This is a genomic window from Litchfieldella rifensis (assembly GCF_042646605.1).
In the GTDB taxonomy this organism is placed as follows: Bacteria; Pseudomonadota; Gammaproteobacteria; order Pseudomonadales; family Halomonadaceae; genus Litchfieldella; species Litchfieldella rifensis.
This window is the reverse complement of the sequence record NZ_JBHRUG010000019.1, coordinates 146,679-201,277: the sequence shown is the minus strand read 5'-3', so window position 1 is coordinate 201,277 and position 54,599 is coordinate 146,679. Positions and strand designations below refer to the sequence as shown.

The window sequence follows — 54,599 nt, the reverse complement described above, 5'->3', positions numbered from 1 at the left end:
GGGAACGTGCCGGTTCGAGAAGGATCCGCTGATCAACGACGGGCCAGGACGGCGGACCGGCCCAGGCTCTCCAGTTCGAGCGACGTCACTAACAAGCTGCCGGCGACCTCGGCACGGCCGAAGATGTCGATTTCATGGCGCTAAACGACAAGTCTGGGCACGGTGTCTCGCTGACACTGGGGGCAAGTTCCCACCAGGAGATCGCACCTATGAACCCCAACGTGATTCTTACCTGCGCCGTGACCGGGGCCGGCGACACCGTCGCCAAGCACCCCGGGGTGCCCGTAACCCCGAAGCAGATCGCCGATGCCGCCCTTGAAGCAAGCCCGTGCGGGGGCCAGTGTGGCGCATATTCACGTGCGCGACCCCGAGACCGGCGGCATCAGCCATTCCACCGAGCACTTCCGCGAAGTCGTCGAGCGTATCCGCGAGGCCGACACCGATATCGTGCTCAACCTTACCGTCGGCGGCGGTGGCGACTGGACTCCCGATAGCGACGATCCCACCCGTGGCGGTCCCGGCACCGATATCCAGACGCCGGCCGAGCGCCACGCGCCGGTGGGCGAGCTACTGCCGGAACTGTGCACCCTGGACTGCAGCAGCCTCAACTTCGGCGACATGGTCTACCTCAACACCGCCGACTGGCTGCGCGCCCACGCCCGCCTGGTGCGGGCCGCCGGCGTCAAGCCGGAGCTGGAATGCTTCGACCTGGGGCATGTGTGGTTCGCTCGCCAGCTCCAGCAGGAAGGCCTGATCGACGGCGACCCGCTCTACCAGCTATGTCTGGGCATCCCCTGGGGGGCCGAAGCCGACACCGAGACCCTGCTGGCGATGCGCAACAAGCTGCCGGAAAATGCCCACTGGGCGGCCTTCGGCATCGGCCGCCAACAGATGCCGATGGAGGCCCAGGCGGTGTTGCTGGGTGGTCATGCGCGGGTCGGCCTGGAGGACAATCTCTATTTGGCGAAAGGCGTGCTGGCCAGCAACGGCCAGTTGGTGGAGAAGGCCGGCACCATCATCGAGAATCTCGGCGCCCGGGTGATGACCCCTGCCGAGACCCGCGCTCATCTGGAACTGCGTGACCCGCACGCTGATCGAGCGGCCGGGAACCAGGTCGTGGGGGGTGGCGCATGACGCAGCGTCTCGCAGTGATTGCCACCGGGGTGATCGGCAACGGCTGGATCGCCCGCGCCCTGGCGCGTGGCTGGGACGTGGTGGCCTTCGATCCGGCACTCGATGCCGAGGCCCGCACCCGCGCCGCGGTGGCCAACGCCTGGCCGGCGCTGGAGCGACTGGGGACTACCGCAGGCGCCAGCCCCGAGCGGCTGCACTTCGTCGACCGCTTGGACGCCGCGGTGGCCGGCGCCGACCTGATTCAGGAGAACGTCCCCGAGCGGCTGCCACTCAAGCGCGAGATCCTCGCCACCCTGGACGCCGTCGCCGCTCCCGAAACGCTGATCGGCTCCTCGACCTCCGGCTTCAAACCCAGCGACCTGCAGCGCGACTGCCGCCAAGCGCCGGGGCGGGTGATCGTCGCCCATCCCTTCAACCCGGTCTATCTGCTGCCACTGGTCGAACTGGTGGGAGGCGCGGCGACCACCCCGGAACAGATGGGCAGCGCCCAGTCGCTGTACCGCTCCCTGGCCATGCGTCCACTGGTGGTCAAGCGCGAGATCGAGGGCCATATCGCCGACCGCCTGATGGAAGCGCTATGGCGCGAGGCGCTGCACCTGGTCAATGACGGCGTGGCCACCACCGAGGAAGTCGATGCCGCCATGGTCTATGGCTGCGGCCTGCGCTGGTCGTTGATGGGCACCTTCCTGACCTTTCATCTGGCCGGTGGCGATGCCGGCATGCGTCATATGCTCGAGCAGTTTGGCCCGGCGCTGAAGCTGCCCTGGACCCGGCTCGAGGCCCCCGAGCTCAGCGAGGCGTTGATCGACAAGGTCGTCGAAGGCTGCGAGCACCAGGCCGCCGGGCGCCCGGTGGCCGAGTTGGAGCAGCGCCGCGACGCCTTCCTGGTTGAACTGCTGGCCCTGGTACGCCAATACTGGCCGGAAGCAGAAGGCTTGGAGGAACGTATCTGATGCAACTGCTGGAAACACGCGTGGCCCCGGAGTGGGTGGACTACAACGGCCATATGAACGACGCCGAGTACGCGCGGGTCTTCTCGCATGCCATCGAGGCGCTGATGGATCGTATCGGCCTCGACACCGAGGGCCGCGACCGCCATGCCTTCACTCTCTTTACCCTGGAAACCCATCTCTGTTACCGCCGCGAGGCCCACGAGGCGCAGACGCTAACGGTGGAGTCGACCCTGCTCGACCACGACGCCAAACGGCTGCATGTGTTTCTGGAAATGCTCGACTCGCAGGGCCAGTGCCTGGCCACCAGCGAGCAGATGCTGATGGGCATGAGCACCGACAGCGGTAGGCCCGGCGTCTTTCCCGACGTCGTGGCCGGGCGCATCGCCCGCCTGCCAGGTCCCGATGGCGACTGGCCGGCCTTGGCCGGGCGGCGGATCGGTATCCCAAGGGCCAGCCAATGATGAATATCGACACCTTCATTCAACGCTTCGGCGCCGGGCTCGCCGAACTCGACGGCATGCCACCCACGGCGGCACGCCGTCGCTACGAGACCCTGTGCAATGACTTCGCCCCTCCCGATCCCCGCGGCATGCGGGTGACCGACACCCGCCTCGGCGGTGTCGCGGTGCGACGCTTCCAGCCGCCGGCGGCGTCACCGGGACGGGCGGTGTTCGTGCATGGCGGTGGGTGGAACCTGGGCTCGGTGGTCAGCCACCACGGCATTGCGGCGAGCCTCGCCGAGCAACTCGCACGCGAGGTGGTCAGCGTCGACTATCGCCTTGCGCCGGAAGCCGACTACCGTGAGGCGCTGGCGGACTGCCAGCACGTGGTGGACGCCGTCGACCCGCTGACCCTGGTCGGCGACAGCGCCGGCGCCCGGCTGGCCATGGATGTGGCACTGTCACGGCCCTGGCAAGGCCTTCTCGGGCTGGTCTATCCGCCGGTGGGCCGGCCCAGCGCGGCGACCCTGGGGCCGGATGCTCCCTTGCTGTCGCGCGACGATGTTTTGACATCGTGGCGTCAGGTCGCCGACACGATGCCCGAGAGCGACGTCGACCTGCCGCCCGCAGCATCGATCGAGGTGTTGGCGGTGGAATACGACCCGCTCACCGCCCCATTGGAAGCCGCGGTGGCCGCCTGGCGCCAGGCTGGGGCGGATGTCGGCTACCATTGCGCCGAAGGCATGGTGCATGGCGCCCTGCACGCCCAGAGCTCCCTCGCCGCCATGGGCGAGACCTGGCGTGACTTCTGCCAGGCCCTGAATCGACGCCTGGGTGACTAGCAACGAAGAAAGCCCGGCTCGAACACCGCCCAAGGGGACATCCGAGTCGGGCCTTTGTGGAAGGCGAGCCTGGCCGCCCTCCGCGTCAGCGTCTCAGGACGGCGCTAACGCCCTAGTACTCACCGAGCCGAGATTCGAGCGTGAACATGGCAGCCGAGAGTTCACCGGAGCTCATCACCGGTGACTGCGGTGCCTCCGCCGATGGCCAAGCTTTCAAGGCCTCGTCATAGGCCGCCATCAGCGTATCGAAGGACTCGGCATCGTTGGCCTGGAAGAGTTCGGCCTGGGCCTCGAGCAGAGACTTGGCGACGAGCATGAAGCCACGACCATCCTGGTATTCAACGACATTGACGAACTGACCATCGTCGACCGCTTCGGCATACTCGTTCATGGCCTGGCGCAGCAGCGCCAACTGAACGCGGCTCTGGAAGGTCGCATCCTCGCGCAGTTCAGCGTCGACATCCTGCATGGCGGATTCGATGGCGCTGACGGCCTCCCCGTAGGCATCTTCGTGCTGGCCCCATTCGCCACCTTCACGGACCTCGTCGACCAGGGCCTGCAGGGTACCTTCGAAGTCCTCGACGCCACGCTGCTCGAAGGCGGGTTCCAGTCCTTCGTAGTGCTCGTGGATGGGGTGCCCGAAGTGCGGCTGAGATGCGGTTTGCTCACCCTCCTGGTAGAGCTCACGAGCGACTTCCAGGTGGCCTTGCATCATGGCGAGGCTGGTGTAGTAGACACCGGGATTACTGGCGTCGATATGCTGGCCGCCTTCGCCACCTTCACCGCCTTCGCCACCTTCACCGCCTTCGCCACCTTCACCGCCTTCGCCACCTTCACCGCCTTCACCGCCTTCGCCACCTTCGCCGCCGGCGGAAGCGTTCAGGTAGGCAAAGACCGCGAACGGATCGGGACCCTCGGCATGGCCGGCTTCGCCACCCTCGCCACCTTCGCCGCCTTCCTTGTGGTGGCCGGCTTCCCCGCCCTCGCCACCTTCGCCGCCTTCGCCGCCTTCCTTGTGGTGGCCGGCTTCCCCGCCCTCGCCACCTTCGCCGCCTTCACCGCCTTCCTTGTGATGGCCGGCTTCCCCGCCCTCGCCGCCTTCACCACCTTGATCGGCGTGGGCGAGCAACAGCGTATCGGGGCCTTGGGAAAACTCGGTCGGGCCCCCCGTCTCCGCCCAGCTTGCCGTGTTGGTGCCCAGCAGGACGGTCGCGCCAACGCCAACCCAGAGCTTGGTACGAGTGTTATTGGACATGCTGACTCCCTTTATTCATTGCGTTTGCCAGGGCGCTCGGCCATGTGAAGGCCGGTTGGTTACCGGTATAGAGAGTGCCGGCTGCGTAAGTTTAATGCAAACCATTCACACTTGTTTATAATTGACGATATTTTCGTCCGAGTGGAGTGCCTACCGTGATCCTATGCATCGATCAGGTCATTCCGACCGCACTGCTGCAGCGGGTGCAGACCACCCTGGCCGACACCCCCTTCCGCGACGGCCGCGAGACGGCGGGGTGGCACGCCCGCACGGTCAAGCTCAACCAGCAGGCCGATGGTCGTCAACCCGAGGTGGCCGCCCTGCGCCAGGAGATCGCCACCGAGCTGCAGCGCCATCCGCTGTTCCAGATGGCGGCCCGGCCCAAGCATATGAAGCCATTGATGTTCAGCCGCTACGAGGAAGGCATGAGCTACGGCAACCATGTCGACGATGCGGTAATGGCCACGCCCCAGGGCGCCATGCGCACGGACCTGTCCTTCACCCTCTTCCTCAACGATCCCGACAGCTACGACGGTGGGGAACTGCTCATCGACTCCACCGCCGGCGAACAGACCTACAAGTTGCCTGCCGGGGGCCTGATTCTCTATCCCTCCTCGACCCTGCACCGCGTCGAGCCGGTGACCCGTGGCGAACGGCTGGCCGCCGTGGGCTGGGCCCAGAGCCAGGTTCGTGACCCCCAGCAGCGCGAGATCCTCTTCGACCTCGATACTACCCGGCGCCAGGTGTTCGAGGAGAGCGGCAAGACCCGCACCTTCGACATGCTGTCGAAGAGCCTGGCCAACCTGCTGCGCATGTGGGCGGAGCTGTGAAGGGCGATCAGCGCCGTCGTACCTCGCGCGGCGACTGCCCGAAGTGAGCACGAAAGGCACGTGAGAAGCTCGAACTGGAGCCAAAGCCGCAGGCCAGTCCCACGGAAAGGATATCCAGGTCGGTCTCATTCTGCAGATGGTGGGCCCGGTCCAGGCAGGCGCACCTTGCCGAAGGGGCTCACCATCAACGCGAAGCACACGCCAATCAGGAACACCAGGGTAAGGATGTAATACCAACTGAAGGTGTTCTCGATCCATGACCTGGCGCCGCCGAAAACAATGCCGGCCAGGGAGGTATTGAGCGCGGAAAAGGCCACGAAGACCACGATGATCAGGGCGGAGCAGATGGTCATGCCCTTGTGCATGCCCTGGAAGAGTCCTTGTCGTTCTATCAGCGAGTCATGATCTATGTGTTGTAACCCACTGCCGGAATTATTGTTGTCGGCCATTGTGTTCACCTCCTGAGTTTTTCGCCATGGAGTTTCTGCAGCGGTATTCCGCAGCCCCACCACTCCGTTGGCGTGAAATCGTTTCTCGAGGGGAAGTCATTTGCCTCTACACAGTGGCGCAGGTCTTCGGTCAGTCATGGGCACAACGCGACAGTTAATCGACGTTTACGGACATCAATTTCAAAAACCAAGTCGTGACTGTGGCCCACATCGGAGGGCACAGAGAGTCGGGGATAATCAGGAGCTTATTCGACGGCGACAATATCTTGCTGAGGAAGGTGTAGGCCAGCGCTTGCATATAGGCCTGCTGGCGGTTGTCGGCCTCGCCGAGGCAGGTCTTGAGTTGGTTTCAGAGCTCGCTAGCTCGTCGACTTTTTCAATGATGCAAACTCTTCGGTGTCGATATCCGCCTGCTGTGCCTCACTGTAGCGCGCACCAGCCACCTGATCCGGTGTCATCATGGCGTTCAATCGAGTGACGGTTGCTGCATCCAGGCTGATGGTTTCAGCCGCCAGGTTCTCGCGCATAAGCTCGATGGGTACCTGGCGATCCAGGCGGTGAAGGTAGTACAGGTCCAGGTGGTCGGTGCGCAGGCGTTTGAGGCTCGCCTCGCACTGCCGCCGGATCGTCCCATCATAGCCATCCCGGTGGTTGGCTGGCGAGGACAAGCCCTTGATTGGGCTGGCTGATCGTCGCCACGGCTCTTGAAACGCCAGTGCAAGCAAGCTTGCGTTCCCTTTCGACTGGAGGCGAAAGGGAACACCCGCCCGGGCATCGCAAAGAACTAAATGTCACCGCCCAGGCCCAAGCGCTCCTTCACCCGACCGAAGGCCGCCAAGGCGAACTCCAGATCGTCACGTGTCAGGGCCGCCGACACTTGGGTGCGGATACGCGCCTTGCCCTTGGGAACCACGGGGTAGGAGAAGGCGATCACGTAGACGCCCTCCTCCAGCATCGCCTCGGCGAAGCGCGCGGCCAGAGCGGCATCGTGCAACATCACCGGCACGATGGGATGTTCCCCGGGGAGCAGCTCGAAACCCAGAGCCTCGAGTCCCTGGCGGAAGAAGGCAGTGTTCTCCTTGAGTCGGTCCCGCAGCTCGCTGGATTCCCCTGCCAGCTCCAGGGCCTTGAGCGCCCCGGCGACCACCGGCGGCGCCACGGTGTTGGAGAACAGGTAGGGACGCGATCGCTGGCGCAGCAGCGCGACTATTTCCCGGCGGCCACTGGTGTAGCCCCCACTGGCGCCGCCCAAGGCCTTGCCCAGCGTCCCGGTGAGGATGTCCACCCGGTCCAGGCAATTCCGGTACTCGTGGGTGCCGCGCCCGCCCTCGCCGAGGAAGCCGGTGGCATGGCAGTCGTCGACATGCACCAGGGCGTGGTAGCGCTCGGCCAGGTCACAGATCTCGTCCAGCTTGGCGATGTAGCCGTCCATGGAGAACACGCCGTCGGTGGTGATCAGCTTGAAGCGCGCGCCGGCCTTGTCGGCTGCCTGCAACTGGGCTTCCAGGTCGGTCATGTCACTATTGCGGTAGCGATAGCGTTTGGCCTTGCACAGGCGCACCCCGTCGATGATGCTGGCGTGGTTGAGCTCGTCGGAGATCACCGCATCCTCGGGGCCAAGCAGCGTCTCGAACAGGCCCCCGTTGGCATCGAAACAGGACGGGTAGAGGATGGTGTCCTCGGTGCCGAGGAACTCGCTAAGCCTCGCCTCGAGCTGCTTGTGCAGGGTCTGGGTGCCGCAGATGAAGCGCACCGAGGCCAGGCCGTAGCCCCACTCCTCCAGCCCGGCCTGGGCCGCCGCCTTGACCGCCGGGTGCTGGGCGAGCCCCAGGTAGTTGTTGGCGCAGAGGTTCAGTACCTCGCCATCCTGCGCCACGCCCACATGGGCGCCCTGGGGTGTGGCCAGCTCGCGTTCCCGCTTGAACAGGCCGGCATTCTCGATGGCCTCGAGCTCGTCACGCAGGTGTTGTTGAAAGTCGCCATACATGGTGTCGTTTCCCTCTTGCTTAATCACCCCACCGTAGGGTGGAGGATGGTCTCAGTCCCAGTTCAGGATCACCTTGCTGGCCTCCCCCGCCAACATCGCCTCGAACCCCCGCTGGAAGTCGCTGTAAGGCAGGCGATGGGTGATCACCGGCGAGATGTCCAGCCCGGATTCGACCATCACCGACATCTTGTACCAGGTCTCGTACATCTCGCGGCCATAGATGCCCTTGATGGTCAGCATGTTGAAGATCACGGTGTTCCAGTCGATGGCCAATTCCTCGGTGGGAATGCCCAGCATCGCCACCTTGCCGCCATGGCACATGTTGGCCAGCATATCCTCGAAGGCGGCGGGGCTGCCGGACATCTCCAGTCCGACGTCGAACCCCTCGGTCATGCCCAGGGATCGTTGCACCTCGGCCAGGCTCTCCTGGCCGACATTCACGGTACGTGTGGCACCCAGGGTCTCGGCCAGTGCCAGGCGCTGGGGATTGAGGTCGGTGACCACCACGTGACGCGCGCCGGCATGGCGACACACCGCGGCCGCCATGGCGCCGATGGGACCGGCACCGGTGATCAGCACGTCCTCGCCGAGCAGGTCGTACTGCAAGGCGGTGTGCACGGCGTTGCCCAGGGGGTCAAACAGTGCGGCCACGTCGAGGTCGATGCCCGGCTTGTGCTCCCACACATTGGACATGGGCAGGGAGACGTATTCGGCGAAGGCCCCGGGGCGGTTGACGCCCACGCCGCTAGTGTGGGCGCACAGGTGGCGGCGCCCCGCCAGGCAGTTGCGGCAGCGGCCGCAAACGACGTGCCCCTCCCCCGAGACGATCTGTCCGGGATGGAAGTCGTTGACGTTGGCGCCGACCTCGACGATCTCGCCGACGAACTCGTGACCCACCACCATGGGCACGGGGATGGTCTTCTGCGCCCAGCTGTCCCAGTTATAAATGTGCACGTCGGTACCGCAGATGGCCGTGCGTTTCACGCGCACCAATACATCGTTGATGCCGATCTCCGGCATGGATACCTCTTCGAGCCACAGCCCCGGTGCTGCCTCTCGCTTGACCAGTGCCTTCATCTGCGCCTCCTTGAACTTGTGATATGGCCCCTTCGCTGGTAATCCCTGCCTGGGCGTTTACCATAAAGGAAGTAATTCCAGCATAGTAGAAAATTCTCTATGCAGGAAATTTATCCACTATATTGGATTTCAACGGAGGCTCGAGTGACCCAGACACCATCGAGACAGGAGGATGGCGGCGGTCAGTTGCTCTGCGATCGCGTCATCGAGCTGCGCAAGAAACGGGGCCTGACCCTGGACCAGCTGGCGTCCGCCTGCGGAGTCAGCCGCTCGATGCTCAGCCAGATCGAACGGGGCCGTGCCAATCCCACCCTGGCAGTGACCTTGCGCATCGCCCAGGCCTTCGGGCTGAGCATCGGTGACCTGGTCGACCAGCCCTGGACCGCCTCCAGCATCGAGGTGGTACGCGGCAACGACACTACCCACCTGTTCCGCGATGATCGCGAGTGCCGCATCCGCACCCTCTCGCCGCTTCACCTCGAGAAGCATGTCGAGTTCTACGAACTGCGCATCGCCCCCCACGCCAGCCTGCGCAGTGCGCCCCATTTCGAGGGTACTCGAGAATTATTGACCATTAGCCAGGGCAGTGCCCGGATCATCGCCGGCGACAACGCATGCCACCTGGCCGCGGGGGATTCGGCGCACTATCACGCCGACCAGGAACACACCATCGAGAACGACAGCGATGACGAGCTACTGGCCTTCCTGGTGGTCACCTACGAATAGGGGGTCGCGGGAACAGTGTCTGTCTGAGGAAGGTGTAGGCCAGCGCCTGCATGTAGGCCTGCTGGCGGTTGTCGGCCGCTCCGCCATGGCCACCCTCGATGTTCTCGTAATAGAACACCTCGTGCCCCTGCTCGCTCATGCGCGCCATCATCTTGCGCGCATGGCCGGGGTGAACGCGGTCGTCGCGGGTGCTGGTCATCAGCAGCAGCGGTGGGTAGTCCGCCTCGGCGCCGAGATTGTGATAGGGCGAGTACTGGCTGAGGAATTGCCAGTCGTCGCTGTCAGGATCGCCATATTCGGCCATCCACGAGGCACCGGCCAGCAAGCGGTGGTAGCGACGCATATCGAGCAGCGGCACCTGGCAGACCACGGCGCCGAACCGTTGTGGATAAGTCACCAGCATGTTGCCCACCAGCAAACCGCCGTTGGAGCCGCCCTGGATGCCCAGATGGCTGGGCGAGGTGATGCCGCGCGCGATCAGGTCTTCGGCGACCGCGGCGAAGTCCTCGTAGGCCGTGTGGCGCTCGGCCTTGAGCGCGGCACGGTGCCAGCGCGGGCCGTATTCGCCGCCGCCACGGATATTGGCGACCACGTAGACCCCGCCCTGGCTGAGCCAGCCACGGCCGACCCCACCGCTGTAGCCGGGCGTCAGCGAGACCTCGAAGCCGCCGTAACCGTAGAGCAGGGTCGGGTTCTTGCCATCGGTTTCGAGATCCTCCCCGGCCACCATGAAGTACGGCACGCGGGTACCGTCCCGGCTGGTGGCGAAATGCTGGCTGACAGCAAGCCCCTCGGTCTCGAAGAACGCCGGCGCCGCCTTGAGCTTGTGCGGCGTCTCGCCAACCCGCCCGTAATACAGCGTGGTGGGTGTGAGATAGCCGGTGACGATCATGAAATAGTCGTCGGATTCCTCGTCGTCCACTGCACTGACGCTCACCGTACCGATCCCGGGCGCCCCGACAAGCGGCTCCTGCGCCCACTTCCCTTCTCCGGGGGTGAGCACATACAGGCGGTTCTTGACGTTATCCAGCACGTTGAGGATGAGGTGGTTCCGGGTCCAGGTGGTGGCCGCCAGCGAGGTGGTCTCGCTGGGCGCGAACAGTACCCGGAACTTCCGTTCACCGGCGATGAAGGCATCGAAGTCGGTCGCCAGCAACGCCCCGGCGGGATAGGTCTCGCCAGCGACGCTCCAGGGCTCGCGCAGTTCCAGCATCAGCCAGCGCCGATGCACCTGCTTGCGGGCCGAGTTGGGCACGTCGATCCTAAGCAGCGTGCCCTCCTCGGCACGCAGGTAGAGCTCGTTGTCGTAGAAGGCCCGCGAACGAACCACGAAGTCGCGTTCGTAGCCACGGGTATGGTCATGCACGGCACCGATGGACATGTCGTCCGGCTCGCCGCTGTAGACCGTGGCCGCCGCGCTCAGCGGCGTGCCGCGCCGCCACTCCTTGACGATGCGCGGATAGCCCGAGGCGGTCAGCGAACCCTCGCCGAAATCGGTATAGGCATAGACGGTGTTCTCGTCGATCCAGCTCAGCGCTCCCTTGGCCTCGGCGCGGAAAAAGCCATCGTCGACCCAGCGCTTGTCGACGAGATCGAACTCGCGAGTCACGTCGGCGTCGGCACCGCCCCGCGACAGCGAGATCAGGCAGTGCCGGTAGGGCTCGTCCGGGTCGCGTGGCTTGAGGCAGTGCGCGCCGTGCCAGACCCAGTTCTCCCCCTCGGTGGCATTGAGGGCATCGACATCGATCAGGGTCTCCCACTGCGGCTGTGGCTTGCGGTACTCGTCCGGCGTGGTGCGCCGCCACAGGCCACGTGGGTGATCCTTGTCCTGCCAGAAGTTGTAGTAGTGCTCGCCGCGCTTGACGACGAAGGGGATCCGGTCATCGGAATCGAGGATGGCCAGCAAGTCAGCACGCAGCGACTCGAAACCGTCGGCAGCCTCCAGTCGAGCCTGAGCCACCGCATTCTGCGCCTTGACCCATTCCAGGGCCTGCTCAGCGTCGACCTCCTCGAGCCACAGATAAGGATCGGTCGCCTCCTCTGGCGGGGTATTGTGTGACGTCTTGCCCATCTCGGCTCTCTCTTCTTCGCTACCTGATTGGATTACCTTAGACTAAGGTGCGAGGAACGAGAGACAAAACGGCAAAGGAGTGCGACGCATGGCCCCCGAAGACTTGCAGAAGCTGGTCACCCGCAAGATGCCGTTCGGCAAGTACGAAGGCCGGCTGATCGCCGACCTGCCCGGCCCCTACCTCAACTGGTTCGCCCGGGAAGGCTTCCCTCCCGGCGAGATCGGCCAGCTTCTGCAGTTGATGCACGAGATCGACCACAACGGTCTGAGCTCGCTGCTCGATCCGCTGCGCTAGGGAGGGGGATGGACAACCTTCTCGCCAGCGAGACGACACCGCGTCCCAGTCGTGGCAACAGCCTGCCAAACATCCTGGCACGCAGCCGCAGGTTTTGTCGTTCGATCGCCCGCAGGCCAGGATCTCCCGTATAGAACATGGCGCCTTCTCCCCGACTCGACGTTGTCCAGTTTGCAGTGACGGGGCGTATTCCCCTGTCCTTGCCACCTGATTATGACGATAGCCTGTTCGTTCGCGGAGATAAATTGGCAGAATTTGAAAATCGATCTTGCATAAATGCAAAGTTTGGCAGCAAGGGCTTGGGTTGAACAAAAGGCGAGCGCGTGCCATTGACGGCAGTTCACTGCCTAAAAGAAAAGCAGGCCTCTTGAGAAAGGCCTGCTTTAATTTTTGTTAATTTTGTTACTCCTGATCCGTGTCTTTATTGCCCCGAACCAGAAGACACGCACACACAGTAACTATGGCGCTTACGGCTATGACAACAGCGATAGCGGGTACCAGCATTCAAGCTCCTCCTAGCCACCGTTCCCTGTGACAATCGTCCAGTGTCGTAACATTGTGCATGTTAAATGCACCCAAAGGAAAACAAAAGAAACATTAATCTTTGTTTTATTAACAATTGGTGGTTGAGATATTAGCCAACCAGATCCTGGTCTGATTGCCGAAATACCCTCCAAAAATGAGGGTATTTCTGTCGACTCGGTGGACGGAGCCAACGAGACGCCGCCGAAGTGCCTCCCCCTCGCTCGAGGTAGCGTTTACTTATCACTGCCGTCGCCAGCGATTCTCGATGGTATCCAGTTCGGTGGGGCCATAGATTGCCTGGACGTGGCCGCCATAATGGGCCCACAACTGGTCGCCGTAATCGTAGTGCCACCACTCGCTGGGCAGGTTGGTGAAGCCTTGGGCATGCATGGCGTGATAGAGCAGGCGACGATGGTCGCGGGCGCGGCGCTGGCGTTCGTCGAGGTCATCCGACCGCTCGAGGAAATCGCTGTGCGAAGCGGGACTCGCCTCATCGAACAGCGAGCCCATCTCCAGCATCAGGCCGTCGGCGTCGCACAGCGTCACGTCCACCGCCCCGCCGGTGAGGTGCGGGCTCGGCGCCGACGGGTCGCGGCTGGGCACCGAAATGAACTCGCGGGTACGCTCGAGCAACGTTTCCTCGTCGAATTCGGGGTGGTGGGTGCGGATGGTCTCGTACAGGGTATCGAACAGGTACTGCTGCACCCGCCAGGGGCGCCAGCCATCCAGCACCACCAGGCCGGTACCCGGCGGCAGCGCGCGCGCTACCAACAGCAGGCGTCGGTAGACGCTTTCGCGCACATAGCACTCCGGCACCGCGCCGGGAATGCCGAGCCGGGCATAGGCGGGAAACACCTTGACCGGCTCGGGCGCCAGGCTCATCGGCACCAGGGGCTCGTCGCCAGGCTCGATCGGCAGGCGGCTCACGTCGTCCCAGCACGGCTCGGCGAGGTGGGGAATCGGTGTCTTGGCGGTTTCGGAAGTCTTCATGTGGGAATTCCAGATCGGGGCAAGCGTCAGGGCCTAGCCGAGCGCCGAGGGCAGCCACAGCGTCAGCCCGGGAAACAGGATCAGCAGTAGCAGCACCAGCAGTGCCATCAACACGAACGGCCAGATGGTGCGGAACAGCGCCGTGATCTCGAGCCGGCTGACGGCGGCGGCGACGAACACGCAGGCACCCATCGGCGGCGTGATCAAAGCGATGGTGATATTGAGCGTGATGATGATGCCCAGATGCACCGGGTCGATGCCTGCCATCATCGCCACCGGCGAGAAGATCGGTGTCAGCAGCATCAGCGCCGAGACCTCTTCCATGAACATCCCGGTGACGAAGGTGATGGCACTGAGCAGCAGCAGGATCATCACCGGCTGCTCGACATAGGGCGCGAGCAGCGACACGAACTGCGCCGGTACCTGGGCATAGGAGAGCAACCAGCTGATGGTCGCCGCGGCGGCCATGATCAGGAAGATCGCCGACGTCAGCCGCGTGGTAACGACGATCGCGTTCCAGAAGTCCGCCAGCCGCAATTGCCCCAGCAGCACGCCGCACAGGGCGACATAGAGCGCGGTCAGCGCCCCCGACTCGGTCGGCGTGACGAAGCCCATCACGATGCCGGCGACGATGATGAATGGCGCGATCAGCGCCGGTAGCGCCCCGATCGCCGCCATGCCCAGTTCGCCGAGTGAGGGCCACTGGCCGCGTGTCGTCATGCCCCGACGCCAGGCATACCAGGCGTTCATGGCCATGAACGCCATACCCAGGATCAGGCCCGGGATCACGCCGCCCAGGAACAGGTCGCCCACCGAGGTATTGGTCAGCGAGGCATACAGGATCATGAAGATGCTGGGCGGAATGATCGGCCCGATCAGCGAACTGCCGGCCGTCAGTCCGGCCGCGAAGGCCGTCGAATAGCCCTCCTTGCGCATCGAAGGCACCAGCAACGAGCCCAGCGCCGAGGTGTCGGCTACCGCCGAGCCATTGACCCCGGCGAAGAACACGCTCGACACCACGTTGACGTGCCCCATGCCACCGCGCAGGTGCCCCACCAACAGCCGCGCCAGTCCCATCAGCCGTTCGGTCAGGCCGCTGGCGTTCATCAGGTTGCCGGCCAGGATGAACAGCGGAATCGCCATCAGCGAGAACACGTTGATGCCGCCGAAGAACTGCTGCGGCAGCATGCGCGGCAGCATCGCCAGATCGACGAACAGGAAGCCGACCACCGCCGTGGTCAGCAAGGCCAGGAACAGCGGCAGGCCCAACAATACGTGCGCCAGGAAGACCACGAGCATGGTCAGGGTCATACGGCTTCCTCCGCCTGGGACGGGAGCGGCGCCGGTCCGTACCACAACGCCTGCCAGGCCAGCAGGCCGAAGCCGATCGGCAGCGACAGCATCGGCACGGTGCGGCTGATGCCCAGGCCCGAGGTGGTGAACATCGCCACCGACTGGGCATAGCGATAGCTGAACACGGCTCCGGCGATGACCAGGCCCAGCGTCAGCAGCCACTGGTAGAGATGGAGCAGGCGGCACAGCGGGGCGGGCAGCAAGCGCTCGATCAGGGCGACGCGCATATGGCCGCCCTCGACCCATACCGCGCCTGCCGCCAGCATCACGCTGCCGATGATCAGGAAACGCGCCAGCTCGTCCGTCCAGATCGGCGCACCGCCGGCCAGGTAGCGCATGAACACGCCATACAGGATCACGGCCAGGTTGATCAGCAGCAGCGCACTGGCGACGAACAGCGACACGGGACGGCTGACCGCCAGCACCCGCGAGCGAAGCGATGTCATATCGGCATCCCTGACTTGACGAGAAGAGCATAGCGGGAAGACCGACAGGGAGACGAGCTCCCTGCCGTTAGGCGATGGCGATCACTCGGCCAGCTGTGTCATGCCGGCATCTTCCAGCGCCATGTCGATCCAGCGCTGGTCGATGTCCTGCTCCTCGGTGAGCCACTCGAGATAGGCCGGCTGCCCGATTTCGCGGAACGCCGCCAGGTCCTCGCTGGCGGGCCGGATGACCTCCATGCCCTGCTCTGCGAGGTAGGCGATGCGCTCGTCCACTTTGGCTTCGTTGTGCTCGCGGGCCATGATAGTGGCCTCATTGACCGCCTCCAGGAACGCTTCGCGAATGTCCGCGTCCCAGCCGTCGATCATCTCGCCGTTGCCGACCAAAAACTGGTCGGAGTACTGGATGTTGGCCAGGGTCAGGTAGTCCTGCACCTCGTAGAGACTACCCAGGATGATGTACATCGGCGGGTTCATCTGGCCGTCGGCCACCCCGGTGCGCAGCGCCATGTAGACCTCGGTCCAGGGGATCGGCGTGCCCGAGGCGCCGAAGGCCTCGTAGAGCGCGACCTGGCTGGGGTCCATGGCGCGAAAGCGCAGCCCCTCGAAGTCGGCCGGCGAATGAATCGGCCTCTGGTTGTTGGTGAAGGCCAGGAAGCCGCCCTCCTCGACCACGGCCAGCAACTCGATACCGGTGCGCTCGCGCAGGGCGTTCTCGACCTCCTGCCAATACTCGCCCTCATCGAAGAAGGTGCGCGCATCCTCGAAGTCCTCGAACAGGAACGGGATGGCGCTGACGAAGATCTCCGGGACCAGCGGCGACATCCCGGCGAAGGACGCCACGTTCAGGCTGGGGGTGTTCATCGTCTGCTCCATGCGCTCCTCTTCCTCGCCCAACTGGCTGTTGGGATAGAGCTTCAGCTCGAGCTCACCATCGGTCTTCTCCTCCACCAGATCCTTGAGGTTGGTGGCGAAGACGTGCACGGCATTCTTGTCGGGGTCGGGCGCGCCGTTGTAGCTGAGGTTGACGGTAGTCGCCGCCTGGGCCGTGGCGGCCAGGGTGGCCGCACTCAGTAGGCACGCCGACACCATGGCCTTGAGCGGAGAACGAGGGATCGATGACATGGATGATTGGCTCCTTGTTGTTGATGTGCCTTTGACTCGACTCATCTACCAAAAGTAGAAGTAAACGAGCCGCTTGGCCGGGGCTTCGCACGGCACGGCTTTCAACGCCGGCAGTGGTGCCCAGGCAAGCGCCGCATGGAACGCGGTGCGGATCGGCAGCAGACAACTTGTGGCCCCCGCCGTCCTCGCCTAGGGTGAAAGTCACTCGCTTTGCACAGGGTCGCGGCGCCTCCCGCGCCTCAGCGGCGCACGACACGCCGACGACCTCGATGAGGTGCCGGTATGATGGAGTGTCCCCCTCACGAGACCGTGTCCGTCCACCTGACGCTGAACGGAGCCCCGCTCAGCATCGATGTTCCCCCCAACGCCATCCTGCTCGACGTACTGCGTGAACGGCTGCACTTGGGTGGCACCAAGAAAGGCTGCGACCACGGCCAGTGCGGCGCCTGCACCGTGCATGTCGACGGCCTGGCGATGAACGCCTGTCTGCGCCTGGCCGTGATGTGCGAAGGCCAACATGTCATCACCATCGAAGGGCTGGCCGAAGGGGGCCGCTTGCATCCGGTCCAGCAGGCCTTTCTCGACCACGACGCCTACCAGTGCGGCTACTGCACCCCGGGACAGATCATGGCCGCCGTGGCGCTGCTCGAGGATCCACGCATCGCCGACGATGATGCCGCGGTGCGCGAGGCAATGAGCGGCAACATCTGCCGCTGCGGCGCTTACAAGAACATTCTCGAGGCGATTCAGGAGGCGCGCCAACGGAAGCACGGAGAGTCGCGCGAGAAGCGACTGGGAGAGCGCCACCCATGAGGACCTTCGCCTTCACCCGCGCCAGCAGCCTCGAACAGGCGCTGACCACCCGTCGGGCCGAACCGGCCAGCGCCTTCGTGGCCGGCGGCACCACGCTGCTCGATCTGGTCAAGCTCGATGTCATGCGACCGGCTCGGGTCATCGATATCAATGCCCTGCCACTGACGTTGGTGGAACGCCTCGCCGACGATCGCCTGCGCATCGGCGCGCTGGTGACCAATACCGCGCTGGCTCACCATCCGGAAGTCACGGCGAATTACCCCCTGCTGTCACAGGCGATCCTCGCGGGTGCCTCGACCCAGGTGCGCAACATGGCCACCACCGCCGGCAATATCATGCAGCGCACGCGTTGTCCCTATTTTCGCGACGTCGCCGCGGCCTGCAACAAGCGCGAGCCGGGCAGTGGTTGCGACGCCCGGCACGGCATCAACCGCATGCATGCCGTGCTCGGCGGTAGCGACGACTGCGTGGCCGTGCACCCCTCCGACATGTGCGTGGCCCTGGCGGCCATCGGGGCCACCTTGACGCTCCACGGCCCACGCGGCGAGCGCGAAATCGATTTCGCCGACTTCCATCGGCTGCCCGGGACGTCGCCGCATCTCGAGCATGAACTCGCCGACGACGAGTTGATCGTCGCCGTGACCCTGGATCCTCCACTCGAGCCGTTGGGCGCGGCCTATATCAAGCTACGCGACCGCGCCTCCTACGAATTCGCCCTGGCCTCCGCCGGAGCCATGCTCTCGCTGGACGAGGAGATGATCGGTGAAGCGCGGCTGGCACTGGGTGGCGTCGCCACCAAGCCATGGCGCTGCCACGAAGCCGAGGCGATTCTCGAGGGCCAGCCCGCCGATAGGGCCGTGTTCGGGCAAGCGGCGGATGCCGCCCTGGCCGATGCCGAGCCGCTGTCGCACAACGCCTTCAAGATCCCGCTGGCACGCCAGGCCATCGTGCGCGCCCTGCGCGATGCCGCTCGTGCTGCCAAGGAGGGCCACCCGTGACCGATCTCACCGACCCCGCTATCGTCGGCCAGCGCACGCCGCGCGTCGACGGCGAAGACAAGCTGACCGGCCACGCCGACTATACCGGCGAGCTGCATGTCGACGGCATGCTCTACGGCTATCCGGTACCGGCGACCATCGCCCACGGTAGCCTCGAGTCGCTGGAACTGGACGCGGCACGCCACATGCCCGGTGTCGTCGATATCCTGCACCACGGCCATTTTCCTGCTCTCCACCGCTCGCCCAACAGCCTGAAGCATGGTGACCGGGTCAGCGAGGAGCGGCTACCGTTCGAGGACGAGCGCATCCATTACCATGGCCAATACGTGGCCCTGGTGGTGGCGGAAACCTTCGAGCAGGCCCGCGCCGCCGCCTACCGCGTGACCGCACGCTACCGCCACGATGACGATGCCATGCCGAGCCTGCTGCTGAGCGAGGCCGAAGGTATCCTGCTCGACGATGCCGGCTATTCCCGCGGCGATGCCGCCGCCGCATTCCAGATCGCGCCGGTGACCGTGGACGAGACCTATCGCATCGAGGCCGAGAGTCATCTACCGATGGAGATGCACGCCACGCTGGCCGAATGGCGTGACGGGGGGCAGCGCCTGGTCGTGCATGAAGCGACCCAGGGGGTGATCTATCAGCGCAATGCCTTGGCGCGGGTCTTCGCCATGCCGCAGGAGAGCATCGAGGTCATTTCCCATTACATCGGCTCGGGCTTCGGCAACAAGCTCTTCATGTGGCCGCACGCCGTCGCGACCGTGGCAGCCGCTCGCATGCTCGGCCGGCCAGTGAAAGTGGTCGTGCCGCGACAGCAGGACATGATGAATGGAGGCAACCGGCCCGCTTCGCGTCAACGCATTCGCTTGGGTGCCGAGCGCGACGGACGGCTTACCTCGATCATGCATGACAGCACGACCGAAACGGCGCGGGTCGACCGCTACGTCGATCATTGCGGCAACGCCACTCCCAGCGCCTATGCCTGCGACAACGTCACCACCACGCAACGGATTGTGGCGGTCAATCACGGCACGCCGTGCATGATGCGTGCCCCGGGCGAGACCTCCGGCCTCTATGCCCTGGAATCCGCCATCGACGAGTTGGCGATCGCACTCGCCATGGACCCGGTGGAACTGCGCTTGTTCAACTATGCCGCATCCGACCCCAAGAGCGGTCTCCCCTGGTCGAGCAAGCAACTCGACAAGTGTCTGACCCGTGCGGCCAAGCGTTTCGGCTGGAAATCGCGCGACCCGGCCATCGGCTCGATGCGCGACAACGACGAGATCATCGGCTACGGCATGGCCTCGGCGACCTGGTCGGCCGGGCGCCAACCGTGCGAGGCGCGGGTGGAACTGCGTGCCGATGGCTCGCTGTTCGTGGCCTGCGGCACCCAGGACATCGGTACCGGCACCTATACCGTGGTCGCCCAGGCGGCCGCCGAACTGAGCGGGCTGCCAGTGGAGAAGGTCGAGGTGAAACTCGGCGAAGCGAGCCTGCCCGCCGGTCCACTTTCCGGCGGCTCGATGACCACCGCGACAACGTTGCCGGCAGTGGCGGCCGCCGTGCGCGATGCCCTGCATGCCCTCAAGGAAGTCGCCACCAGGCCGGGGAGCACCTTCGATGGCGTCGCCCCGCAATCGATCCGCGTCGCAGAAGGCGCGCTGGTCACCGATGACCGACGCGCGAGCTACGCCGAAATACTCGGCCGACAACGCCTCTCCAGTGTCAACGGATCGGGGTCTGCCAAGCCCGGCAACGAAAGGAAGCAGTACGGTTTCCGCTCCTTCGGCGCGCACTTCGTCGAGGTACGCTGGGACCCGGGCATCTCCCGACTGCGCGTGGCGCGTGTGGTCAGCAGCATCGACGTGGGGCGCGCCATCAACCCCGCCACCGCCCGCAATCAGGTGGAGGGCGCCATCGTCATGGGTATCGGCATGGCACTGCTGGAACGGCTCGACTACGACCCGCGCGATGCCAGGCTGGTCAATGCCAATGTCTCCGACTATCGGGTGCCGGTGCACGCCGACATGCCCGAGATCGACGTCGAACTGCTCGACTATCCCGACTTCCGCTGCAACGAATTCGGTGCCCGTGGGATCGGCGAGATCGGCCTGACCGGCGTGGCCGCGGCGATCGCCAACGCCGTGCACCACGCCACCGGCAAGCGCATCCGCCACCTGCCGATCAACCTCGAGAAGCTGATGGATTGAAGGCCTTGCTCCGAGACGTCGACGCGCGCAACGCAAGCAATGTCAGCGAAGCCTAGCCGCCGACCATGTTCATGTAGCGCAGCGCCTGGACCTCGCCATCGGCGGTGAAAGGATGGCGTTCGGGCTTGCGGCAGGGGAAGGATCGGTCATGGCAGGACCTTGCCGTAGGCTCCTCCCGCCTGACCGGCGGCGCGCGCTGTCGATCATGTTCAGCGGGGTTTCCGTTGCGACGATCGCCGCCGCCCCGCTGGGCAGTTATTTCGGCGATATCGTCGGCTAGCGCGATGTCTTCCTGATTGGTGGATGCGGCGATGGTCGCCCTATGGGGGCTGTCATTCGGCGCCAGTGGCCTGGTGCTGCTGCTGGCAGCACTGCTGATCCTGATGGGAGTAAGGACGCGGCCGGCCGTCCCGGTCTGAGCGATACGCTGGACGGCCTCGGCTTGAATCAGCAAACACGGATTTCGAAGGCACTTTCAATTCTGAGAAAAAGGTTATAAATTACGGTAAGCGTTATTCTTTATTGGAATATAATCTTGTTCCGGAAAACCATATGAAACTCCAGTTCGAGCAGGTCACCAAGTCGTTCGGCGACCTGAACGTCATCGAAAGGTTCGACAACACCATCGTCGATGGAGAGATCGTGGCGCTCGTCGGGCCCTCCGGTTGCGGCAAGTCCACGCTGCTGCACATGGTCGCGGGCTTGCAGCACCCCACCCAGGGCACGGTCTACGCAGAGGAACAGGCGATCAGCCAGCCGGCGCCGGAGCGCACCCTGGTGTTCCAGGAACATGCGCTCTACCCCTGGATGACCCTGAAGGAAAACGTCGCCCTGGCGTTGGAATTTCAGGACCACCCGGCGGTCGAGTCGCGCCGGCAGGCCAGCCAGTGGCTGGAACGCGTCAAGCTGGGTGGCTTCGAGGATTACTACCCGCACCAGGTCTCAGGCGGCATGCGGCAGCGCTGCGCCCTCGCCCGTGCCTTCATCGCACGGCCCAAGGTGATGCTGCTCGACGAGCCGTTCGGCGCCCTGGACGCGCTGACGCGCATGACCCTGCAAAGCGTGCTCAAGGAGCTCATCGAGGCAGAGCGCCCCACCGTGGTGCTGGTCACCCATGACGTGGACGAGGCCCTTTACCTGGCCGACCGGGTGCTGGTCTTCAGCGACCGGCCGGCGCGGGTGCTGCGCGAGTTCGAACTGGGTCACATTCCCAAGACCCATGATCTGTTGGCCTTCGCCGACATCCGACGAGAAGTCTTGACCCTGCTGGGGATCGATACCGACGTCCCCGCGACCGAGCAACACCTCGCGAAAGGAGAAACCGCATGAGCCGATGGTTGATCGCCCCCCTGCTGGCCCTGGTACTGGCCAGCCCTGTCATGGCCGCCGAGAGCTTCCGTGTCGGCTATGTGCGTGTCATGGATGATGCCCAGGCCATGCTGGCCTACGAGGCGGGGCTTTACGAAAAGTATGGCCTGGAGGCAGAGCTCATCGAGTTCAGCTCGGGCACCGACCTGATCAAGGGCATCGTCGGCGGTCAGTTGGATATCGGCGTCCTGGGCTTTTCCAACGCTTTTACCTGGGCGGCACGCGGTGCCGATCTGAAGATCGTCGGTGGCGCCCAGCGCGGTTACCATTCGCTGCTGGTGCACGAGGACTCCGGCATCGAGACCGTCGCCGACCTGCGCGGCAAGAGCCTGGCCTCCCAGAAGCAGGGCAGTACCGCCGACATCGTGCTCAAGGGGGTAATGCTCGAAGACGCCGGCCTGACGTCCGATGACCTGAACATCATGGGCGTGGCACCCTCGGTGGCAGTCCAGTCACTGGTCGGAGGCCGTGTGGATGCGGCCTTCCTTTTCGAGCCCTACGATCGCCTCGCCCAACTGCAGGCACCGGTCGAGCAGATCTTCGAGATCGGCGAAGTCTGGCCCTTCCCCTGCATGGTGGTGATCACCTCGGGGGAGACGCTCGAGAACCGCAGGGAGGTGCTGTGGGCCGCCATGGACGCGCAGCGCGAGGCCATCGAGATGCTGGAGAACGAGCCCGCCAAGGCGGCTCCCTACATTACCAGCTACTTCATCAAGGGGCCGATCGTGGAGACCCGCGATCAGGGTGACATTCGCAGCGAAACCGTGATCGAGCAGGCCATCCAGACCAACGACTTCAGCGCCAAGCTGACCGAAGCGGATATCGAGCGCATGAAGGAGCTCGCGGACATCATGCAGGCCCAGGGCATTCTGCCCGGTGACGAGCCCTTCGATGTGGATGCCTTGCTGGACCTGTCCTGGCAAGAAGAGCGTAGGCTTTAAGCAATGACGAACACCCCATCAAACGGCGTTGCCAACAAACGCGCCTATGTGGTGGCCATCGCCGTTATCCTGTTCTTCTGGCAGGTGGCGGCCTGGTTCCTGCCGAGTTTCCTGATGCCGGACGTCCACGTGGCCGTGATACGCCTGTGGCAGGAACTCGGTAGCGGCGAATTCTATCAGGGCCTGGGCAACAGCATGGGACGGCTGGGGGCCGGTTACGGCGCCGCCTTGCTGGCTGGCGTCGTGCTCGGCCTGGTGGGCGGCACACTGAACGCGGTGCGCAGTCCCCTCAAGGCCGCCATCATCATCCTGCAGTCCATCCCCTCCATTGCCTGGGTGCCGCTGTTTCTGATCCTGATGGGCTTCGGCAATATGCCCATCATCGTGGTGGTCGCCGTGGGTGCCTTCTTCCCCACGGCGCTGAGCGTGATGAACGCCACCGAGAGCGTGGAAAAGGTCCACATCGCCGCGGCACGCGTGATGGGCGCCTCGCGACTGCAGATGCTCAAGCGGATCTATTTCCCCGCCGTCACACCGGAACTGATCACCGGTGCCCAGCTGGCCTTCGGGAACGCCTGGCGAGCCCTGATCTCGGCAGAGATGATCGTTGGTTTCAGTGCCGGGCTGGGCAAGTCCCTGGCCTATTCCGGCGAGATCGCCGATATGACCGGGGTGATGACCAACATCCTGGTCATCGCGGTGCTGGCGGCCATCATCGACCAGGTCATTCTGGAGCGCATCAAGTACCGGCTGCTACGTTACCAATATCTGTAAACACGGCTCGGGATGCGGCCAATGAGCGAGCACCTGGATTACCGGCTGTTCTATTCGCCGGACAGCGCCAACCTCGTGGTCCGCATGGTGCTGGAAGAGGTCGGCGCCACTTACCAGGAGGTGCGGGTCGACCGTGCCCGCGGCGGCCTCGACGATCCGGCGTTTCGGGCCCTGAATCCGCAAGGGCTGCTGCCGGTGCTGGTGGACGAGAGCCAAGGGATGACCCTGTTCGAGACGGGGGCCATCCTGCTGCATCTGAGCGAGCGGCACGACAGCCTCCGGATCAGCCATCCAGCGCCAAGAGGCGAGTTCCTCGCCTGGCTGTTCTACCTTTCCAACACCCTGCATGCCGACCTGCGGGTGCGTTTCTACACCTGGCGCTATGCCGAGGGCGAAGATATCCCGCGCCTCAGAGATAGGCTGGGTCGCCGGATTCAGCAGCATCTAGCGATGCTCGAGGGGCTTGCCGGCCACGGCCAGGGGGCCGGGTTGCTGCCGAGCGGCCCCAGCGTGCTCGATCCTTATCTGGCCTGCCTGATTCGCTGGATGCAGCTCTATCCTCTCGACAGCCCCTTGCGCGATATCCCCTGGAACGAGCTTCCCAGTCTCACACGCCTGGTGACGCATTTGGAAGGCAGAGCGGCCATCCGACGCGCCGCATCAGCCGAGGGCATCGAGGGACGCCTGTTTCTCGCTCCCGACTATCCTCACGGTGACCCGAACCAGCTCGTGGGACGCCCTCCCGGCTGAGCAACACGGCCAAGCACACCTCTAACCGCATTTCGACCAGCCGCACCCCGCATAGCAGGTCGGGCAGCCGTCCATCATGATCAGCTCGCCGCGGCATTCCGGGCAGTGCCCGACCACCACCGGGCCGGCGCTATTTTCCTGCGCCTGCCGTTCCTGGCGAGCGACCTCCTCGGGCTCGGGCGGCTGCCAGGGGTGGCCGTGGGCCATGCGATGGGCGTAGCGGTTGACCAACTCGTCGACCGGCACCTGGTTGCCGTCGATATCGACGAAGCCACGCCGATAGAGGATCTGCTGGATCGACCAGGCGATCGCCGCGACCTCGGAATCGTGGAACATCGGCTTGCCCCAGCGGTTGGTCCCGCAGCGCACCAGGCCCTTGTCCCACGTCACCTTGCGCAGGTCGGCCAGCGCCTGGGTGACGTAGCCGCCGCGCGCCGCCAGCGACAGGCTGCGCATGGTGGCGGTGATCCACTGGTGCTCGCTGGACAACTGACCGGAGGGGAAGAAGAACTCCACCGGGCGCTCGATCACCACCCGCTTGCCGTTCAGCACGCCTTCCACCGGCATGAAGGCCACCAGCACGTAAACCTTCCTGCGACCTTCGGCGCCGACGTAGGCGATCTTCTCCGAGACTGCCTCCAGGGTGCCTTCCGGGCGTGAGGGAATGCGCACCGTGAGCGGGTTCTCATCCGACAGCGGCGCCTCCTCCTGCGTCGGCTTCTTGACGCTCAGGGAGACGATCTTCGAGTTGATTTCGACGGCCATCAGCGGGCTCCTGCAGAGAGTTGGGGGTCGACACCGGGGCAGCTCGCGCGGCTCTTACCACTTGCCATAGGTGCCCTCCTTCAGGGCCTCGTAGAGGTTGGCGGCGGTATGCTCCTCGCCGTCGTAGATCACCTTCTCGTCACCCTTGAGCTCCAGGGTCTCGCCGTTCTCCAGCTCGAACACATAGGTGGTGCTCTTGAGGTCATGCTCACGCACCAGCACTCCCTGGAAGGCCTCGGGATTGAAGCGGAAGGTGGTGCAGCCCTTGAGCTTCTCGGCATAGGCCTGGAGGTAGAGATCCTTGAATTGCTCGTAGGGGAAGGCCGTCGGCACGTTGACGGTCTTGGAGATCGAGGAGTCGATCCAGGCCTGCGCCGCCGCCTGCACCGCCACGTGCTGCTCCGGGGTCACCGCGTCGGCGGTGACGAAGTAGTCCGGCAGATCGCTTTCCACCGCGTCGGCCGCCACGAAGTGGCGATAGGCCGCCAGCTCGAAGGACACCACCTCGACCTGCGCCTTGGACTTCTTGCCCGACTGGATGACGTTGCGGAAATAGCGATGCGAGAACGACGGCTCGATGCCGTTGGAGGCATTGTTGCCCAGCGACAGGCTGATGGTGCCGGTGGGGGCGATCGACGAATGGTGGGTGAAGCGCGCGCCGTGCTCGGCCAGCGCCGCAGCAAGCTCGGGCTCCGCCTCGGCGATCTTCTGCATGTAACGGCTGTAGCGGGCGTGGAGGATGCGTCCGGGCACCTTGTCGCCGGCTTCATAGCCATCATGGGCCAGCTCCGGGCGCTCGCGCAGCATCCTGGGCGTGATCTCGAAGTCCTCGGCGAGTATCGGCGCCATCCCTTTCTCGCGGGAAAGCTCCAACGCCTGACGCCAGCCCTCGATGGCCAGCACCTTGCTCACCTCGTCGGTGAAGGCCAGCGACTCCTCCGAGCCGTAGGGGATCTTGAGCATGGTCAGGGTCGAGCCCAGCCCCAGGAAACCCATGCCGTGGCGACGCTTGGCCTCGAGTTCGCGCCGCTGGCCCGGCAGCGGCAGGCCGGCGATCTCCACCACGTTGTCGAGCATGCGCGTGAAGATCGCCACCACCTTGCGATAACGCTCCCAGTCGAAGCGCGGCTTGTCGCCGAACGGCTCGATCACGAAGCGGGTCAGGTTCACCGAACCGAGCAGGCAGGCTCCTTCCGGCGGTAACGGTTGCTCCCCGCATTGCCCCGTCACCAACCCATTGAAAATGACGGTATTTTTATCGAACTGGGTAGTATCGAAGACCGGCTCGCGGCCGACATGAGTGATGGACGCCACGCGGGCTACGAAGGGTTGCGTCTTGCGCAACACCTTGTCACTCGCCCACTCCCGATACTTGTGATTCTTGTAATCGAGCAGAAAGCCAACCTCCTGCATGAACCGCTCGCGCGACTCACCATCGATGATCAGCTCGTGATCCGCCTGACAATCGTATTCGCGAGTGCCGCCCCTGCCGTCGGGCAGGGTGCGCATGCCCGCCTCGCGACGCTGGTGAATACGGCTGAACACACCGAAGTTAGACAGCAGGGCCTGCACATCCTTCAGCAGACTCTCTTGACTGGAAGCCAGGCGAATGGAACAGCTCTGGCTCTTGCCCGATACATTGACGGTGCCATCCGACTGGAAAAGGCCGCGCAGATAACCTTTGACGCAATCTTCATTGCCACGCCACACCACCTCCGGTACCGAGAGCTTGGTCTTGCGGGTAAAACCGTAATGCTCCAGCAAGCGTGCGAGGATGATCGAGCGAACAAAGACATGCCGACGCTCAGGCACCGCCACCGGCGACACTCGATATACCCGCGAGGACTTGGCTGCACTGGCAATCAGATCATTGATGTGATCAGAAACGGCCTGGGCCAACGGCCGATCCTGACCCCAAAAGTTGACGATGACCGCTTCCTGATCCTTGCCTCGGTGAGTGAAATGACCGTCACCGGCAATCAAACCCAACAGGGTTCCCAGCTTTTCATTACCTTGGTCACCGAACTGCCCCTTGCCGGACTGCACCCAGAGTCGATCGCCTACTTCGAGGTCCTTCAGGGGAATCTTGCCGCGATCAGTATAAAAATCGTGCCACGCTGTGGCTTTGATTGCGTAGCCCTCCTGCGTCACCACCCGATAGACATCCGCGTCGCCGGCGGTCATGAAGGCGGGCACGGCCGAGCGGGTTTCGACGCCCTTGTCGCCACTCTCGAGGGCCCGCTTGTCCGTCGTTACCTGAAGATCGCTGCCCAGTCGATACAACTCACCGATAGGTACCTGGCCGAACTGGGTATGCAGTCGCGTATCCGCCGTCACACACGGATTGGTCGCCCGGATCTCCTCGCAGAACCAGTTGTTGTTCAGCCGATTGACCTGGTCGATCAGGACGAAGCCCGGCTCGGCGTAGTCGTAGGTGGCGCTCATGATGGTGTCCCACAACTCGCGCGCCTTGACGGTGCGCACGATGCGGCAGGCCACGCGGCCCTGGTCGTCGACGGTGTAACCGTCCTCGATCACCGGCCAGTCGCGGTAGATGAGGTCTTCGGGCTTCACGTCATCCTTCTCGCCGGGATGCAGCGGGAAGGCCAAGTGCCAGTCGGCGTCCTGCTTCACCGCCTCCATGAACTCGTCGGCGATCAGCAGGCTGAGGTTGAACTGACGCAGGCGGCCGGGTTCGCGCTTGGCCTCGATGAACGCCTCCACGTCGGGGTGGCCGACATCGAAGGTGGCCATCTGGGCGCCGCGGCGACCGCCCGCCGAGGCCACCGTGAAGCACATCTTGTCGTAGATATCCATGAACGCCAGCGGCCCGTTGGTGCCGGCCCCGGCCCCGAATACATAGGCCCCCTTATGGCGTAGGGTGGAGAATTCGTAGCCGATCCCGGCACCGCTCTTCAGCGTCATGCCGGCGTCCACTACCGCGTCGAGGATCTCCTGCATCGAATCGCGGATGGTTCGCGACACCGTGCAGTTGATCAGGCTCACCGACGGCTTGTAGTCGTCGGCGCCAGCGTTGGAGAGGATCCGCCCGGCCGGAATGGCGCCGTTCTCCAGCGCCCAGCGAAACTTCGGCAGCCAGGCTTCGGCCTGGTCGCCCTCGACCGCGGCCAGGGCTCGGGCCACGCGTTCGAAGGTCGCCGGGATGTCCTTGTCCACCGCACGCTGATGACGGTCCTTGAGGCGATACTTGGCATCCCAGATATCGCGCGAGGGCGCCTGCAGCGGCACCTCGTTGGACGTCTTGGCGGCCTTGGTGGAAGTGCTCATGTAGGAGTCTCCGGAATCGACGATGACCAGTACCCTGAATAGCGGCTCATGCTAGGCCGGAACCGGCCCTCGGAGACATGACCCATATCAAGGAACGGGCATTTCGTATCAAACGCTCAGCTACCATATATATGGAATCATAGAACATAAAACACAACATATGCCAAAACACGGCACTGCGGCAGACGAGTCCCGCGCCTTCTGTCCGAAGGCTCTTGTCTTCGATGCCAAGGCCTTGGGGATGGTTCCTCTGGGGTGAGCGTGTTCTAAAATCGGTCCAAGGCCACCTATAGTGTCCGTCAGGACCACCCGCCAACGGTCCTCTCGACCGGGGCGGTTTCACACGGGAGGTCACGCATGACGCAGCCCAGGACGATCCAGTGCAAGCGCGCCTATGACGAGCCGGAAGACGCCGATGGATACCGCGTGCTGGTCGATGGCGTCTGGCCGCGCGGCCGGCGCAAGGAGGCGCTCAAGCTCGACGAATGGCGCAAGGAGCTCGCCCCCTCCAAGAGGCTGCGCCAGTGGTTCAAGCACGACCCCGAGCGCTGGGAGGAATTCATCGATCGCTACCACCGCGAACTCGAGAAGCAGCAGCGGGCCATCGACGAGATGCTGGCAGAATGCGACGGCCGCACCTTGACCCTGGTGTTCGGCGCCAAGGAGACGGAATACAACAATGCCATGGCGCTGAAGGAATACCTTCAGCGCCGATGACGCTCCAGTGGCTCAGACCGTACGCCCATTTCCACGGCGGAATGTCGCGAAAACATCTATGCAGGTCGTTCTATTAGCAGGCTATTTTTGGCAAGATAGGCCGCTTTTGACTCGATCAAGCGGCCAATGGTCAGAACGTATCTCAACAAGATGAAGGGAGCGCCCGCCGAGCGAACGCCACCCTGCTGGCGTGATGCCCTGTGGTCATGGATCGGTGCCTTTCTGGGCATGGCGGGGGTGGGCTGGCTAAGTGAACTCACCTTGCCATCGCATTCCCTGCTGATGATCGGTTCCTTCGGGGCGACCTCGGTGCTGTTGTACGCCGCGCCGGAGAGCCCGTTGGCCCAGCCGCGCAACGTGCTAGGCGGCAATGTGCTATCGGCACTGGTGGGCGTACTCAGTTGGCAGTGGCTGGGGGATACCTGGCTGGCGGCGGCGGTGGCCGTATCGACGGCCATCCTGGTCATGCAGCTGACCCATACCCTGCACCCCCCCGGCGGAGCGACCGCACTGATCGCCGTGATCGGCTCGAACGACTTGCATTCCCTGAGTTGGAGTTACGCCCTGATGCCGGTCGCCACCGCCTGCGTCCTGATGCTGTCGGTCGCCATACTCGTCAACAACCTGGCTCGACACCGCCGTTATCCCCAGCACTGGTGGTGACACTGCAGCGCCGCGACCTCACCACCCCGTCGCGGCCACCCAGGGACCGACCCTGAGGCCTCCTCACCGTCATCAGCGAAAGTGCGGCATGACCTCGCGAATGAACAGCTCGAGCGAACGCTTCTTGTCCTCGAAAGGCAGGGTGTTATCGGTCCAGAAGCTGTATTCGGTGATCCCCAGGGCCTCGTAGCCCTTGAGCCGCTCGACCAGCTCCGACGGCGTGCCGATCATCATGTTGCGATGCAAGCCATCGAGCGAGAACTCGGGGTTGTCGGCCACCGACGCCTGCGACACGGGCTCGAAGAAACCGTCGATCGCTTGCTGGTCATTCTTGAACCAGGCCAGGAAGTGGCGATAGAAGCGGTTGATCGCCTCGGCCCCCTTTCGCCAGCCTTGCGGATCGCTCTCTTCATGCACATAGGTATGACGCAGCAACATCAGCTCGGGGCGGGGCACCTCGGGATGCTTGGCACAGGCGGTATCGAACTTGTGCGCCAGATCGGCCACTTCCTCGTCGCCTTTCATCAACGCCGTGACCATCACGTTGCAGCCGTTCTTGACCGCGAAATCATGGGAGTTGGGATCGCGAGCGGCGATCCACATCGGCGGCAACGGCGACTGCACCGGCTTGGGCACGCTGGTGGTGGCAGGGAAGCGATAGACATCGCCGCTGTATGCATGGTCGCCCTGCCACAGCCCACGGATCGCCGGCACCATCTCGCGCAACGACTGGCCGCCATCCGCCGCCGACATGCCATCGGTGAGGCGATCGAACTCGTACTGGTAGGCGCCACGCGCGATACCGAACTCGAGGCGACCGCCACTGATCAGGTCGAGCATGGCCGCTTCGCCCGCCAGGCGGATCGGGTTCCAGAAGGGGGCAACGAAGGTACCGGCGCCCAGGCGGATGCGCTCGGTCTTGGCCGCCAGGTACGCCAGTTGCGCGATCGGGCTCGGCGACGAGGTGAATTGCATGCCGTGATGCTCGCCGATCCAGGCGGTACGGAATCCCCCGGCTTCGGCAATCCTCACCAATTCGCAGAGCTCCTCGAACAGCTGCCGATGGCTTTCTTGCTCGGAGTAGCGTTCCATGTGCAGGAATAGCGAAAACTGCATCTCTCGATTCTCCTAATGAAGGGCGTTACGACGTTTCGGCTAGCTTGGCGGCTATCGTGGCATCGCGACCTTCCTCGCTCAGTGCCTTGATCATGCAGTAGGCCATGATCAGCAGCGCCAGGGAAAAGGGTAGTGCCGCCGCGATGGCCGCCGTTTGCAGCGCTTCCAGGCCACCGGCCAACAGCAACACGGCCGAGGTGGCACCCAGGCCCAAGCCCCAGATCACCCGATAGAGCTGAGGTGGATGAGGGTTGCCCTTGGCCAGGATGGTGCAGATGACCAGGGTGCCCGAGTCGGCAGACGTCACGAACCAGGTAATGATCATCAGTGTCGCCATCGCGATCATGAACGTGGTGGCCCAGGGCACATCCAACGCGGCGATGGTCTGGAACAGCACCTTGGTCACATCGTCGTTCGCCACCGTGGCCAGATCGACGCCGCCGACCAGCTGCAGGTGCAAGGCGGTACCGCCGAAGATCACGATCCACACCATCGCACCCAGCGTCGCGGCCAGCATGCCGCCGAACAGCACTTCCCGGATGGTGCGACCGCGTGAAATGCGTGCGATGAACATCCCGACATAGGGACCCCAGGACAGCCACCAGCCCCAGTAGAAGAGGGTCCACCAGCCCTGCCACTGGCTCTCGGGATCGGGGCTGGTCCAGAAGCCCATGCCGACGAGGTGGGTCAGATAATCGCCCACGCTGGTGGTAAAGATGGTCAACAGGAAGATGGTGGGGCCGGCCAGGATGAAGAACGCGAACAGGATCATGCTGAGATAGATGTTCCATTCGCTAAGCAGCCGAATGCCCTTCTTCAGCCCGGACACCGCCGAGAGGGTCGCTACCACGGTGACACCCAGTACCAGCAGGACCTGATTGGCACTGGTGATTTCCATGCCGAACAGGCTGTTGAGGCCGGCGTTCATCTGCGACACCCCGAGCCCCAGGGTGGTGGCGGTGCCGAACAAGGTGGCGAAGATCGCCAGCAGATCGATGCCATGGCCGATCGGTCCGTGGATGCGCTCACCCAGCAGAGGGTAGAACGCCGAACGGATGGTCAGCGGCAACCCCCGGCGATAGGCGAAGTAGGCCAGGATGGTGCCGACCAGGATATAGATCGCCCAACCATGCAAGCCCCAGTGGAAGATGGTGATACGCAAGGCCGTCTGCGCCGCTTCCATGGTATGGGGTTCCACGCCGGCCATGGCGATGAAGGGATTGCCTTGCAGGTGACTCAATGGCTCGGCGATGCTCCAGAACAGCAGCCCGGTCCCCACCGCCGCGCTGAAGAGCATGGCGAACCAGGTGAAGTTGGAAAACTCGGGGCGCTCATTGTCGCGGCCCAGACGCAACTTGCCATAGGGGCTGACGATGATACCGATCACGACGATCAGCACCACGTTGACCGTGAGAATGTAATACCAGCCGAGTTCCTGTTCGATGAACTGCTTCACGCCTTGGTAAATGCTGTTGGCCAGCACCGGTTGCAGTACGGAGAAGAGGACGAAAGCGACCACCATCGCTATCGAAGCGATCGCCATGGTCCTGTCCACGCCGGCAAACAAGCCGTGCCTTGAAGTCGCCTGTCGAGAGTCTTGCATGGGGAAGCTCTCCCTGGATGTCTCTTGTCATTATCACAATGGCGCCTGGAGCGCCGCACGAATCCAAAGGTGTATCGAGCCATGGGTACCGCGCTTCCCTACCGGAGGAAGCAGTGGCTCGCCTCGCAGTTTGGTATACCATATTACGACATGCAAAGACTTTTTCTCTGCCGCCATCCAGACCGTCCTGAAGAATCTGATAAAAACTCATTTAAAACAATATGATAAAACAAGATAATGATCTTTCGCAGGCTTCAGACGAATGCCTGATGAGCGATTGTTTCTTGCCGTCCTCAATGCAGTGTATTACGGTATACCAAAACCGACGATGCCTGTGGCCGTATGTCTTCCGGCGTAGGCCGAATCAATGGAGACGATGATGAGCTTTGAAATCCGCAAGATCGCGACCTACCGCGAGACGACCTACCGCGAGGGTGGCAAGCCAGGGGAGCGCCCCGTGACCATGCTCGGCGTGGCGGCGGTGATCGCGAACCCCTGGCATGGCCGCGGCTTCGTCGAGGACCTGGCGCCGGAAATCCGCCACGGCTGCTCGGCCCTCGGCAAGCAGATCGTCGAGATGATCCTGAAGGAGATCGATGGCGATGCCATCGAGGCATATGGCAAGGCCGCGGTGGTCGGCGCCGACGGAGAGATCGAGCATGCCTCGGCGGTCATTCATACCCTGCGCTTCGGCAATCACTATCGCGATGCCGTAGGCGCCAAGAGCTACCTGAGCTTTACCAACAAGCGCGGCGGGCCGGGCACCTCGATTCAGATCCCGATGATGCACAAGCACGACGAGGGCTTTCGCTCGCACTACGTCACACTGGAGATGCGTATCGAGGATGCGCCTCGCCATGACGAGATCGTCGTGGCCTTGGGCGCCGCCGACGGTGGCCGCCTGCATCCGCGCATCGGCAACCGCTATCAGGACCTGCAGGAACTGGCCGCCGAGGCCGAACAGGCCGCTATCAACGACTAGGGCCCAGGAGGCAGCATGGAACTCACCGAAGCGCGCAAGGCCCCCGACGGGACGCGCTACTGGCGTCAAGGACAGGGCGCGCCGGTGATACTCATCCACGGCGTGGGCCTCGACGCCACCATGTGGCAACCACAAGTCGATGCCCTGGCCGAATACCATGCGGTCATCGCCTACGACATGCTGGGACATGGCGACAGCGCCCTGCCCCAAGTCAATGCCGGGCTGGATGACTATGCGGACCAGTTGGCAGCGCTGCTGGATCACCTGGGACTCGAGCGGGTGGCCGTGGTGGGTTTCTCGATGGGCGGGTTGGTGGCACGTGCCTTCGCCCTGCGCTATCCGGAACGCCTGGCGGCGATGGTGGTACTGTCCAGCGTCTTCGAACGCGATGCGAATCAGCGCGCCGGGGTGCAGCAGCGCCTGGCCCAGACTCGCGAGCAGGGACCCGCCGCCAACGTCGGCGAGGCCTTGAAGCGCTGGTTCAGCCCGGCGTTCCGCCATGCTCACCCGGGGCGGATTGCCAAGGTCCACGAAATCGTCAGCAACAATCATCCGCAAGGGTATTACCGCAGCTACGCCCTGTTCGGTACCCAGGACGACTTCGGCGCCGAGCGCCTGCAGACGATCCGTGTGCCGGTGCTGGTCGCCACCGGCGAGCTGGATCCGGGCTCCACGCCGCGCATGGCCCGAGCGCTGGCCGAGCGCCTGCCCAATGCCGAAGTGCAGATCCTGCCCGGCCAGCGGCATATGGTGCCCATGGAAGCCCATGAAACCGTCAACGCCATGCTGCTGCGTTTTCTCGCCACGGTCGTTACCCGCGACTCGTTCAAGGAGGCACTCTGATGAGCCTGGATACACTACGCATGTATATCGGTGGAGAGTGGGTTGCCGCCCGTTCTGGCGCCACCTTCGATAGCTACGATCCATCCACCGGCAAGGCCTGGTGCCGCTTGCCGGATGCCGACGCCCGGGATGTCGATGCTGCCGTGCAAGCCGCCCAGCGCGCCTTCGAAGCTCCCGCCTGGGCCGGGCTCACGGCCACCGCACGCGGCAAGCTGCTGCACCGGCTCGGCGAGCTGATCGCCGAGCACGGTGAAGAACTTGCCCAGTTGGAAAGTCGCGACAACGGCAAGTTGATTCGCGAGACGCGCGGCCAGGTCGGCTACCTTCCCGAGTTCTTCCACTACAACGCCGGGCTGGCGGACAAGGTCGTCGGTGAAACCCTGCCGCTGGACAAAGCGGACATGTTCGGCGCCACCGTGCGTGTCCCGCTCGGCGTGGTGGCCGCCATCGTTCCGTGGAACAGCCCGCTATACCTGACCGCCATCAAGCTCGCTCCCGCATTGGCCGCCGGCAACACCATGATCATCAAGCCCTCGGAGCACGCCTCCGCCAGCCTGATCATGCTGATGCGCCTGGTCGAGCAAGCCGGTTTCCCCGCGGGGGTGGTCAACCTGGTCACCGGCTTCGGCCCGACCACCGGTGCGGCACTCACCGGTCATCCGTTGGTGCGCAAGATCGCCTTCACCGGCGGTGCCGGAGCCGCTCGCCACGTGGTACGCAACAGCGCCGAGAACTTCGCCAGGCTGTCGCTGGAACTGGGTGGCAAGTCGCCCAACATCCTGTTCGAGGATGCCGACCTGGACAGCGCCATCAATGGCGTGGTGGCCGGCGTGTTCGCCGCGTCCGGGCAGAGCTGCGTCGCCGGCTCTCGCCTGCTGGTCCAGCGCGGCATCTACGACGTCGTCGTCGAGCGGCTCTGCGAGCGTGCGCGGACCATCCGCATCGGCGACCCCGCCGATGGCGAGACCGAAATGGGCCCCATGGCAACACAGGCCCAATTGGAGACCGTCGAGCGCATGGTCGCGCAGGCGCAAGCCGACGGCGCGCGGCTGTTGTATGGCGGCGAGCGGCCGGCCATCGAGCGCGGTTGGTACTACACCCCGACGATCCTGGCCTGCGACTCGCATGACATGCCGATCGTGCAGGAGGAGGTCTTCGGCCCGGTGGTGGCGGTGATTCCCTTCGACGATGAGGCCGAGGCACTGCGGCTGGCCAACGACACCGACTATGGGCTTGCCGCCGGTATCTGGACCCGGGATCTCGGGCGCGCCCATCGCCTTGGCCGCGATATTCGTGCCGGCATCCTGTGGGTCAATACCTATCGTGCGGTCTCGGCCATGGCGCCGATCGGCGGCTTCGGCGCCAGCGGCTACGGCCGCGAGGGCGGCATCGACGCGGTGCGCGACTACACCGACCTCAAGACGCTGTGGATCAACTTGTCCACGCAATCCATGCCCGACCCTTTCATCATGCGTTGAGAGGATGTTCACAAACTACTGCGCTCGGCCATGCTGTGTTGAAATCAGCCTCAAAATGCTCATTTACACACTCGTAAACTCCGCTTTTTCGGCTGATTTCGCCTTGCCTTGCCGTCGCTCGTCACTTTTGTAAACACCCTCTGAGTGCGGAGCGAGTCATGATCGATACCCAACGCTACAAGCAAGTCCTCGGGGCGTTCCCGACCGGCGTCACCGTCATCACGACCCTCGATGAGGACGACCGCCTCGTCGGTTTCACCGCCAGCGCCTTCTCGGCGGTGTCGATGGACCCGCCGCTGGTGCTGGTCTGCCCTAGCCTGCGTTCGGACTCCTATCCGGTGATCCAGCGCAGTGGCCGCTTCGCGGTGCATATCCTCGGCCACGACCAGCAGTCCATCGCCTACCGCTTCGCCGGCAAGGGGCGCGACAAGATCGAAGGGATCGCCTGGCAACGCTCCGCGCACGGCAACGCCATCCTCGAGGGCGCCACGGCCTACCTGGAGTGCCGGCTGTGGCAAGATTACCCGGGGGGCGACCACGCCATCGTGGTGGGAGAAGTGCAGGGACTGTGGGTCGGCGGTGACAAGATCGACCCCTTGCTGTATTGCCGTGGCAAGATGGACAAGCTACCCGAGGCCTTCCGTTTGACGGCGGCCACGGCCTGAACCAAGGACAGAGGACATTCCCATGTCACAAGAACGTTTCGAGCGGGGCCTGGACAAGCGTCGTCGTGTCCTCGGCGCCGAATACGTCGACCAGTCGATCCGCAATGCCGACGACTTCACGCGCCCGCTCCAGCAGTTGGTCACCGAGTACTGCTGGGGTGAGGTGTGGCAACGCGATGGGCTCAGTGATCGCGAGCGCAGCATGATAAACTTGGCCATGATCACTGCCCTGAATCGCCCTCACGAACTACGGCTACACATCCGTGGGGCGATCAACAACGGTCTCAGCGTCGAGGAGATACGTGAGATCCTGCTGCAAACGGCAGTCTATTGCGGCGTCCCGGCGGCCATCGACGCTTTCCGTAACGCCCGTGAGGTGCTGACCGAGATGGGCGAGCTATAGGCTGGGTCACGTTGCGAGACACCACCACGGACCAGGGAGATGTAACGATGCAAAGAAAGCCGCTGGACGATAGCCTCAGGGTGACCCGTAACCAGCCCACCCTGCGTGAGATGGTGCTCGACAAGCTGCGCCAGGCGATCATGAGCTTCCAGTTGCTGCCAGGCGATCGCCTGGTGGAACGCGATCTGTGCGAGCGGCTGGGCGTCAGCCGGACCTCGGTGCGTGAGGCCTTGCGTCACCTCGAAGCCGAGGGGCTGGTGGAGTCCACCAGCAGCCGAGGGCCGCGGGTCGCGGTCATTACCCTGGAAGACGCGCGTGACATCTACGAGCTGCGCTGCGTGCTGGAAAGCATGGTCGTGCAACTGTTTACCCAGAAGGCGAATCGCCGTCAGATGGCGGAACTGGACCGGGTATGGGAGATCCTCAAGGAAACCCTGCGCAGCGGCGATACCCATGAGATCGTCGAAGCGGTCAGTGACTTCTATGGCGTGCTCTACGATGGCGCCGGCAACCGCATCGCCGGACAGTTCCTCGGTCAGTTACAAGCGCGAGTCAGCTACCTGCGCGCGACCTCGGTGTCCCAGCAGGAACGTTACCTCGACAGCTTCCGTGAGATGGCACGCATCGTCGAGGCCATCAAGGCTCGGGACCCGGCCGCGGCCCATGAAGCGTGCGTAGAGCACATCCAGGCGGCCGCGAAGGTCGCCTTGGCAGCCCTGGCAGCCCAGAATGGCCAATCGCCAGAACCGATCACACCGCCACTGCGGGTCGAGACCAGCCTGTAGCGAGGCGTCCATGCACCACTACTGCTGTCGTTGCGGCCATCATCCCCTCGACCACGGCATCCCCGACGGCGATACGCATGAGCGCCAGTACTGCGGCGCCTGTGGTCATGTCTACTACGACAATCCGCGAGTGATCGCCGGCGCCATCATCGAACGCGAAGGGCGCTTGCTGTTATGTCAGCGCGGCATTCCACCGCGTGTGGGCACCTGGACCCTGCCGGCAGGCTTCATGGAGCGTGGAGAAAGCGTCGAGGAGGCCGCCCAGCGAGAAGTCCGCGAGGAGACCGGCATCCACGCCGAGATGCTCACCCCCTACTCGATTTTCAGCGTTCCACCCACCAACGAGCTCTATATCATCTATCGCGCACGGCTGCTGGAGTGGAACGACCCGCCCGGCCACGAGACACTGGCCGTAAAGTGGTTTCGCGCCGAAGACATTCCCTGGGATGCGATCTTCTACCCCGCCATTCGTCAGATCCTCGAGCGCTATATCGACGAACATGCCGGCGGCACCTACGGCATCTATACCGGCAGCATGGAATACGGCACCATACACTTCATGCGTTAGGGAAGCACTGAATAAAGGTCTGCGCAGCTCAATCACTGCGTTACGCGGTGCTCGCAAGCCTCACATATACCCCATATGCTCCGGTTGCTGCGCTCCGGGCGCCTTGTGCTTGAAACTGCTCGCCTATTTATTCAGCACTTCCCTGGGGCCGAGGGTGGGGAGACGATCTCCACTACCTCCAGCTCGAAACCCGCCAAGCCCTTGTAGTTCAAGGGTGCCCCCATGAGCCGCAGCTTGCCGACGCCAAGATCGGTGAGCATCTGCGAGCCGGTTCCGGTGTTGGTATAACGTCGCTGGGGGTTGCCGCTGGCCGGCTTGTTGAGGCGCGTAGCCCGCGACAGCAGGCTCTGGGACGACTCATGGCTTGCGAGTATCACCACCACTCCATGGTTTTCTGCCGCCACGGCCTCCAGCGACGACCATAGCGACCATGCCTTGGGGCCCTGGTACTCGGCCCCCACCAGGTCGCGCAGCGGATCCATGGCATGGACCCGTACTAGCGTCGGCCTGTCGACGTCCATTTCCCCCATGGTCAGCGCCAGGTGCGCCTCGCCGCTGATGGTGTCTTCGTAGGTATGTAGCGTGAACTCACCATGCACGGTCTGGAGTGGCTCCTGGCCCGTAGGCACCACCGTCTTCTCGGTGGCCAAACGGTACTGGATCAGGTCGGCGATGGTGCCGATACGCAGTCCATGGCGGCGAGCGAAGGCCTCCAGTTCGGGGCGACGCGCCATGCTGCCGTCGTCGTTCATGATCTCGACGATCACGGCCGCCGGCTCGAGCCCGGCCAAGCGGGCCAGATCGCACCCCGCCTCGGTGTGGCCGGCGCGGCTCAAGACCCCGCCGTCGCGTGCGCGCAACGGAAAGACATGCCCAGGCTGCACCAGGTCTCGTGGATGGGCGTCCGGTGCCACCGCCGCCTTTACCGTGGTCGCACGATCCGCCGCGGAAATGCCGGTGGTCACGCCCTCGCGCGCCTCGATGGACACCGTGAACGCTGTGGCGAAGCCGGCGCCGTTGTGCTCGACCATCGGCGCCAGACCCAACTGCTCGCAGCGCGGACCGCTCAGCGTCAAGCAGATCAGGCCACGGGCATGGGTGGCCATGAAGTTGATCGCCTCGGGCGTGACGAAATCGGCGGCCATGACGAGATCACCCTCATTCTCGCGATCCTCATCATCGAGCAGAATGACCATTCGCCCACGGCGAATATCGCCGATGATGTCTTCGATTCGATCGAATGCCATAACGCTCCCGGTCCCCTTGGTAGGTAACAGCCATAGGATGTGGCGTCATTTTGGCATACCATAATACAAACAGCCACCACCAGCCGGAGACCGCCATGCGCAAGGGCTACTGGATCGCCAATATCACCGTGACCGACCCGCACGCTTATGCCGATTATCAGGCACTGGCCCCAGAGGCATTCGCCCGCTTCGGTGCCCAATTTCTGGCCCGAGGCGGTAAGCGGATCGCTCTGGAGGGCCGTGAAACTCCCCAGCGAAGCGTCATCATAGAGTTCCCCAGCTACCAACAGGCCCTCGATTGCTACCACTCGGAGGCGTATCAGCGAGCCAAGGCGGCGCGCTGCCGTGCCGCGGAGGTGGACATTGTCGTCGTGGAAGGTTCTTGAACGCTACGCTTAAGGAAAAGGGCCCACGATTTCTCGCGGGCCCTTGATGTTTGACGCGAATTTTCCGAACTGCTTGCCGCTTCTTGCCATCAGCGCATCAGTGGCACGTTCATGGTGATGTGGCGTAGCAGCCTTTTCGAAACGCTACCTCACGGCATCCGGCGCCGCCCGGAAGTGCTCCCGGGCGTGGTGATACAGAATCCCGGCATACCCGTTGCGCTGCATGATCTTGAGGATCTTCGCGGGATCGCCATGATCAAGAGCCTTGTGCAGTTTCGCCCGCTGCTCGGCATCGAGGGCTTCGTACCAGTAGTATGGCTCGCCTTGCGCGTCGCCCTCCTCGGCCTTGCGCACCAGGTCCATTTCGATGCGCCCGCCATGTTGGTACAGGATATCGTAGCCTTCCTGCAGGTGTGCCGTCGGTACATCGCACGGCTTTTCAAGAACTTCCAGCACGTTGTAATAGTAATAGCTAAGCGGCTGCATCTTGGCTCCTCCAGCGGTATGCCGTTGTTCATCCTTCCATGCCTGTTTTCCTATTTCCATGTTGCCTGAGGCATGGCGACCAGCTCAATTGAAAATCGATCAACCATCCGAACAGCCTCGCCTACCCGTGCCGCCTGTCCACTCGGTTCCGGGCGCGCAGGAACGAACGCTGCCTCGCGACTCGATCTCGAACCGGCCCCGCACCAGCCATGCCACGGATGGCCTGCAGGTATCCACGCGACAAGCCATAGAAAAGGGCCTGCGGATAACCGCAGGCCCTTGAATTCGTTGGCGCGCCCAGCAGGATTCGAACCTGCGACCTACGCCTTCGGAGGGCGTCACTCTATCCAGCTGAGCTATGGGCGCGCATCGGCACTTGGTATGGTGCCTTGAGGCGTCACAATCCTACCCGCCAGCTCCACGCCTGTCCAGCCTCCCCGCTGGTATCCAGGCTTCTACGCCGAATGGGTGAGGGATGGCATTTTCCTGGCTATCCGGTTGCCGCTATACTGTCGCCTTTTGCGCTGGTGCGTCGAATAGATTCCGATTACAGGACCGTGAAGAGGTGGCGAGAGTGAAATTCAGCAATCTGATCGTGGGGTGCCTGGCCACCCTGGGCCTGGCAATGGGCGTCGCTCACGCCCAGTCCGAAGGCGACCGTGAGGCCATCGCCAAGCGCCTGGAGCCGGTTGGCGAGCTGTGCCTGAAGGGCGAGGACTGCGGTACCTCCGCCACCGCTTCCGCTGGTGCGGCCGCCGGCGGCAATGGCGGTAGCATCTCGGGCAGCGATATCTACAGCAATGTGTGCGCCGCCTGCCACGAGAGCGGTGCCGCCGGCGCCCCGGTGCGCGGCAATGCGGACGCCTGGGCCTCGCGCCTCGATCAGGGCGTCGAGACGCTCTATGACCACGCCATCAACGGCTTCAACGCCATGCCGGCCAAGGGCGGCAACCCGAACCTGTCCGACGACGAGGTCAAGGCCGCCGTCAATCATCTGGTCGAGCCGGTCTATGACGGCGAGCTGCCGCAAGTCGGTGGAGGCGGTGGAGAAGCCGCGGCTGAAGAGGGCAATGGCGGTGGTGCACAGACCGCCGACGCCGGGGGCGAGAATATCGACGGCGCCGCTATCTACGGCAACGTGTGCATGGCATGCCACGACACCGGCGCCGCCGGCGCTCCCAAGAAAGGCGACGCCGAAGCCTGGGCCCCGCGCCTGGATAAAGGTGTCGAGACCCTGTATGACCATGCCATCAACGGCGTTGGCGCCATGCCTCCCAAGGGTGGCAACCCGAACCTGTCGGATGCCGAGGTCAAGGCTGCGGTCGATCACCTGGTGAACTCGGTTCAGTAGCGGCCGGTCATGACGAAGAAAGGGGGGCGCCTGATGCGCCCCCTTTTTCATGCCCTAGCCCCGCCTCGGGCAGTCAGCCCAGCAACGAACGAATCCCCGCCAGCGCATCCTGGCCCCGGGCTTGTTTCTTATCCGGGTCTTCCCTGTCGGCCCGCCCCTCCCATTCCAGGTCGTCGGCGGGCAGTTCGTCGAGGAAGCGGCTCGGCGTGCAGTCCAGCAATTCGCCATAGGCCTTGCGCTGGCGAGCCAGGGTCAAGGTCAGGGTGCGCCGCGCCCGGGTGATGCCCACGTAGGCCAGGCGGCGCTCCTCCTCCACCGTGCCGGCCTCGATGGCGTTGCGGTGCGGCAGCAGCTCCTCTTCCAGCCCCAGCAGGTAGACATGCGGGAACTCCAGCCCCTTGGAGGCATGCATGGTCAGCAGTTGCACCCGGTCGGAGTCGTCTTCTTCCGCCTGCTGCTCGAGGATGTCGCGCAGCACCAGGCGCGAGATGGCGGCCTCCACGCCGTCGGTCTCGGTATCCTCGCTGGCGGTGCTCTCTTCGGCTCTCTCTTCCGGGTCATGCTGCATCGACTTCTCGAGCTGGTCGATCAGTATCCACACGTTGGCCATGCGCCGCTCGGCGATGGTCGGCGCGCTGGCGTTCTGGTACAGCCAGGCCTCGTAGTCCATGTCGCGCAGCATGTCGCGGATGGCGGCCAGGGCGTCACCCTGGTCCATGCGCCGCCTGACGCCGTCGATGAAGTGGGTGAAGCGCGACAGGCGCTCCACCGCCCGCGTCGGCAGCACCTGCTCCAGGCCCAGTTCGTGGCAGCCCGCGAATAGCGAGATGCCGCGCTCGGTGGCGTAGTTGGCGAGCTTCTCCAGGGTGCCGGGGCCGATCTCGCGGCGCGGCACGTTGACGATGCGCAGGAAGGCGTTGTCGTCGGCCGGGTTGATCAGCAGCCGCAGGTAGGCCATGGCGTCCTTGATCTCGCCGCGCGAGAAGAAGGAGGTGCCGCCGGAGAGCTTGTAGGGAATCTGGTAGTGCTGGAGTTTGAGTTCCAGCAGCCGGGCCTGGAAGTTGCCGCGGTAGAGCACCGCGAAGTCGCGCCACTCGGCGCGTTCCTTGATGCGCCGGGTGAGGATCTCGCTGGCCACGCGTTCGGCCTCGGCCTCCTCGTGGCGATTGACCACCACGCGAATCGCCTCGCCCGGGCCCATCTCCGACCACAGGGTCTTGTCGTAGACGTGGGGGTTGTTGGCGATCAGGGTATTGGCGGCGCGCAGGATGGTGCCGGTGGAGCGGTAGTTCTGCTCGAGCTTGATCACCCGGAGGCGCGGGAAGTCCTCACCGAGGGTCACCAGGTTCTCGGGACGCGCCCCGCGCCAGGCGTAAATCGACTGGTCGTCGTCGCCGACCACGGTGAAGGTCTTGCGCTCGTCCATCAGCAGCTTGACCAGCAGGTACTGCGAGACGTTGGTGTCCTGGTATTCGTCCACCAGCATGTAGTGGATGCGTTTGCGCCACCGAGAGAGAGCCTCCGGGTCGCGCTGCAGCAAGACCACCGGCAGCAGGATCAGGTCGTCGAAGTCGACGGCGTTGTAGGCCTTGAGGTGCCGTCCGTAGGCTTCGTAGACCCGCGCCGCGTACTGCTCGTCGTCATCGGCGGCGTGCGACAGCGCATCGCCCGGCAGCACCAGGTCGTTCTTCCATTGCGAGATCTGGTGCTGCACGGCGTTGATCTGCTCGGCATCGACCTGGGCATCCTTGTTCATCAGGTCGCGCAGCAGCGCCTTGGCGTCGTCCGGGTCGAACAGCGAGAACCCCGGCTTGTAGCCGAGTGCCTTGAGCTCGCCGCGGATGATGTTGAGCCCCAGGGTGTGAAAGGTCGAGACCGTCAGGCCATGGCCTTCCTTGCCCTTGAGCATCTGGCCGACGCGCTCCTTCATCTCGCGGGCGGCCTTGTTGGTGAAGGTCACCGCGGCAATGCGACGCGCGCTCATGCCGCACTCCTGCACCAGGTAGGCGATCTTGGTGGTGATCACGCTGGTCTTGCCCGAGCCGGCCCCGGCCAGTACCAGGCAGGGGCCGTCGATATAGCGCACCGCTTCCTGCTGGCGGGGGTTGAGCTTGGTCAGGCGCTGCTGGATCGACATCGATCACTCCTTGGGGGCGGCAATATCGATGTCCGCGGCGCCCTGGAACCCGAGCTGACGCCAGGCCTCGAAGATGATCACCGCGCAGGCGTTGGACAGGTTCAGGCTGCGGCTGTCGGGCAGCATGGGAATGCGCAGACGCTGCGCCTCGGGCAGGGCATCGAGCATCGCCTGGGGCAGGCCGCGGGTCTCGGGGCCGAACACCAGCGCATCGCCGGGGCGGTAGCGGGGTTCATGGTAGCCGGTGCGGCCGCGGGTCGAGATCGCGAAGACCCGCACCGGCGCCACGCTGGCGACGAACGCCGGCCAGTCGCGATGCACCTGCACCCGCGCCCATTCATGGTAATCCAGCCCGGCCCGCTTGAGGCGCCGGTCGTCGAGCACAAAGCCCAGCGGTTCGATCAGGTGCAGGCGAAAGCCGGTATTGGCGCACAGCCGGATCAGGTTGCCGGTATTGGGCGGGATTTCGGGTTCGTAGAGCACCACGTCGAGCATGGCCGACGCTCAGCGCGTGACGCCATGGCGCGACCGATAGTCGCGGATGGCTGCGGCATGACGCCGCATGTCGTCGCCGGCCTGTTCTTCGAGGTAGGCTAGGAGCATGTCCAGCGTGACGATGCTGACCACCGGAATGCCATAGCGATGCTCGACTTCCTGGATGGCACTCAGCTCGCCGTTGCCGCGCTCCTGACGGTCGAGCGCGATCACCACCCCGGCGGCCTCGGCGCCGGCGGCCTCGATCAGGCCCATGACCTCGCGGATGGCCGTGCCGGCGGTGATCACGTCGTCGATGATCAGGATGCGACCGGCCAGGTCGGCACCGACGATATTGCCGCCCTCGCCGTGATCCTTGACTTCCTTGCGATTGAAGGCGAAGGGCAGGTCGCGGCCGTGATGTTCGGCCAGCGCCACGGCGGTGCTGGCGGCCAGCGGAATGCCCTTGTAGGCCGGGCCGAACAGCACGTCGGCAGCCAGGCCGCTGGCCACGATGGCCTGGGCATAACAGCGCCCGAGCCGGGCCAGCGCGGCGCCGCTCTTGAACAGGCCGGCGTTGAAGAAGTAGGGGCTGATCCGACCGGACTTGAGGGTGAACTCGCCGAAACGCAGTACCCCTTGGTCGATGGCGAATTCGATGAACTCGCGTTGGTATGGCTGCATGCTGTCCGCCCCACGACTGTCCACCACAAGTCTCCCTATCATGATTATAAGCTCAGGCCATTTACCAAAACGTCGAAACGTCGGGTATCATACACGCGCGACGGAAAAGGGACCACGTAATGAAAATCGCCAGCATCAATGTCAACGGCATCCGCGAAGCGGTTGGTCGAGGTTTTCTCGACTGGTTAGGCAATCAGGACGCCGACGTCGTCTGTGTGCAGAACCTCAAGGCCAAGAGCTTCGAACTGGATGACAGCATCCTCTACCCGGAAGGCTACGAGGGCTATTTCCTCGACGCCGAACAGGACGGTTTCTCCGGTGTGGGGCTGTACTGCCGCAAGATCCCCAAGGCTATCATGTATGGCCTGGGTTTCGAGCAGTGCGACCATGAAGGACGCTTCCTGCAGGCCGATTACGAGCGCTTCAGCATCGCCAGCTTCCTGATGCCCGACGGCAGCGACCCCGCCGCCAAGCAGGCCTTCATGGCCCAGTATCAGGAATACCTGTCGAAGATGGCCAGGAAGCGCCGCGAGTACATCATCTGCGGCACCTGGCATGTCGCCCACAAGACCATCGACCTGGCCAACTGGGCGGATAACCAGACCACGCCGGGCTTCAAGCCGGAAGAGCGCGCCTGGATGGATCAGGTATTCGGCCCCACCGGCTTCATCGACACCTTCCGCGAGATCAATCGCGATGCCGGTGAGTACACCTGGTGGCCGGCGCTGGACCAGGATCAGCCGCGATCGCGCCAGGAGGGCTGGCGACTCGACTACCAGGTGGTGGGCCCCAACTTCCGCCGCCATGTGGTCGACGCCTGGATCGACTACGACGCGACCTTCTCGGAATTCGCCCCGCTGATCGTCGAATACGATCTCACCCTCTAAGCGCCCTCGCCGTTCCCCGTCCCCATGACGCCGGCCCCGTGGCCGGCGTCATGCGTTGGCGAGACGGCCTAGCCGCGAATGCCCAAGGCCTCGCGTTGGTGCTCGAACAGCCCCCGCCCGGCGTTCTCCGCCAGATCGAGCATGGCGTCGAGCTCGGCCCGGGTGAATTCTCCCGCCTCGGCGGTGCCCTGGACCTCGATCAGGCCGCCGCCCTCGGTCATCACCACGTTCATGTCGGTATCGGCGCCGCTGTCCTCGGGATAGTCGAGATCGACCACCGGCGTACCGCGGAAGATCCCCACCGACACCGAGCTGACCAGCTGCTTGAAGGGATCCTGCTGGATCAGCTTCTTGCGTTGCAGGTAACGGATGGCGTCGACCAGCGCCACGCAGCCGCCGGTGATCGAGGCGGTGCGGGTGCCGCCGTCGGCCTGGATCACGTCACAGTCGACGGTGATGGTGAATTCGCCGAGGCGCTTCAGATTGACCGCCGCGCGCAGCGAACGGCCGATCAGGCGCTGGATCTCCAGGGTGCGGCCGCCCTGCTTGCCGCGGGCCGCCTCGCGGCCGCCACGGGTGTGGGTGGCGCGCGGCAGCATGCCGTATTCGGCCGTGACCCAGCCCTGGTTCTTGCCGCGCAACCAGCGCGGCACCCCGGCCTCGACGCTGGCGTTGCACAGCACCTTGGTGTCGCCGAACTCGACCAGTACCGAGCCTTCGGCATGGCGGGTGTAGTCACGGGTCAGGGTGATCTCGCGGGGTTGGTCGGGCTGTCGTCCACTGGGGCGCATAGGCGTTCTCAATGACTCTCTTGCATTCGGTTGACTAGGCTTTGTCCGAAAACTGCCTGCGCTCGACCATACGGCGTTAAAAATCAGCTCGTGCGCGAGTCCGATCAAAGTGCTCATTTACACCCACGTAAACTCTGCTTTTTCGCTAATTTTTGCCTTGTCTGGCCATCGCTCGGCGACTTTTCGTACAAACCCTAACGTTCGCCGGAGCGAATCGTCCGGCATGGAGCGCCATTCTACACGCTTGGGCGAGGGAATCGGTTACACTATTGAGTTCTCGATACTTCATGGCCAAGCCACTGCGTACCAGGAGTCAGCATGGTTCACAGCATGACCGCTTTCGCCCGCCATAGCCGGGAAGCCGACTGGGGCAGCCTGCACCTCGAGCTGCGCTCGGTGAATCAGCGCTATCTCGACCTGCATTTCCGCCTGCCCGAGACGCTGCGCGACCTGGAACCCGCCTATCGCGACGCCTTGCGCGGCCGCCTGGCACGCGGCAAGGTGGAGTGCACCCTGCGCTTCGAGCCCTCCGCTGTCGGCGAGAACCTGGCGGTCAACCGCGAACGACTCGCCGAGCTGGCCCGCGCCGTGGTGGAGGTGCGCAGCGAACTGCCCGGTGTGGCGATGCCCGACGCCCTGTCAATGCTCGAACACCCGGGCATTCTCTACGCCCAGGGTCTCGACCTGGAGGCCGTCAAGGCCGCCGCGCTGGAGCTCTTCGACGCCGCCCTGGACGACCTGGTCGCCGGCCGCGCCCGCGAGGGCGAACAACTCGCGGCCTTGATCCAAAGTCGCCTGAACGGGGTGCGCGAGCAGGTCGCCGCCGTGCGCGCCCAACTGCCGGGAATCCTCGAGCGCCAACGCGCCCAGCTCCTCGATCGCCTCGAGGTGGTACGCGCCGAGCTCGACCCCCAACGCCTGGAAGCCGAACTCACGCTATTGGCGCAGAAGGCCGACGTCGACGAGGAGCTCGACCGCCTGGAAACCCACGTCACCGAGGTAGAGCGTCAGCTCAAGCAGAAAGGCCCGGTCGGCCGGCGGCTCGACTTCCTGATGCAGGAACTCAACCGCGAGGCCAATACCCTGTCGTCCAAGGCCGTGGTTGCCGAGTCCACCCGCTGCGCAGTGGAGCTCAAGGTGCTGATCGAGCAGATGCGCGAGCAGATCCAAAACATCGAGTGATGTTCTGCGGTGCTCGAGGTAGTTGTTTGACCCAGGATAATTAATGACTCGTTTGTGAAATAGCTCTGGCTGCATCCTCTGCCACTGCTTCATGGCATCAGTCGGTGTCTGATGATGCAGCACTTTCTGGATGAGGTGTCCTTGAGAAGCCGGTTGCCAGATCCAACCAGCAAGACCGCTATGCCGGATAACACCGCACTTCCCATAAAGGCCGCGTCGACTCCGATATGATCAAGCAGCGCACCACCGAGCGCTGCGCCGAGCAGAATGGAAGCCTGTATGGCAGCAACGATCAGACTGCCAGCCGCTTCGGGCGCGTCGCCCACATTCTGGGAAAGCCAGGCCATCCAGCCGATCGACATGGCGGTATTCATGATGCCCCAAATGGCCAGCAGCGCCGCTGTCGTAACTACCAATTGTCCGAACCCGATGAGGCCGAGCGTCACCACCGCCATTGTCAGCGGCACCATTTGTAGCAACCGAATGACGTGGTCATTGGCATACCTGCCACCGGCCCACGTACCGATAAAGCCGCTACAGCCGAGTACGAGAAAGAGCTGGGACAGTGTCACCACATCGGCACCGGTGACCGTTTCGAGGAAGGGGCGCAGGTAGGCGAACATCGAGAAGGCACCGGCGAAGGTTAAAATCACAGCGGTGATTCCCCGGGCAAAATAGGGGCGCTTTAACACCGCAAGAAGTGAGCGAAACGATTGCCGATCATCTGCCGGCAATGATGGCAGGACCAGCAATTGCCACACGAGGTTCAGTGCCACGATCGGAACCAGAATCCAGAAGACACCTCGCCAGCCGATTATCCCGCCGAGGTAACTGCCAATCGGAGCGGCAAACGCTGCCGCCACGGCCTGCCCCGTATACATGACGGCGAGGGCTCTGGATACGCTCTCTTTGGGCACCAGCCTCATAATCACCGCCGTCCCGAGAGCCCAGAATCCTCCTATACAGATTCCCAGCAGCGCGCGAGCCAGCATCAGCACGATGAAGGTGGGGGCTGCTGCAATGAGACCCAGCGAGAGCAGCATCAACCCCGTCATGGTGACCAGTGCCCATTTGCGATCAATGCGTCCCGCCAGAGTTGTCATTAGGAGGCTCGCGGTCACCGCGAAAAAACCACTGATGGAAATTGCCTGGCCTGTCTGGCCTTCGGTAGCGCCAAGGCTGTCGGCGATGGGGGTCAACAGGCTTACCGGCATGAATTCGGAGGCAATCAACATGGCGACACACAGGGACATGGAAAACACCGCCCCCCAGGCGCCAGCTTGCTGCGGGATATCCATTGTCGAATTCTTGCTGGTCATAGTCCCCTCTCTGGGCGGTTGGCACGAGGACGGCAAGCTTAAGTCCAGGCGCGCGCCTGCAACAATCATGTTCGACTCATAGAAACAATGAATTCTGCGCATGGATAAAGTGCTAAACCCCCTTCTTGGGCGGGGTAAACTGAAAGAACATGCTACAGAGGTCATGAATGATGCGGGAGGAACTAGGCGATCTAGTGGTGTTCATGGCGGTCGCGGAGGAACGCAGTTTTACACGGGCATCCGTACGTTTGGGGTTATCCCAATCCGCTGTCAGTCACACGGTTCGGCGACTGGAGGAATCCATAGGGCTCAAGTTGTTGAACCGAACATCAAGGCGAGTATCCACCACCGATGCTGGTGAGAAGCTGCTGGATGCGTTACGCCCCAGCTTTGGGCAGATCAATGCCCGCATCGAGGAAATTCGCATGCTGGGTGATGCACCCCGGGGCCTGGTGCGGCTGACGGCGAGCAAGGCTGCCGCCCGTGCGGTTTTGTGGCCTAAAATCTCCCAGATCGTGCGTGACTATCCGGAAATTCAGATCGAATTGAATCTGGAAAGCCGGCTGACAGATTTGGCCGAGGATCGATTTGATGCCGGCGTGCGGCTCCGTGAATTCGTCAGTCCCGACATGATCGCGGTGAAAATTGGTCCACTGATTCGAATGGTTGCCGTAGCAGCGCCAGAGTATTTCCGAAAGCACGGCGTTCCAAAACACCCTTCCGACCTGGATGACCATGCCTGTCTTTCACTGCGCTTTAGCTCGCATGCGCCAGCGTATGACTGGGAGTTTGAGAAAGAGGGAGAGGCCATCGTCAAGAAGGTTTCCGGGCCGCTGATCTTCAGTGAGAGCGATCTGTGCATTGATGCGGCCAAGGAAGGGCATGGAATTGCCTTTGTGACCGAGTCCGAGGTCATCGACGACATCGAGGATGGCAAGCTGCGCCGGGTGCTTGCCGACTGGTGCCCGCCCTTCGACGGGTACCATTTGTGTTACTCGGGTCGTCGTCAGATCAGTTCTGCCTTCCGCTTGGTCATTGACCGGTTGCGTTACCGGGACTGACGGGGGTGTGCCTTCGGTTCGTTCGCCGATCGATGAATTCGGTGCATAGGTCCATGCCGTTCCAGGGTATGGATTTGCTTGATGCGCAAACTAGACTCTGACGGGATTTGAACGTGTTTTGCCGAGAAAACCTGGCGCGAGGCGACTATAACGGGAGAGAACCAATGGTGACCCTTACCATCAACGGCGAGGAACACAAGCTGGACGTGCCAGACGACATGCCCCTGTTGTGGGCATTGAGAGACATCGTAAAGCTTACCGGTACCAAGTTTGGCTGTGGCATGTCCCTGTGTGGCGCTTGTACCGTGCATGTTGATGGTCAGGCTACACGCTCCTGCGTAACCCCCGTGTCGCGCGTCGAAGGCAGGTCCGTGACAACCATCGAAGCGATGGAAACGGATCCGATAGGCCGGCGGGTGCAAGAGGCCTGGCTGGATTTGGGCGTTGCGCAGTGCGGTTACTGTCAGGGTGGACAGATCATGAACGCTACCGGCCTTCTCAAGCAGAATGCCAATCCTAGTGATCAACAGATTGACGATGCCATGAGCGGCAACCTTTGCCGTTGCGGCACTTACACTCGGATTCGCCAGGCTATTCATCGCGCAGCGGAAGCAGGGGAGCAGCAGGCATGAACCGGTCTTCCGACAATCTGATTCTGGAGAACGTCAGCCGCCGCAGCTTCCTGAAGGGATTGGCCGCCGGCAGTGCTCTGGTCCTCGCGGCCAAATGGGACCTGGCGTTGGCGCAACAGGAAAAACCATACGGCGCCGACGCCATGCCCGGTGGCTGGGTGGACGATCCGAACGTGTTCATCCGAATCGACGAGGATGGCACGGTCACCATCGTCAACCATCGAGCCGAGATGGGGCAGGGCATTCGTACCAGTCTCGTGATGGTGGCGGCCGATGAGCTGGGCGCGGATTGGCAACGGGTTCGTGTTGAGCAGGCGCCGGGCAACCACGACAAATACGGGAATCAGAATACCGACGGCTCACGCAGCATGCGTCACTGGTTCGATCCCATGCGCCGTGCAGCAGCGGCAGCGCGGACCATGCTGGAACAGGCCGCGGCCCAGCGCTGGGCTGTGCCCGTGGATGAGTGCCAGGCCGGGGTGCACGTCGTGGTGCATGAGCCCACTGGTCGGGAACTTGCGTTTGGCGAGCTCGCGCGGACTGCCCGGGAGCTGCCAGTGCCTGAGCGCTCAACGCTCAGGCTGAAGCCGAGGGAAGCCTGGCGGTATCTGGGCAAGGAAACCGGGCCTCACCGGAATGTAACTGGCGACAAGGTACAGCGCCCGTTGGCGATCGATAGTCAGGATATCGTGACCGGCCAGGCAGTGTACGGTGCGGACGTTGGATTCGACGACATGTTGTACGCCGTCATCGCCCGGCCACCCGTGTACGGTGCTGAAGTCGCGAGCGTAGACCAGGCCGAGGCCAGGAAAGTGCCCGGTGTTGTCGATGTACGGCAAATCGATGGCACTCGCCAACCCGGCGGGTTCGAGCCGTTGGGGGGCGTCGCAGTACTGGCCGAAAATACCTGGGCAGCCATCCAGGGACGCAACGCGCTCAAGATCGAGTGGGACAATGGCCCCGCCGGCGACAATGCCAGCTACGACACCAGGGCCTTCACCGAAGAACTGATGCAGCGTGCCGAATCGCCCGGGCAAGTCATTCGCTCCGAGGGGGATATCGAATCGGCCCTGGGCAATGCCGAGACCAGGGTCCAGGCAAGCTATTACATGCCGCATATGGCACAGGCCCCTATGGAACCGCCCGTTGCCATCGCCCGGATGTCCGATGGGCGTGCGGAAGTCTGGGCGCCGCTGCAGAATCCGCAGGCGGCTCGCGACGGCGTTGCCCAACGTCTGGGACTGGAACCCGATGCGGTGACGGTGAACGTCACCCTGCTTGGTGGCGGTTTCGGCCGCAAATCCAAACCGGATTTCGTGGTTGAGGCGGCGGAACTGGCAAAAGCCTATAAGGGCCGCGCGGTTCGTGTGCAATGGACCCGCGAGGATGACCTGCACCACGCCTATTTCCATGCCCTCTCCGTTGACCGCCTGGAGGCGGGCCTCGACGCCGACGGCAAGGCCCTGGGCTGGCGACACAGAACCCTGTCGCCAAGTATCGGCTCACTGTTTGCCGAGGACCCCAGGCATAAAGGCAATTTCGAGCTGGGCATGGGGTTCAATACCCTTCCGTTCAATATTCCGGCGATTCAGCTTGAGAATCCGCCCGCATCCGCCCACGTGCGCATTGGCTGGTTCCGGGCCGTCTACAATCTGTCGCACGCCTTTGCCATTCAAAGCTTCGTGGCGGAGATGGCGGAAGCAGCGGGACGAGATCACAGGGATTACCTGCTGGAACTGTTGGGGCCGGCTCGCGAGATCAATCCCCAAGCCGTTGGCGACGACTGGAATTATGGGGAAAATCCCGATCTCTACCCGATCGATGTCGGCCGCCTGCGCGGTGTTGTCGAGAAAGCAACGGCTGAAGCCGGCTGGGGCAAGCAACGGCCGGCAGGACGAGGCATGGGCCTGGCTGTCCACCATAGTTTCGCCTCGTACGCGGCCGTGGTGTTTGACGTTGAGGTACAGGATGACAGCAGCCTGATCATCCATAGCGCGGATATCGCCTTCGACTGCGGACCGCAGGTTAACCCTGAGCGTATACGTTCCCAAATGGAGGGGGCTTGCGTGATGGGGATTGGTATTGCGCTACAGAGTGAAATCACCTTGGCGGAAGGCCGCGTCCAGCAGGATAACTTTCACCAGTATGAGTTTGCCCGCATGCGTCATGCGCCCCGAGCGATACGGGTACACCTGATCAACGACAACCCGGACATCGCACCCGGCGGGGTGGGGGAGCCTGGGCTTCCGCCAGTCGCTCCGGCACTTTGCAACGCCATCCACGCCGCAACAGGAAAACGCATCCGGCGTCTCCCTGTGGGTAACCAGTTGAGTTGAGGCCTGTACAAAGTCGATCCATGAATTCTGTGCATGGCTCCTTGTACCTAAACCCCCTATATCAAAGCCAGCCCGCTTCCTAGAATGGCAACCATCATTTCACGACAATGATGGTTCTCCACACGATGAATCTAATCCATAGACCAATCTGGATGCTAGGCAGCGGGCTTCTTATCGTCGCCTACCTGGGATTTGCAGGTATTGCTTGGGCAGGGAGTGAATCAGTGCAAGCACAGAACGAGAGCACACAAGGCAACGTTGAGATTGTCCTGAATGTTGAGGGCCAGGACATAGTGGTGGCACTGGAAGATTCTGCCACCACACGGGACTTCCTGTCGCAGCTTCCCCTTACACTGACCTTCGAAGATCACCACGGGACAGAAAAAATCAGTTACCTGCCTCAAAGGTTGTCTACGGAAGGGGCGCCCGAGGGATACGACCCCCAGGTCGGTACCCTTGCCTACTATGCGCCATGGGGGAATCTGGCCCTTTACTACAAGGACTTCGTTTACTCCAGGTCGTTGATTAACCTCGGCTCCATTACGTCAGGGCTGGAAGTACTCAGCCAATTCCCAACATTTACGGCAACCATCACCCTGGCTGATTAGAACCATTCAAACCGTATTCGACGGTCTTTCCTTGCCCCTTCCTCAATCTATCAATCGAACCAGGCAATCCATTTATGAGAAAGCTTTTCGTTTTATTCAGTCTGATTTTCAGTTCATTCAATGCAATGGGGGCCGATATGTCTCATGGTGCCGATAATTTTTATGAGAGTGATCAAGTGACGGTGGAAAAGGTCACCTTCAAGAATCAATACCAGATGGAAGTGGTGGGTAACCTTTTCATTCCCAAGGACTTCGATAGGGCAGACAAGCATCCTGCTATCGTTGTTGGACATCCCATGGGAGCGGTAAAGGAACAAAGCGCGAACCTGTACGCCACCAAGATGGCTGAGCGAGGATTCGTGACCCTGTCCCTCGATCTCTCTTTCTGGGGTGAGAGCGAAGGCCAGCCGCGAAACGCCGTCTCACCGGACCTCTACGCCGAAGACTTCAGCGCGGCAGTGGATTTCCTCGGAACCCGACCATTCGTTGACCGTGAGCGTATTGGCGCACTCGGCATCTGCGGCAGCGGCAGCTTCGTGATCAGCGCCGCGAAAATAGACCCGCGCATGAAGGCAATCGCCACGGTCAGCATGTACGACATGGGAGCCGCAAACCGGCACGCGCTGAACAAATCACAGACCCTTGAGCAAAGGAAACGGATCATCGCCGCGGCCGCGGAGCAGCGTTACGTGGAGTTCACCGGTGGTGAGACCCAGTATACCAGCGGCACCGTGCATGAACTGGACGAGAATACCCATCCCATCCAGCGCGAGTTCTACGATTTCTACCGTAC

General features: G+C 63.4%; 53 protein-coding genes, 1 tRNA gene and 4 pseudogenes (1 of these 58 only partly in view). 32 read left to right on the top strand and 26 right to left on the bottom strand.

The window, feature by feature from the left end:
• Positions 1-209 precede the first annotated feature (209 nt).
• The 4 genes and pseudogenes from ACFOEV_RS10290 (at position 210) to ACFOEV_RS10275 (ending at position 3,369) form a co-directional block, all read left to right on the top strand.
• Positions 210-1,134, top strand: a pseudogene (locus ACFOEV_RS10290) (3-keto-5-aminohexanoate cleavage protein).
• Positions 1,131-2,087, top strand: coding sequence for an L-carnitine dehydrogenase (locus tag ACFOEV_RS10285; RefSeq protein ID WP_386773526.1), 957 nt, complete (start codon positions 1,131-1,133; stop codon positions 2,085-2,087). Before ACFOEV_RS10290 ends, ACFOEV_RS10285 begins: the two are co-directional and overlap by 4 nt.
• On the top strand, positions 2,087-2,548 hold the full coding sequence (locus tag ACFOEV_RS10280; protein ID WP_386773524.1) for a thioesterase family protein: 462 nt from the start codon (positions 2,087-2,089) through the stop codon (positions 2,546-2,548). The genes ACFOEV_RS10285 and ACFOEV_RS10280 overlap by 1 nt, the downstream gene beginning before the upstream one ends.
• Entirely contained in the window at positions 2,545-3,369 is an 825-nt protein-coding gene (locus tag ACFOEV_RS10275) for an alpha/beta hydrolase (protein WP_386773522.1), read from the top strand. Before ACFOEV_RS10280 ends, ACFOEV_RS10275 begins: the two co-directional genes overlap by 4 nt.
• Positions 3,370-3,481: 112 nt before the next feature.
• Here the strand turns inward: ACFOEV_RS10275 and ACFOEV_RS10270 are convergent, their stop codons facing one another.
• Positions 3,482-4,624 (bottom strand): hypothetical protein, encoded by a 1,143-nt coding sequence (locus ACFOEV_RS10270; protein ID WP_386773520.1) that lies wholly within the window; start codon positions 4,622-4,624, stop codon positions 3,482-3,484.
• Between the two features lie 155 nt (positions 4,625-4,779).
• Between ACFOEV_RS10270 and ACFOEV_RS10265 the strand changes: the two genes are divergently transcribed.
• A complete protein-coding gene (locus ACFOEV_RS10265; protein WP_386773518.1) occupies positions 4,780-5,454 on the top strand; it encodes a Fe2+-dependent dioxygenase in 675 nt (224 codons plus the stop codon).
• Positions 5,455-5,461: 7 nt separating this feature from the next.
• On the opposite strand, the gene ACFOEV_RS10260 is transcribed toward ACFOEV_RS10265, so the two are convergent.
• The 6 genes and pseudogenes from ACFOEV_RS10260 to tdh all read right to left on the bottom strand — a co-directional run bounded on the left by ACFOEV_RS10260 (position 5,462) and on the right by tdh (position 8,967).
• The gene (locus tag ACFOEV_RS10260; RefSeq protein WP_386773880.1) at positions 5,462-5,566 is read right to left on the bottom strand and encodes a helix-turn-helix domain-containing protein; all 105 of its coding nucleotides are present in this window, start codon (positions 5,564-5,566) and stop codon (positions 5,462-5,464) included.
• Between the two features lie 13 nt (positions 5,567-5,579).
• The gene (locus ACFOEV_RS10255) at positions 5,580-5,903 is read right to left on the bottom strand and encodes a BCCT family transporter (protein ID WP_386773517.1); all 324 of its coding nucleotides are present in this window, start codon (positions 5,901-5,903) and stop codon (positions 5,580-5,582) included.
• Positions 5,904-6,262: 359 nt separating this feature from the next.
• Positions 6,263-6,430 (bottom strand): annotated as a pseudogene (locus ACFOEV_RS22415) (aldo/keto reductase); the annotation flags it as partial.
• A gap of 12 nt (positions 6,431-6,442) precedes the next feature.
• A pseudogene (locus ACFOEV_RS22410) lies at positions 6,443-6,571 on the bottom strand (aldo/keto reductase); the annotation flags it as partial.
• Positions 6,572-6,687: 116 nt separating this feature from the next.
• Positions 6,688-7,890, bottom strand: a complete 1,203-nt coding sequence (gene kbl / locus ACFOEV_RS10245) for a glycine C-acetyltransferase (protein ID WP_386773512.1) — start codon at positions 7,888-7,890, stop codon at positions 6,688-6,690.
• A gap of 51 nt (positions 7,891-7,941) precedes the next feature.
• Positions 7,942-8,967, bottom strand: a complete 1,026-nt coding sequence (gene tdh / locus ACFOEV_RS10240; RefSeq protein WP_386773510.1) for an L-threonine 3-dehydrogenase — start codon at positions 8,965-8,967, stop codon at positions 7,942-7,944.
• 144 nt (positions 8,968-9,111) lie between these two features.
• Between tdh and ACFOEV_RS10235 the strand changes: the two genes are divergently transcribed.
• On the top strand, positions 9,112-9,693 hold the full coding sequence (locus ACFOEV_RS10235) for a helix-turn-helix domain-containing protein (RefSeq protein WP_386773508.1): 582 nt from the start codon (positions 9,112-9,114) through the stop codon (positions 9,691-9,693).
• On the opposite strand, the gene ACFOEV_RS10230 is transcribed toward ACFOEV_RS10235, so the two are convergent.
• Complete coding sequence (locus ACFOEV_RS10230; RefSeq protein WP_386773506.1) at positions 9,680-11,764, bottom strand: prolyl oligopeptidase family serine peptidase; 2,085 nt, start codon at positions 11,762-11,764, stop codon at positions 9,680-9,682. The two genes, ACFOEV_RS10235 and ACFOEV_RS10230, sit on opposite strands and share 14 nt — an antisense overlap.
• 88 nt (positions 11,765-11,852) lie before the next feature.
• On the opposite strand from ACFOEV_RS10230, the gene ACFOEV_RS10225 reads away from it, so the two are divergent.
• A complete protein-coding gene (locus ACFOEV_RS10225) occupies positions 11,853-12,059 on the top strand; it encodes a DUF3820 family protein (RefSeq protein WP_386773504.1) in 207 nt (68 codons plus the stop codon).
• Positions 12,060-12,824: 765 nt separating this feature from the next.
• Here ACFOEV_RS10225 and ACFOEV_RS10220 read toward each other — a convergent pair.
• From ACFOEV_RS10220 to ACFOEV_RS10205, 4 genes are all read right to left on the bottom strand, one after another.
• Complete coding sequence (locus ACFOEV_RS10220) at positions 12,825-13,574, bottom strand: M15 family metallopeptidase (RefSeq protein WP_386773502.1); 750 nt, start codon at positions 13,572-13,574, stop codon at positions 12,825-12,827.
• 33 nt (positions 13,575-13,607) lie between these two features.
• A complete protein-coding gene (locus ACFOEV_RS10215) occupies positions 13,608-14,885 on the bottom strand; it encodes a TRAP transporter large permease (protein ID WP_386773500.1) in 1,278 nt (425 codons plus the stop codon).
• On the bottom strand, positions 14,882-15,373 hold the full coding sequence (locus ACFOEV_RS10210) for a TRAP transporter small permease (RefSeq protein WP_386773498.1): 492 nt from the start codon (positions 15,371-15,373) through the stop codon (positions 14,882-14,884). The genes ACFOEV_RS10215 and ACFOEV_RS10210 overlap by 4 nt, the downstream gene beginning before the upstream one ends.
• Positions 15,374-15,454: 81 nt before the next feature.
• Positions 15,455-16,495 (bottom strand): TRAP transporter substrate-binding protein, encoded by a 1,041-nt coding sequence (locus tag ACFOEV_RS10205; protein WP_386773496.1) that lies wholly within the window; start codon positions 16,493-16,495, stop codon positions 15,455-15,457.
• A gap of 282 nt (positions 16,496-16,777) precedes the next feature.
• On the opposite strand from ACFOEV_RS10205, the gene ACFOEV_RS10200 reads away from it, so the two are divergent.
• Genes ACFOEV_RS10200 through ACFOEV_RS10190 form a run of 3 tightly spaced genes read left to right on the top strand, consistent with a single transcriptional unit; the run spans position 16,778 to position 20,516 of the window.
• A complete protein-coding gene (locus ACFOEV_RS10200) occupies positions 16,778-17,308 on the top strand; it encodes a (2Fe-2S)-binding protein (RefSeq protein WP_386773494.1) in 531 nt (176 codons plus the stop codon).
• A complete protein-coding gene (locus tag ACFOEV_RS10195; RefSeq protein ID WP_386773492.1) occupies positions 17,305-18,306 on the top strand; it encodes an FAD binding domain-containing protein in 1,002 nt (333 codons plus the stop codon). The genes ACFOEV_RS10200 and ACFOEV_RS10195 overlap by 4 nt, the downstream gene beginning before the upstream one ends.
• Positions 18,303-20,516 (top strand): xanthine dehydrogenase family protein molybdopterin-binding subunit, encoded by a 2,214-nt coding sequence (locus tag ACFOEV_RS10190; RefSeq protein WP_386773490.1) that lies wholly within the window; start codon positions 18,303-18,305, stop codon positions 20,514-20,516. Before ACFOEV_RS10195 ends, ACFOEV_RS10190 begins: the two co-directional genes overlap by 4 nt.
• Before the next feature lie 52 nt (positions 20,517-20,568).
• Here the strand turns inward: ACFOEV_RS10190 and ACFOEV_RS10185 are convergent, their stop codons facing one another.
• Positions 20,569-20,970, bottom strand: coding sequence for a hypothetical protein (locus ACFOEV_RS10185; protein ID WP_386773488.1), 402 nt, complete (start codon positions 20,968-20,970; stop codon positions 20,569-20,571).
• Positions 20,971-21,068: 98 nt separating this feature from the next.
• Between ACFOEV_RS10185 and ACFOEV_RS10180 the strand changes: the two genes are divergently transcribed.
• Genes ACFOEV_RS10180 through ACFOEV_RS10165 form a run of 4 tightly spaced genes read left to right on the top strand, consistent with a single transcriptional unit; the run spans position 21,069 to position 24,349 of the window.
• Positions 21,069-21,845 (top strand): ABC transporter ATP-binding protein, encoded by a 777-nt coding sequence (locus ACFOEV_RS10180; RefSeq protein ID WP_386773486.1) that lies wholly within the window; start codon positions 21,069-21,071, stop codon positions 21,843-21,845.
• Positions 21,842-22,825, top strand: a complete 984-nt coding sequence (locus ACFOEV_RS10175) for an ABC transporter substrate-binding protein (protein ID WP_386773484.1) — start codon at positions 21,842-21,844, stop codon at positions 22,823-22,825. The genes ACFOEV_RS10180 and ACFOEV_RS10175 overlap by 4 nt, the downstream gene beginning before the upstream one ends.
• 3 nt (positions 22,826-22,828) lie before the next feature.
• On the top strand, positions 22,829-23,599 hold the full coding sequence (locus ACFOEV_RS10170) for an ABC transporter permease (RefSeq protein ID WP_386773482.1): 771 nt from the start codon (positions 22,829-22,831) through the stop codon (positions 23,597-23,599).
• Between the two features lie 21 nt (positions 23,600-23,620).
• Positions 23,621-24,349, top strand: a complete 729-nt coding sequence (locus tag ACFOEV_RS10165; protein WP_386773480.1) for a glutathione S-transferase family protein — start codon at positions 23,621-23,623, stop codon at positions 24,347-24,349.
• A gap of 21 nt (positions 24,350-24,370) precedes the next feature.
• Here the strand turns inward: ACFOEV_RS10165 and ACFOEV_RS10160 are convergent, their stop codons facing one another.
• Positions 24,371-25,114 carry a ribonucleoside-diphosphate reductase gene (locus ACFOEV_RS10160; RefSeq protein WP_386773478.1) on the bottom strand — a complete coding sequence of 248 codons (744 nt, stop codon included), beginning with the start codon at positions 25,112-25,114 and terminating at the stop codon, positions 24,371-24,373.
• Positions 25,115-25,168: 54 nt separating this feature from the next.
• The gene (locus tag ACFOEV_RS10155; protein ID WP_386773476.1) at positions 25,169-28,402 is read right to left on the bottom strand and encodes an LAGLIDADG family homing endonuclease; all 3,234 of its coding nucleotides are present in this window, start codon (positions 28,400-28,402) and stop codon (positions 25,169-25,171) included.
• A 357-nt stretch (positions 28,403-28,759) separates the two neighbouring features.
• On the opposite strand from ACFOEV_RS10155, the gene ACFOEV_RS10150 reads away from it, so the two are divergent.
• A complete protein-coding gene (locus ACFOEV_RS10150; RefSeq protein ID WP_386773474.1) occupies positions 28,760-29,119 on the top strand; it encodes a DUF488 domain-containing protein in 360 nt (119 codons plus the stop codon).
• 126 nt (positions 29,120-29,245) lie between these two features.
• Positions 29,246-29,782 (top strand): HPP family protein, encoded by a 537-nt coding sequence (locus tag ACFOEV_RS10145; RefSeq protein ID WP_386773472.1) that lies wholly within the window; start codon positions 29,246-29,248, stop codon positions 29,780-29,782.
• A 72-nt stretch (positions 29,783-29,854) separates the two neighbouring features.
• On the opposite strand, the gene ACFOEV_RS10140 is transcribed toward ACFOEV_RS10145, so the two are convergent.
• Both ACFOEV_RS10140 and ACFOEV_RS10135 read right to left on the bottom strand, forming a co-directional pair.
• The gene (locus ACFOEV_RS10140) at positions 29,855-30,898 is read right to left on the bottom strand and encodes an LLM class flavin-dependent oxidoreductase (protein WP_386773470.1); all 1,044 of its coding nucleotides are present in this window, start codon (positions 30,896-30,898) and stop codon (positions 29,855-29,857) included.
• Between the two features lie 25 nt (positions 30,899-30,923).
• On the bottom strand, positions 30,924-32,501 hold the full coding sequence (locus ACFOEV_RS10135) for a BCCT family transporter (protein WP_386773468.1): 1,578 nt from the start codon (positions 32,499-32,501) through the stop codon (positions 30,924-30,926).
• 379 nt (positions 32,502-32,880) lie between these two features.
• Between ACFOEV_RS10135 and ACFOEV_RS10130 the strand changes: the two genes are divergently transcribed.
• From ACFOEV_RS10130 to ACFOEV_RS10100, 7 genes are all read left to right on the top strand, one after another.
• The gene (locus ACFOEV_RS10130; protein ID WP_386773466.1) at positions 32,881-33,483 is read left to right on the top strand and encodes an amino acid synthesis family protein; all 603 of its coding nucleotides are present in this window, start codon (positions 32,881-32,883) and stop codon (positions 33,481-33,483) included.
• 15 nt (positions 33,484-33,498) lie between these two features.
• On the top strand, positions 33,499-34,326 hold the full coding sequence (locus ACFOEV_RS10125) for an alpha/beta fold hydrolase (RefSeq protein ID WP_386773464.1): 828 nt from the start codon (positions 33,499-33,501) through the stop codon (positions 34,324-34,326).
• Positions 34,326-35,804 (top strand): aldehyde dehydrogenase, encoded by a 1,479-nt coding sequence (locus ACFOEV_RS10120; RefSeq protein ID WP_386773462.1) that lies wholly within the window; start codon positions 34,326-34,328, stop codon positions 35,802-35,804. Before ACFOEV_RS10125 ends, ACFOEV_RS10120 begins: the two co-directional genes overlap by 1 nt.
• Positions 35,805-35,962: 158 nt before the next feature.
• Positions 35,963-36,469, top strand: coding sequence for a flavin reductase family protein (locus ACFOEV_RS10115; RefSeq protein ID WP_386773460.1), 507 nt, complete (start codon positions 35,963-35,965; stop codon positions 36,467-36,469).
• Positions 36,470-36,491: 22 nt separating this feature from the next.
• Positions 36,492-36,872: a 4-carboxymuconolactone decarboxylase gene (gene pcaC / locus ACFOEV_RS10110; protein WP_386773458.1), complete on the top strand. Its 381-nt coding sequence runs from the start codon at positions 36,492-36,494 to the stop codon at positions 36,870-36,872.
• Positions 36,873-36,919: 47 nt separating this feature from the next.
• The gene (locus ACFOEV_RS10105; protein ID WP_386773456.1) at positions 36,920-37,657 is read left to right on the top strand and encodes a GntR family transcriptional regulator; all 738 of its coding nucleotides are present in this window, start codon (positions 36,920-36,922) and stop codon (positions 37,655-37,657) included.
• 10 nt (positions 37,658-37,667) lie between these two features.
• A complete protein-coding gene (locus ACFOEV_RS10100) occupies positions 37,668-38,225 on the top strand; it encodes an NUDIX hydrolase (protein ID WP_386773454.1) in 558 nt (185 codons plus the stop codon).
• 131 nt (positions 38,226-38,356) lie between these two features.
• Here the strand turns inward: ACFOEV_RS10100 and ribBA are convergent, their stop codons facing one another.
• Positions 38,357-39,472, bottom strand: coding sequence for a bifunctional 3,4-dihydroxy-2-butanone-4-phosphate synthase/GTP cyclohydrolase II (ribBA, locus tag ACFOEV_RS10095; protein WP_386773452.1), 1,116 nt, complete (start codon positions 39,470-39,472; stop codon positions 38,357-38,359).
• Between the two features lie 95 nt (positions 39,473-39,567).
• On the opposite strand from ribBA, the gene ACFOEV_RS10090 reads away from it, so the two are divergent.
• Entirely contained in the window at positions 39,568-39,858 is a 291-nt protein-coding gene (locus tag ACFOEV_RS10090; protein WP_386773450.1) for a DUF1330 domain-containing protein, read from the top strand.
• Positions 39,859-40,002: 144 nt separating this feature from the next.
• On the opposite strand, the gene ACFOEV_RS10085 is transcribed toward ACFOEV_RS10090, so the two are convergent.
• Both ACFOEV_RS10085 and ACFOEV_RS10080 read right to left on the bottom strand, forming a co-directional pair.
• Entirely contained in the window at positions 40,003-40,344 is a 342-nt protein-coding gene (locus ACFOEV_RS10085; protein WP_386773448.1) for a hypothetical protein, read from the bottom strand.
• A 289-nt stretch (positions 40,345-40,633) separates the two neighbouring features.
• Positions 40,634-40,710: transfer RNA gene (locus ACFOEV_RS10080), tRNA-Arg, on the bottom strand.
• Between the two features lie 208 nt (positions 40,711-40,918).
• On the opposite strand from ACFOEV_RS10080, the gene ACFOEV_RS10075 reads away from it, so the two are divergent.
• Complete coding sequence (locus tag ACFOEV_RS10075; protein WP_386773446.1) at positions 40,919-41,695, top strand: c-type cytochrome; 777 nt, start codon at positions 40,919-40,921, stop codon at positions 41,693-41,695.
• Between the two features lie 73 nt (positions 41,696-41,768).
• Here ACFOEV_RS10075 and rep read toward each other — a convergent pair whose 3' ends face one another.
• From rep to pyrE, 3 genes are read right to left on the bottom strand one after another with little or no spacing between them, the layout of a single operon-like run.
• The gene (gene rep, locus ACFOEV_RS10070) at positions 41,769-43,832 is read right to left on the bottom strand and encodes a DNA helicase Rep (RefSeq protein ID WP_386773444.1); all 2,064 of its coding nucleotides are present in this window, start codon (positions 43,830-43,832) and stop codon (positions 41,769-41,771) included.
• A 3-nt stretch (positions 43,833-43,835) separates the two neighbouring features.
• Positions 43,836-44,327 carry a tRNA (uridine(34)/cytosine(34)/5-carboxymethylaminomethyluridine(34)-2'-O)-methyltransferase TrmL gene (trmL, locus tag ACFOEV_RS10065; protein ID WP_386773442.1) on the bottom strand — a complete coding sequence of 164 codons (492 nt, stop codon included), beginning with the start codon at positions 44,325-44,327 and terminating at the stop codon, positions 43,836-43,838.
• 9 nt (positions 44,328-44,336) lie between these two features.
• On the bottom strand, positions 44,337-44,990 hold the full coding sequence (gene pyrE, locus ACFOEV_RS10060) for an orotate phosphoribosyltransferase (protein WP_386773440.1): 654 nt from the start codon (positions 44,988-44,990) through the stop codon (positions 44,337-44,339).
• A 119-nt stretch (positions 44,991-45,109) separates the two neighbouring features.
• On the opposite strand from pyrE, the gene ACFOEV_RS10055 reads away from it, so the two are divergent.
• Positions 45,110-45,877: an exodeoxyribonuclease III gene (locus ACFOEV_RS10055; RefSeq protein ID WP_386773438.1), complete on the top strand. Its 768-nt coding sequence runs from the start codon at positions 45,110-45,112 to the stop codon at positions 45,875-45,877.
• Between the two features lie 68 nt (positions 45,878-45,945).
• Here the strand turns inward: ACFOEV_RS10055 and rph are convergent, their stop codons facing one another.
• Positions 45,946-46,668 (bottom strand): ribonuclease PH, encoded by a 723-nt coding sequence (rph, locus tag ACFOEV_RS10050; RefSeq protein ID WP_386773436.1) that lies wholly within the window; start codon positions 46,666-46,668, stop codon positions 45,946-45,948.
• Positions 46,669-46,986: 318 nt separating this feature from the next.
• Between rph and ACFOEV_RS10045 the strand changes: the two genes are divergently transcribed.
• A complete protein-coding gene (locus ACFOEV_RS10045; RefSeq protein ID WP_386773434.1) occupies positions 46,987-47,850 on the top strand; it encodes a YicC/YloC family endoribonuclease in 864 nt (287 codons plus the stop codon).
• A gap of 30 nt (positions 47,851-47,880) precedes the next feature.
• On the opposite strand, the pseudogene ACFOEV_RS10040 reads toward ACFOEV_RS10045, so the two are convergent.
• Together ACFOEV_RS10040 and ACFOEV_RS10035 are read right to left on the bottom strand one after the other, a co-directional pair.
• Positions 47,881-47,985, bottom strand: a pseudogene (locus ACFOEV_RS10040) (IS481 family transposase); the annotation flags it as partial.
• A complete protein-coding gene (locus ACFOEV_RS10035) occupies positions 47,940-49,103 on the bottom strand; it encodes an MFS transporter (RefSeq protein ID WP_386773879.1) in 1,164 nt (387 codons plus the stop codon). The pseudogene ACFOEV_RS10040 and the gene ACFOEV_RS10035, both read right to left, overlap by 46 nt.
• Before the next feature lie 233 nt (positions 49,104-49,336).
• Between ACFOEV_RS10035 and ACFOEV_RS10030 the strand changes: the two genes are divergently transcribed.
• The 5 genes from ACFOEV_RS10030 to ACFOEV_RS10010 form a co-directional block, all read left to right on the top strand.
• The gene (locus ACFOEV_RS10030) at positions 49,337-50,230 is read left to right on the top strand and encodes a LysR family transcriptional regulator (RefSeq protein ID WP_386773432.1); all 894 of its coding nucleotides are present in this window, start codon (positions 49,337-49,339) and stop codon (positions 50,228-50,230) included.
• A 164-nt stretch (positions 50,231-50,394) separates the two neighbouring features.
• A complete protein-coding gene (locus ACFOEV_RS10025) occupies positions 50,395-50,862 on the top strand; it encodes a (2Fe-2S)-binding protein (RefSeq protein WP_386773430.1) in 468 nt (155 codons plus the stop codon).
• A complete protein-coding gene (locus ACFOEV_RS10020; RefSeq protein WP_386773428.1) occupies positions 50,859-53,198 on the top strand; it encodes a xanthine dehydrogenase family protein molybdopterin-binding subunit in 2,340 nt (779 codons plus the stop codon). The genes ACFOEV_RS10025 and ACFOEV_RS10020 overlap by 4 nt, the downstream gene beginning before the upstream one ends.
• 224 nt (positions 53,199-53,422) lie before the next feature.
• Entirely contained in the window at positions 53,423-53,806 is a 384-nt protein-coding gene (locus ACFOEV_RS10015; RefSeq protein WP_386773426.1) for a cyclophilin-like fold protein, read from the top strand.
• A 74-nt stretch (positions 53,807-53,880) separates the two neighbouring features.
• Positions 53,881-54,599: the 5' portion of an alpha/beta hydrolase gene (locus tag ACFOEV_RS10010; RefSeq protein ID WP_386773424.1), read on the top strand. It continues 313 nt past the right edge of the window; the window shows 719 of its 1,032 coding nt (coding positions 1-719); its start codon is at positions 53,881-53,883; its stop codon lies beyond the right edge, outside the window.

Bases quoted from the DNA above. Each gene is read 5' to 3' on its own strand.
- ACFOEV_RS10285 (WP_386773526.1), top strand. From the start codon at position 1,131: ATGACGCAGCGTCTCGCAGTGATTGCCACCGGGGTGATCGGCAACGGC.
- ACFOEV_RS10280 (WP_386773524.1), top strand. From the start codon at position 2,087: ATGCAACTGCTGGAAACACGCGTGGCCCCGGAGTGGGTGGACTACAAC.
- ACFOEV_RS10275 (WP_386773522.1), top strand. From the start codon at position 2,545: ATGATGAATATCGACACCTTCATTCAACGCTTCGGCGCCGGGCTCGCC.
- ACFOEV_RS10270 (WP_386773520.1), bottom strand. From the start codon at position 4,624: ATGTCCAATAACACTCGTACCAAGCTCTGGGTTGGCGTTGGCGCGACC.
- ACFOEV_RS10255 (WP_386773517.1), bottom strand. From the start codon at position 5,903: ATGGCCGACAACAATAATTCCGGCAGTGGGTTACAACACATAGATCAT.
- kbl (WP_386773512.1), bottom strand. From the start codon at position 7,890: ATGTATGGCGACTTTCAACAACACCTGCGTGACGAGCTCGAGGCCATC.
- tdh (WP_386773510.1), bottom strand. From the start codon at position 8,967: ATGAAGGCACTGGTCAAGCGAGAGGCAGCACCGGGGCTGTGGCTCGAA.
- ACFOEV_RS10230 (WP_386773506.1), bottom strand. From the start codon at position 11,764: ATGGGCAAGACGTCACACAATACCCCGCCAGAGGAGGCGACCGATCCT.
- ACFOEV_RS10225 (WP_386773504.1), top strand. From the start codon at position 11,853: ATGGCCCCCGAAGACTTGCAGAAGCTGGTCACCCGCAAGATGCCGTTC.
- ACFOEV_RS10220 (WP_386773502.1), bottom strand. From the start codon at position 13,574: ATGAAGACTTCCGAAACCGCCAAGACACCGATTCCCCACCTCGCCGAG.
- ACFOEV_RS10215 (WP_386773500.1), bottom strand. From the start codon at position 14,885: ATGACCCTGACCATGCTCGTGGTCTTCCTGGCGCACGTATTGTTGGGC.
- ACFOEV_RS10210 (WP_386773498.1), bottom strand. From the start codon at position 15,373: ATGACATCGCTTCGCTCGCGGGTGCTGGCGGTCAGCCGTCCCGTGTCG.
- ACFOEV_RS10205 (WP_386773496.1), bottom strand. From the start codon at position 16,495: ATGTCATCGATCCCTCGTTCTCCGCTCAAGGCCATGGTGTCGGCGTGC.
- ACFOEV_RS10200 (WP_386773494.1), top strand. From the start codon at position 16,778: ATGATGGAGTGTCCCCCTCACGAGACCGTGTCCGTCCACCTGACGCTG.
- ACFOEV_RS10195 (WP_386773492.1), top strand. From the start codon at position 17,305: ATGAGGACCTTCGCCTTCACCCGCGCCAGCAGCCTCGAACAGGCGCTG.
- ACFOEV_RS10180 (WP_386773486.1), top strand. From the start codon at position 21,069: ATGAAACTCCAGTTCGAGCAGGTCACCAAGTCGTTCGGCGACCTGAAC.
- ACFOEV_RS10175 (WP_386773484.1), top strand. From the start codon at position 21,842: ATGAGCCGATGGTTGATCGCCCCCCTGCTGGCCCTGGTACTGGCCAGC.
- ACFOEV_RS10170 (WP_386773482.1), top strand. From the start codon at position 22,829: ATGACGAACACCCCATCAAACGGCGTTGCCAACAAACGCGCCTATGTG.
- ACFOEV_RS10165 (WP_386773480.1), top strand. From the start codon at position 23,621: ATGAGCGAGCACCTGGATTACCGGCTGTTCTATTCGCCGGACAGCGCC.
- ACFOEV_RS10160 (WP_386773478.1), bottom strand. From the start codon at position 25,114: ATGGCCGTCGAAATCAACTCGAAGATCGTCTCCCTGAGCGTCAAGAAG.
- ACFOEV_RS10155 (WP_386773476.1), bottom strand. From the start codon at position 28,402: ATGAGCACTTCCACCAAGGCCGCCAAGACGTCCAACGAGGTGCCGCTG.
- ACFOEV_RS10150 (WP_386773474.1), top strand. From the start codon at position 28,760: ATGACGCAGCCCAGGACGATCCAGTGCAAGCGCGCCTATGACGAGCCG.
- ACFOEV_RS10145 (WP_386773472.1), top strand. From the start codon at position 29,246: ATGGTCAGAACGTATCTCAACAAGATGAAGGGAGCGCCCGCCGAGCGA.
- ACFOEV_RS10140 (WP_386773470.1), bottom strand. From the start codon at position 30,898: ATGCAGTTTTCGCTATTCCTGCACATGGAACGCTACTCCGAGCAAGAA.
- ACFOEV_RS10135 (WP_386773468.1), bottom strand. From the start codon at position 32,501: ATGCAAGACTCTCGACAGGCGACTTCAAGGCACGGCTTGTTTGCCGGC.
- ACFOEV_RS10130 (WP_386773466.1), top strand. From the start codon at position 32,881: ATGAGCTTTGAAATCCGCAAGATCGCGACCTACCGCGAGACGACCTAC.
- ACFOEV_RS10125 (WP_386773464.1), top strand. From the start codon at position 33,499: ATGGAACTCACCGAAGCGCGCAAGGCCCCCGACGGGACGCGCTACTGG.
- ACFOEV_RS10120 (WP_386773462.1), top strand. From the start codon at position 34,326: ATGAGCCTGGATACACTACGCATGTATATCGGTGGAGAGTGGGTTGCC.
- ACFOEV_RS10115 (WP_386773460.1), top strand. From the start codon at position 35,963: ATGATCGATACCCAACGCTACAAGCAAGTCCTCGGGGCGTTCCCGACC.
- pcaC (WP_386773458.1), top strand. From the start codon at position 36,492: ATGTCACAAGAACGTTTCGAGCGGGGCCTGGACAAGCGTCGTCGTGTC.
- ACFOEV_RS10105 (WP_386773456.1), top strand. From the start codon at position 36,920: ATGCAAAGAAAGCCGCTGGACGATAGCCTCAGGGTGACCCGTAACCAG.
- ACFOEV_RS10100 (WP_386773454.1), top strand. From the start codon at position 37,668: ATGCACCACTACTGCTGTCGTTGCGGCCATCATCCCCTCGACCACGGC.
- ribBA (WP_386773452.1), bottom strand. From the start codon at position 39,472: ATGGCATTCGATCGAATCGAAGACATCATCGGCGATATTCGCCGTGGG.
- ACFOEV_RS10090 (WP_386773450.1), top strand. From the start codon at position 39,568: ATGCGCAAGGGCTACTGGATCGCCAATATCACCGTGACCGACCCGCAC.
- ACFOEV_RS10085 (WP_386773448.1), bottom strand. From the start codon at position 40,344: ATGCAGCCGCTTAGCTATTACTATTACAACGTGCTGGAAGTTCTTGAA.
- rep (WP_386773444.1), bottom strand. From the start codon at position 43,832: ATGTCGATCCAGCAGCGCCTGACCAAGCTCAACCCCCGCCAGCAGGAA.
- trmL (WP_386773442.1), bottom strand. From the start codon at position 44,327: ATGCTCGACGTGGTGCTCTACGAACCCGAAATCCCGCCCAATACCGGC.
- pyrE (WP_386773440.1), bottom strand. From the start codon at position 44,990: ATGCAGCCATACCAACGCGAGTTCATCGAATTCGCCATCGACCAAGGG.
- ACFOEV_RS10055 (WP_386773438.1), top strand. From the start codon at position 45,110: ATGAAAATCGCCAGCATCAATGTCAACGGCATCCGCGAAGCGGTTGGT.
- rph (WP_386773436.1), bottom strand. From the start codon at position 46,668: ATGCGCCCCAGTGGACGACAGCCCGACCAACCCCGCGAGATCACCCTG.
- ACFOEV_RS10045 (WP_386773434.1), top strand. From the start codon at position 46,987: ATGGTTCACAGCATGACCGCTTTCGCCCGCCATAGCCGGGAAGCCGAC.
- ACFOEV_RS10035 (WP_386773879.1), bottom strand. From the start codon at position 49,103: ATGTCCCTGTGTGTCGCCATGTTGATTGCCTCCGAATTCATGCCGGTA.
- ACFOEV_RS10030 (WP_386773432.1), top strand. From the start codon at position 49,337: ATGATGCGGGAGGAACTAGGCGATCTAGTGGTGTTCATGGCGGTCGCG.
- ACFOEV_RS10025 (WP_386773430.1), top strand. From the start codon at position 50,395: ATGGTGACCCTTACCATCAACGGCGAGGAACACAAGCTGGACGTGCCA.
- ACFOEV_RS10020 (WP_386773428.1), top strand. From the start codon at position 50,859: ATGAACCGGTCTTCCGACAATCTGATTCTGGAGAACGTCAGCCGCCGC.